Source organism: Kitasatospora sp. SC0581 (assembly GCF_048159585.1).
In the GTDB taxonomy this organism is placed as follows: Bacteria; Actinomycetota; Actinomycetes; order Streptomycetales; family Streptomycetaceae; genus Kitasatospora.
On sequence record NZ_JBLRWA010000016.1, the window covers coordinates 1 to 56,544 of the forward strand.

The following is a 56,544-nucleotide window of genomic DNA, read 5'->3' on the forward strand; positions in this document are numbered from 1 at the left end:
CGGGAAGTCGGCCGGTCCGACTTCCCGCGCCGACCCCGCCGCGTGGGGTTACGCCCTGCCGCCCCTGTTGCCCCCGCCGCGCAGCAGGTCCGCGATGCGCGCGTCGACCTGCTCGCGGTCGTAGCCCCGCCACCTGATCTGGAAGGCCGGCACGGGCGGCAGTGAAACGGCCCCGGACAGGGCCCTGAGGTAGTGGTCGACCTGCTCGCGGTCGTAGCCGCGCCGGACCAGGTCGAAGCCGCGGAACTCCGGTGATGCGGACACCTCGCGGGTCCTCCAATCTCTGACGACCGCTCGCCCAGGCCACAGGGATCGAGGCCGGTGAGCGGGGCTCGCCGACCGGGGTGGCGCGTGAAAGGCGTCAGGCTTCTTGATCTTGTCATATGGATCGCGTCAGGAGTCGCGGGACGGCGGACTTCCGGTGCCACCATCCAACTTCCCCGAGAAGAAAGACGGTTCCGACCTTGCACCTCCTCTCCCGCCTGAAACGCGCCCTGGCCTGCGGGGTCGCCGCCGTCGCCGTGGTCTCCGTCCTGACCGCGCAGGCCCAGGCCGCGCCCGCGGCAGCCGCCGCGGCGGCCCCGGTGGACAAGACCTGCGGAACCCCGGCCTCGCCGGGCGGCGGCAACTGCATGACGGCGCTGATCAGTTCCGCCTTCGACACGATCAGGCTGATGCACGACGCCGCCAACCTCAACAAGCTGGACAACGCCGAGTTCACCCAGAACACCGCGACGAAGCTGAGCGCGAAGTTCCCGGGGTTCAACGTCATGGTGTTCAAGACCGTGGGTACCGACCTGTACGACACCGAGTGGTTCCGGAACGAGTACAAGTCCGACATGCGGGGGGTGCTGCTCGACACCACCTACAAGCTCAACCACTTCCTGGACAAGGAGAAGAAGGAGCCGTCCGGCTACGACGTCTTCCGGATCTGGGTCTTCCAGGGGGACTCGACCTTCCGCAACCGGGGCGACGGCGGCTACCTGAACTGGGCGTTCACCGGCAACGACGGCGACACCGTCAAGAAGGAGCCGTGGACCTGCCGCTCGGGCACCGCGCGGCCCTACAAGTGCGACGGCGACGTGCGCACCGTCCACTTCCCCTCCCGCTCCGGCTACGGCACCAGGACCGGCAGCCTGACCCCCGACTCCAGCGCCCCCGGCTATCACGCCTGCCTGGACGTCAGCGGCAACGGCACCGCGAACGGCACCCCCGTCCAGATGTGGGAATGCAACGGTGGCGACGCCCAGAAATGGACGTACAACGGCTACAAGCTCCAGGCGGCCAACGGCAAGTGCCTCGACCTGGAGGCCAACAAGACCGCGAACGGGACCAAGCTCCAGGTGTGGGACTGCCTGGAGATCCCCGGTCAGCGCTGGAACATGTCGGCCGGCGGCGGCTTCCGGCACATGACCGACCAGGACGACCGCTCCAAGGACGTCTGCGTCGACGACTTCAGCGGCCGGACCGCCAACGGCAGCACGGTGGCGGCCTGGGCCTGCGGTTCCGAGGACCGGCGGGACGCGCCCAACCAGAACTGGGCCTGGGGCGGCACCCCGCCGACCACCACCCCGCCCACGCCCGGCGGCGGCACCGGCGCCGAGGTGTACCTGAAGCTCGACAACGGCCTGGGCGCCGTGCCGGTCAACGGCTCCGCCGGCGCGTCGGTCGTCGCCGGGCTCCGGGGCGGCAACGAGTCCAAGTGGAAGCTCGCCCCGGCGGGCGGCGGCCGCTACCGGATCACCAGCTCGTACGGGCTGGAACTCACCGAGAACGGCGGCTACCTGGCCGAACTCCAGCCGTGGAGCAACTCCTCCCGGCAGAAGTGGGAACTCGCCGCGATCGGCAACGGCAAGTACCAGATCCGGATCTCCGGCGACGACTGCCTCGCCCACGACGTCGACTTCAAGCAGCTCGGCGTGTGGACCTGCAAGCAGGACTGGCACCAGGGGTGGGTGCTCGAATCCACGTCCGGCGGCGTGATCACGCCGACCGACCCGACCACCCCGACGAAGCCGGACCCGAAGCCGGACCCGGACCCGAAGCCCAAGCCGAAGCCGTCCTCCGACATCCCGACCGAGCGGCCGCTGTTCCTGAAGCTCGCCAACGGGCTGGGCGCGACGGCCCCCAACGAGACCGCGAGCTGGGGTTCGCCGATCGTGGGCGGGATCCTGGGGGCGAAGGGGTCCCGCTGGACCATCAAGCCGCTGGGCGGGGACCGCTACCGGATCGTCAACGACCTCGGGTTCAACCTCACCGAGAACCCCGAGACCTACGTCGCCGAGCAGCAGGCGTGGGGCGACACCGCCAACCAGAAGTGGGAGTTCGTCGGCCTCGGCAACGGCAAGTACCGGGTCCAGATCGGCGACGACGACTGCCTCACCCACGACTCCGACTTCAAGCAGCTCGGGGTGTGGAGCTGCGAGGGCGGCTGGAAGCAGGAGTGGTCCTTCCAGCTCCTCTGACCGGAGCCACCTGCCGGAGCCACGGCCCCGGGCGCCGGCCGTACGGGTCGGCGCCCGAGGCAGTCCGCCAGGGGCGCGGACCGTGGCAGGACTGTTGCCCGTGAAGTGGCGCAGCTCACTGCCGTCCGGTGCGGGGCGTGATCGACTCGCCCGATGCGCCAGCTCTCCCCGTCCCGCCGCCCGTTGACGGCCCGGCACCCTGCCGCGTCCGCCGTGGCCGCCGCCACCGCCGCGTTCCTGCTCGCGGGTTGCGGCACCGCGACGACCGCGGCCTCCGGTGGCGGCCCGGAGGGTTCCGGCGGCCCCCGGCCGTGCGGCAGCGCGCCGCCGAGCGCGCCCGGTGTGCCGCAGCCGACCGCGCTCGCCCAGGGCGGGGCGCGGATCACCGCCGTCGGCCGCACCTGCTTCGAGTACGAGGTGACCAACCCGAACGCCGAACCGTACGACTACACCGTGGTGTTCAACGGCCCCGATCCGGACCGGGGCGCGGGGGTGTTCGGCGGCCCGGGCGGGGGAGGGAACCTCACCCGGACCGTCGCCGGGCTCGCCCCCGGCGCCACCGAGAAGGGGCGGATCGACCTGACCGTGCCCGGCGCGACCGGGCCGGGCTCCCGCCCGGGCGCGCCCACCCTGGGACGGTCCGACAACCCCCGCCCGCCGAAGCCGGAGCTCCTCCAGGTCCGCAGCGTGCCCACCGCCGAGGCCTCCCGCCCCGGCGGCCCCTGCCCGCCCTCCGGTCTGCGGCTGTACGCCGACGAGGGCAGCGCCGCGATGGGCCTGCGCGCGGTCGGCCTGCACCTGCGCAACTGCGGGACGGCCACCGTCACCCTCGACGGCTACCCGCAGGTGCAGCCGCTCGACCCCGACCACAAGCCCCTCGACGGCGTGCGGATCCTGCGCGGCGGCGCCGAGATCGCCACCGGAACCGGCGCCGACAACCCGCCGCAGAAGATCGCCCTGGGGCCGGGGGAGGGCGCCCGCGCCACCCTGGTGTGGCGCAACACCACCGAGGCCGGGGCCGGGGACCCGCAGAACGCCCCCTACGTCCGGGTGCGCGCCACCGCCGACGCGGCCCCCGTGATGGTCGTCCCGGAGCTCGACCTCGGCACCACCGGCCGCCTCGGCGCCGGCGCCTGGGCCCGGGAGGACACCGCCGCCCAGCCGACACCCCGCTGACCGCCCGGTGCGAAAAGGACGGCCCGGCACGCTCCCCCGTGGCGTGCCGGGCCGTCGGCGCGGAAACGGAACATGATGTTCCGGCGCGCGGTGTTCACTCGTGGAGGATGCCAGGGGGACACCCCCGCGGTGTTGGCACCGAGTCGACAGTCCTTGGCACTGGGTGGACAGGTGCGGCCTTCCGGCCCGTCCGTGCGCGCCGGGTGCTCGCGGTGCGGGGTTCTCGCGCCCGTACGCTCCGAGGACGGGGATCAGTCGAGGGCGAGGCGCTTGTTGAGGGCCTCGCCCGAGGGGAGGGGGTCGATGAAGTTGTGCAGGAACCGGAGCATCGCGTCGGTGTCCAGGCCCTCGCAGGCGGCGTCCGTCGCGGCGTAGAGGGACTCCTCGATCCCGGCGACCTCGGTGGCCAGGCGCGCGCCCTCGGGGGTGAGGCTGAGCTGGACGTAGCGGCGGTCCTCGGCGTCGGCGCGGCGCTCGACCAGCCCGGCCGCGACCACGCGCTCGACCAGCCGGCTGGGGTTGGTGCCGCTCTCGCACACCAGGAGCTGCCCGAGCCCGTTGAGGCTCAGGGTGCCGTGCTGCTGGAGCAGGCGCAGCACCTCGGCCTGCGAGGGGGTGATGCCGTGGGGTTTGAGGGCCTGGATCAGCAGCCGGTTGCCTTCGCGCTGGGCTGCCAGGATCGCGAACCGCAGGTGCTCGGCCTTGCGCATCGATGTCCTCTCGGGTGGTCTACGGGGCGGCCAGGAAGTCCTCGACCGCGGCGGCGTAGGTTACCGGGTGGGAGAAGCGGAACATGTGGCCGGTGCGCGGCAGCACGACCTCCCGGGCGTCGGGGATGCCCGCGAGCATGACCTTCGAGGCGTTCTCGCCGATCAGCACGTCGTGCGAGGGGGTCAGCAGCAGGGTCGGGACCTCGACCCGGCCGAGCGCGTCGACGTAGTCGGCGGTCATGGCGGCCCGCACCCGCGCGCCGAAGGACGCGGCCGGGGTGTTGGCGAGGAACAGTTCGCGGCTGCACGCCTCGTTCCAGGGCACCTGGCCCTCGCCGTCGAACGGGGAGGCGAGGCGGTGGGCGCGGGCCCGCAGCGTCAGCTGCCGGTAGAGCGGGCCGCGGGCCCTGCCGATCGCCCGCATCAGGGCCTTCCACGGCTTGGAGTCGACCGGGTCGGCCGCGAACCCGCCGGACAGGACCAGGGCGCGCAGGCCCCGCGGACGGCGGGTGGCGAGTGCGAGCGCGATGACCGCGCCGAACGAGTCGCCGACCAGCACGTAGTCGTCGAGGTCCGCGACCGCGTTCTCGACGTGGTCGGCGTAGCGCTCCATGTCGTCGACGCCCTCGGGCAGGCGCAGCGTGCGCGTGGGCGCCTCGCTGTAGGGGGTGAGCTGCTCGGCGCTCCACGGGGCGCCGGAGAAGCAGGGGATGAAGACGAGGGTCGGGGTTCTCCGTGCAGTGCTCATACCAGATAGGTTACACGACATATGTGTCGTGACACATGTTGGTCACGGTGCATCCCGCCGTGGTGGTCCCGGATGCCCCGACAGCCCGCCCCGTCGGCGAGCCCGTGCCGCCCGTGCGGCTAACCGCCGGCGCCCCCGGCCAGGGCCTGCCGGCGGTGCTCGCTGGGGGAGAGGCCGTACGCGGTCTTGAAGGCGCGGCTGAACTCGGCGGCGCGGGGCAGGCCGCAGCGGGTGGCGACGGCGTGGACGGGCAGGTCGCGCAGCGCGGGGTCGGCCAGGTCGCGGCGGGCCCGCTCCAGCCGGCGGCGGCGGACGAAGGCGGCGACGGTCTCGCCGCCGGACTGCCGGGTGAACAGGCGGTGCAGGTAGCTGACCGAGATGTGGTGGGCGGCCGCGATCACGGCGGGGGTCAGCTCCGGGTCGCGCAGGTTGCGTCCGACGAAGGCCCGGACGTTCTCGACCAGGGCCCGCTGCCGGGTGTCGTCGGGCACGGCGGCCTCGGCGTCCAGTTCCCGGGCGAGCCAGGCGGCCACCAGGTCGACCACGATGCCGCCCAGCCGGGGGGTCTCGACCGGGCCCAGGACGGCGGCCTGCCGGTCCAGGCCGACGAGGAACTCCGAGAGCAGCGCGCAGGCGCCCTCCCGGGAGGAGAAGCCGCGGCCCAGCAGCTCGTGCACCCGGTGCGGCGGCAGCGGCAGCAGGGCGGTGGGGAAGTCGACGCCGACGGCCTCGATCCGGCGCTCCGCGGGCGCCTGGGCGCGGGAGCCGAAGGCCCGCAGGTCGAAGGAGTGGGAGCTGTCGAGCATGTGCAGGTTGCCGGGCCCGAAGGTCTCGGTGCGCCCGCTGCCGGGGGTCAGGACGAAGCCGCCGTCGAGCAGCAGGGTCAGGTGGAACACCCCGAGGTCCGAGCGGCGCACCCGGCGCTCGGTGCGCTGGAAGCGGGTCGGCGGGAAGGAGGTCCGCAGGAGGGTCACCGGCCCGAGCTCCAGGCGCCGCATCTCCGCCCGGAAGTCGTCGGAGTGGTCGCTGGTCACCTCGCTGTCCCGGGTGCGGCTGACCAACTCCCGCCAGCACTCGAACCGTTCCCTCTCGGGTACGCCCTCGCCGCGGAACACGCTCGCCGTGCTCGTGGTCACTGTCCGCCCTTCCCGTCCGGGGTCCGTCCCCTTCCCTGCCTGGTCGGGCTCCCCTTCCCCACCAGGTGTCACCGGCCCCTCGCAGCCGGTGACACCGAAACCTACAAGGTCAGGCCCGGTGTCCTCCGCCCGGGGGCCCGGGGCCCGGCCGCGCTCCGCCCGGGGCCGCCGTCGCCCGCCGGGAAATCCGGTGAACCGGCCGTCCGCCACTGCCCGTTGGCATGAACGCGGGGGCCCGACAGGCCCTGCTCCCATCGGAGGGCGGCGTACGGGGCGCGTCCCGTACCGCCGTCGACGAGACCGTGCCGCGGCCGGCCAGGAACCGCGCCGCAGCGGAAAGAGGGGAACGATGAGGAACACCGGAAGGACCAGGCGCACGCTCGCCTTCGCCGGCGCCGCCCTGGCGCTGGCCTCGCTCACCGGGCTGACGACGGCCACCAGCGCGTCCGCCGACGTCAACAGCGAGTGGAACTGTTCGCGCAACCCGAGCGGCTGGGACCACATGAACTGGGGCAGCTGCCTGCTGCCCGGTGACTCGCTCGTCTCCGCCAACGGGGCCTACCGGCTGACCTACCAGACCGACGGCAACCTCGTGGAGTACGACCGCTACGGCACCGCGATGTGGAACACCGCCACCTTCGGCGGCGCGGGCAAGGCGATCATGCAGTACGACGGCAACTTCGTCGTCTACGACACCTTCAAGAACGCCAAGTGGGCCACCGGCAGCGGCTTCGGCTGCAACCCCAGCGCCAACTGGGTGCGCATGCAGAACGACGCCAACATCGTCGTCTACCGCCCCCACGACAACAGCAGCCCCTGGGTCCCGGTCTGGTCCTCGCAGTCCGGCCGCGTCGGCACCTGCTGACACCCGCCCGGCCCGTGCCCGGCACCTGCTGACACCGCCGGGCCCGTGACACCCGGCACCGGCGGCCGCACCCCCTGCGGCCGCCGGTGCCGGCGTCAGTTCCCCCGCGGCCGCTCCGCCTCCGTGGCGCCGCCCGCCCGGGGGGCGCCGTCCGGGGCGCCGAGGGCGAGGGTGAAGCTGAACCGGTCGCCGCGGTACAGGGAGCGCACCTGCTCCAGCGGGCGCCCGGCGGCGTCCAGACTGCGGCGGTGCAGCAGCAGCATCGGCAGTGCCGGCGGGGTGCCGATCAGCAGCGCCTCGCGCGGGGTGGCCAGCACCGTCTCGATCCGCTCCTCGGCGGCGCCCAGGCGCACCCCGTGCGCGCGCAGGTAGCCGTAGAAGGACCCCTCGGGGTCGAAGTCCCGGTCCAGCGCGGGCACCCGGGCCACCGGCACGTACGTGGACTCCAGCCCGACGCGCTCCTCGTCCGCGCGCAGCACCCGCTCCAGGTGCCACAGCGGCTCGCCCTCGGGGACCTCCAGCAGCCGGGCCACCGCCGCGTCGGCGGGCAGCCGGTCCAGGCCGATCAGGGTGCGCCCGGGGCGCAGGCCCTGGCGCGAGACGCCCTCGGTGTAGCTGCTCAGGGACAGCGGCTGCTCGATCTTCGGCCCGGCCACGACCGTGCCCCGGCCCTGCCGGCGCAGCCGGCCCTCCAGCAGCAGCTCGCGCAGCGCCTGGCGCACGGTGGCCCGGGCGACGCCGTGACGCTGCGCCAGATCGGCCTCGGTGGGCAGCCGCCCGCCCGGGCCGAGCTCGGCGACCAGCTCCTCCAGCCGCGCCTTGACCAGGTAGTACTTGGGCACCCGGCCGTGCTCGGGGACGCCGGCGCGGGCCGCTTCGGGGCCGGCCCGGGAGATGGGGTGGTTCACCGCGCAAGCCTACCGAGCGCCGCCCGGGCCGCACCGGGCCGTACCGGGCCGTACGGGCCGAGCCCGGCGCCCCGGGGTCGATTATCACGGAAGCGTAACGGGTCTGGTCTGAATTTCCGCGGTTGTTCATACAACCGTGGATCCGGCGAGGGCCCGTCCTCGCCCGCCCGGCGCATCCTCACTCCCGGTGCAACTGCACCGCACTGACGACCAGTTGGGAGCCCTCGATGCGCACCTCCCGCACCGCCGCCCTCGCCGCCGCCACGGCCCTCGCCGCCACCGCCGCCGCGCTGATCGCACCGACCACCGCCGCCACGGCCGCCGCCCCCGCCGCGACCGGGGCCGCCGCCGGCCCCTACCAGGGCCTGCCGAACGGCACCAAGCAGGCCAAGACCCTGGTCATCGGCGTCGACGGCACCCGCTACGACAAGCTGCTCACCGCCGACGCCCCCGCCCTCAAGGCCCTGATGGCCGGCGGCATGACCGCCACCAGCAACCTCTACGCCAACCCGCTGGCCCCCACCCTCTCCGGCCCCGGCTGGTCGACCATCGCCACCGGCGCGTGGCCCGACAAGCACCAGGTGAAGGACAACAGCTTCACCGGCTCCCGCTTCGACCTGTTCCCCGACTTCGCCACCCGCCTGGAGAACGCCGACCCCACCACCTCCACCCTGGTGATCGGCTCCTGGAACCCCATCGCCGGCAACGTCTTCAACGGCCGCGCCGACCTGCGCCTCCAGGAGAGCGAGAACGACACCAAGACCGCCGCCGACGCCGTCGACTACCTCGCCCACGGCAACCCCGACACCACCTTCCTGCACTTCGACCAGGTCGACGAGGCCGGCCACAACCACGGCGGCACCAGCCCCGAGTACGCGGCCGCCCTCCACTCCGCCGACGCCCTGGTCGGCCAGGTCCTCCAGGCCGTCAAGTCCCGGCCCACGTACGCCTCGGAGGACTGGCTGGTCGTCGTCACCACCGACCACGGCCACACCGACGCCGGCGGGCACGGCGGCAACAGCGCCAACGAGCGCCAGACCTTCCTGATCGCCAACGGCACCGGATACGCCCCCGGCTCCCGCCGCTACGACGTCAAGCCCGTCGACATCGCCCCCACCGTCCTCAAGCACGAGGGCGTCGCCCTCGACCCCGCCTGGAAGCTCGACGGCCGCCCGATCGACGAGATCGCCCCCGACGCCTTCGACGCGCTGCGCCCGAGCCTGCAGGCCCGCGCCGACGAGAGCGGCATCCCGGCCGGGGTGAAGGGCTGGACCCACACCCCGCCGGCCGGCTGGAGCATCGACAACTCCCGCATGCCCAGCGGCGGCGTCACCGAGTGGCGCGGCTGGACCTTCGCCACCGACGAGTTCTGGACGGCCGCCCAGCTGGGCCAGTCCCGCGAGACCAACGTGCGCGCCCGCAACGTGTTCGCCGTCGCCGACTCCGACGAGTGGGACGACAAGGCGCACGGCGCCGGCCAGTTCGACTCCACCCTGGTCGGCCCCGCCTACCCGGTCTCCGGCGCGAGCCGCGGCGTGCTGTCCTTCGCGACCAACTACAAGGTCGACGGGCCGCAGACCGGCGACGTCTACGTGGTCTTCGACAACGGCGCCCCGCAGCTGGTGAAGTCCTACCGCAGCGACCTCAACACCGTCGAGAACCTCCCCGTCACCGTCCCCGCCGGCGCCACCACCGCCCGCTTCCAGTTCCGCTACACCGGCACCAACAGCGCCTTCTGGACCGTCGACCAGGTCTCCTTCACCGCCTCCTGACCGGGGCGGCGGCGGGGGGGGGGGGGGGGGGGGGGGGCCCCCCCCCCCCCCCCCCCCCGCGGCCGTAGACGGCGGGATCGGCCCACCCCTTGCATTGCCACGCGCATGCAACTATTGTTCCTGCATGTAAGGCGCGTTTGCACTAATCCTTCGGTGCGGACGCAACCCCCGGCGGGTCCCCCCATGACGCCCGCCCGCTCCGCAAAGGCAGTGACATGTCCCTGAAGAACATCCTCCCCGGCAAGCTCGGCTTCGGCACCGCCCCGCTCGGCAACATGTTCCGCGCGATCCCCGACGCCGAGGCCCTGGCCACCGTCGAAGCCGCCTGGGACCAGGGCGTCCGCTACTTCGACACCGCCCCCTTCTACGGCGCCGGCCTCTCCGAGGAGCGCCTGGGCGAGGTGCTGTCCACCAAGCCGCGCGACGAGTACGTCCTGTCCACCAAGGTCGGCCGCGTCATCCTCGACGAGCTGGAGGAGGGCGCCCGCGACCTCGGCGAGAAGGGCGGCCTCTTCGAGCACGGCAACCCGAACAAGATGCTCCACGTGTGGACCGCCGAGGCCACCGAGCGCTCCGTCGAGGACAGCCTCAAGCGCCTGGGCACCGACCGCCTGGACATCGTCTGGGTCCACGACATCGCCCAGGACTTCCACGGCGACCAGTGGCTCGCCAAGTTCGAGGAGGCCCGCACCGGCGCCTTCCGCGTCCTGTCCCGCCTGCGCGACGAGGGCGTCATCAAGGCCTGGGGCCTGGGCGTCAACAAGACCGAGCCGATCGAGCTGACCCTCGCCCTGGACGAGCCCAAGCCCGACGGCTTCCTCCTCGCCGGCCGCTACACCCTCCTCGACCACGACCACGCCCTCCAGCGGCTGCTGCCGATGGCGCAGGAGCAGGGCGTCGACATGGTCGTCGGCGGCCCCTACAGCTCCGGGATCCTCGCCGGCGGCACCCACTTCGAGTACCAGCAGGCCCCCGCCCACATCATCGAGCGCGTCACCGAGCTCAAGGCCCTGGCCGGGAAGCACGGCGTCTCCATCAAGGCCGCCGCCCTGCAGTTCTCCCTCGCCCACCCGGTGACCGCCGCCGCCGTCCCCGGCGCCACCAAGCCCGGCCGCATCGCCGAGGACGTCGCCGCCCTCAACGAGACCGTCCCGGCCGCGTTCTGGCAGGAGCTGCGCGCCGCCGGCCTGGTCAGCCCGGCCGCCCCGCTGCCGAACAACGCCTGACCACCCGCACACCCCACCGCAGTGACAGGAGAAACGACCATGGCCTCCACCTCCGTCAGCCGTACCGTCCCCGCCACCCCCGAGAAGGTCTGGAGCCTCATCGGCGGCTTCGACGCCCTGCCCGACTGGCTGCCCTACATCCCCGAGAGCACCGCCTCCGAGGGCGGCCGCGTGCGCAGCCTGAAGAACCCCGAGGGCGACGTCATCGTCGAGCGCCTCGTCGACTTCAACGAGACCGAGCGGCAGTACAGCTACGCCATCCTCCAGGCCCCGTTCCCGGTCGACGGCTACGTCTCCACCCTCCGCGTCCACGCCGTCCCGGGCCGCGCCGACCTCGCCGAGGTCCAGTGGTCCGGCCGCTTCAACCCGGTCAACGCCACCGAGCAGGAGGTCGTCGACCTGTTCACCGGCATCTACGCCGACGGCCTCGACGCCCTGGCCCGCACCCTCGCGGGCTGACCCGGGGCACCGCGCACCGGCGGCGCGGCGGTCCGGACACCTGGGGGATCGGGTGTCCGGGCCGCCGCGCCGCCGGCGTTTCCGCCCGTCCCCGCCGCTCCGACCTGCCCGGCCCCGCCCCGCGGGCCGTACGGGCGGCGGGCGTAGGCTCCCGCCGGTGACACCAGCACCGACACCCCCTGCCGAGGCCGGACAGCCCGTCGAGCCCGCCGAGCCCGGCCCCGTCTGGGCCCCGCTGACCCGCGCCACCGCCGTCGACCGCGCGACCGGCCTCGCCTGGTTGTCCGGGCTCGGCCACAACCGCGCGGCCCCCGCCGACCTGCTCCTGCGCCTCCTGGACACCGGCGAGCACCACTTCCTGGACCGCGACGACCTGCCCGACGGAGTCCTGGACGCCGCGATCGCCCACCCCGACCGGCGCGTGCGGATGGGCGCCGCGGAGAGCGGCCGGCTGTCACCGGCCCAGTGGGAGCGGCTGATCGCCGCCACGCCCGGGGCGGCGCTGCGCGAGCTGTTCGCGGAACTGGCCGGGAGCGCCCTCAAGCCCCCGCCGGACGAGGCGGCCCCGCCCCTCACCCCCGCAGAACTCACCGAACTCGCCGCGCTGGCCGCCGACGTCCCCGACATCGACCCCGCCGCCCACGCCGGGGAGCTGCCGTGGGTCGTCGCCCGGCACGCGGACGCCGAGGCCATGCGCCTGCTCGCCGCCTCCCCGAAGACGCTGGTCCGCCGCAGCGTCGCCCGGGCTCCGCGCCTGCCCGCCGACGTCGCCGAACTCCTCGCCCGCGACGAGGACCGCGCGGTGCGGATCCTCCTCGCCGAGTCCTGCGAGGACGCCCCGGCCCGGATGCTCCTGGACATGGCGGGCTGGTGGGACGGCAGCCTCTCCTTCCCGGGCCGCCCGCGCAACCACCCCCACTTCCCCCGCCAGGGCCTGCTGCGCCTGGCCGCCGACCCGAACCCGCGCCTGCGGGCCCTGGCCCTCGACGACCCCGCCGCCACCCCCGCCCACGTCGAACGGGCCGCCGCCGACCCCGACCCGGCCGTCCGCCGGGCCGCCGCCGCCGACCCCCGGCTCGCCCCCGCCACCGCGGCCGCGCTCGCGGCCGACCCCGACAGCGGCGTGCGGCACTTCGCCCGCGTCAACCCGGCCCTGCCCCCGGAGGAGCTGGTGGTGCTGCTGCTCGACCCGTGCCGGGCCGACGCCGCCGCCAGGAATCCCGCGATCCCCGCCGCCGTCCTGCACCGCATGGCCGACCTCGCCATCCCGCACGCCGCCGTACCCCGGCGCTGACCCGCCCGGGGCCGGTCCTGGGCACGGACCGGCCCCGGGCGGGGGTGGGGCTCAGTGGCAGACGAGCTTGTTGCGGGCCAGCTCCTGGACGGTGCCGGGGTTGACCGGGGTGTCGCAGGAGACGGTGCCCTCGATCTCGGCGTCGAAGGTGCTGTAGGTGGGGTGGGAGCCGAAGGCGTAGGCCCAGTACCCGTCACCGGGGTCGTTGTTGCCCCAGCCGCCGCGGGGGAGGCAGACGTACTCGTCGGCCTTGCCCTGGACGCGGTTGGTGCCCTTGAACACCGCGTAGTCGCCGGGGCGGGAGAAGTTCAGCGTGACCTTCTGGGACCAGGTGCTGGTGGTGGACTTGCTGGTCTGGACGGAGAAGCCGACCTTGATGGAGACCTTCGCGAAGAACGCCCCCGCCTCCGCGTTGATCTCGGTCGAGGCGTTGAAGGTCGTGCTGACGTTCTGGACCTCGGTCACGGTGGTCTCGACGGAGCCGGTGGTGCCCGGGGCGATGGTGATGCCCTTCCAGTGGGTGAGCACCGGTTCGACGACGGCGGTCGAGACCTCGTACAGCCCGGTCCGGGAGACGCGGGGGTCACATGGGCCGCCCGGCTCGGCCGCGTGGGCCGTACCGGTGGAGAAGGCCGACGCCGCGACCGTCAGGACGGCGAGCGCGGCGGGTAAGGACAGCCGCCGCAGGAACGTGTTCGTCAAGGGGACTCCTCGGGGGAGGGGGTGTCGGACCGTCACGCGGCCGGCACCCGGCATGGATTCGTCAGATCGTGCCCAGAACACCCCCACCGCACACCCACAACACCGAACTCCCCTGCACAAACGGAAGGTTGGCCGTGCACATAGCCTGTTGCACACCGCCGGACCGTCCCTATACTGCCGTTGCCCGCAGGCCGGAACCCGGCCCCGGGCATCCGCCGCTGCGCCCGGCCAGGGCGGCCGGCCGCCCGTACGAGGGAGAACCGATCATGGTCAAGCACTACCTCAAGTACGCCTTCAGCACCCTCACCGCCGCGATGTTCCTGCACATGGTCTGATCCGACCGACCCCGGCCGGGGCCGGGTGGCCCATCGTCCGACCCTGGCCTGGGAGTCCGCTTGTTCGCGACCGCGCTGAGCCAACTGCGCTACGGCGCAGCGATCCTGACGAACCGTCGGATCCGACCCCACGACCTGGAACGCCTCGCCCGGGACCTGGTCGCCACCATCGCCGAGTTCGGCGAGCCCGGCGAGGACTCCGCCCTGCTGCCCGGCCGCGCCGGACACGTCGACCCGCAGGTCCGACGCGAAGTGGCCCGCCGCAGCCTGCGCGCCACCGCCCGCACCGCGGCCCGGCACACCGCCTACTACCGCCGCACCTTCGCCGAACTCGGCCTCGACCCCGACCGGTTGGAGCCCGAGGATTGGTCACGCGTCCCCGTCACCCCCAAACAGGCACTGCGCGCCCTGCCCGCCGCCTTCGTCTCCGACACCGCCCGCCCCGCCCTGCAGGCGCTCACCACCGGCACCAGCGGCACCCCCACCGCCGTGTGGTTCTCCCGCGCCGAACTCGAGTGCGCCATCGCCTTCAGCACCATCTCCGCCGTGCTCGGCCTCGGCCTGCGCCCCCGCCACACCGTCGCCTACGCCGGCTGCTCCCGCGCCACCCTGTCCCTGGTCAACGCCGAGGAGTCGGCCACCCGCGCCGGCGCCGGCTTCGTCCAACTCGGCACCGTGGCCCCCGCCGTGGCCCTCGACCGCCTCGCCGCCCCGCTCGGCCTGCCCGGCAAGGACCCCCAGGTCACCCACCTCACCACCTCCGCCTCCTACCTGGCCGCCCTCGTCCAGGAGGCCGAACAGCACAAGTGGCGCGACGCCGACTTCGGCCTGGAGTCGATCAGCATCGGCGGCGAGGTGCTCTCCGCACCGCTGCGCCGGCGAGCCGAGGCCGTGTTCGGCGCCACCGCCACCTCCGCCTACCTGATGACCGAGATCCTGCCCTCCGGCGCCACTCCCTGCACCCGGGGCCACCTCCACCACACCACCGAGTTCGGACACCTCGAAGTCCTCGACCCGCTCACCTGGGAACCCACCGCCCCCGGCGGCACCGGCACCGTCGTGCACACCCCCTACGTGCCCTACCGCGAGTGCACCCTGCTGCTGCGCTACGCCACCGGCGACCTCGTACGCCTCCCCGCCGAGCCGCCCGACTGCGAACTCGCCCACCTGCCCGCCACCTCCGAGATCCTCGGCCGCTGGAACGGCCCGCTCAGCCGCACCGTCACCACCCGCGAGGTGCTCGACCTGGTCGAAGCCGAACCCGAGGTCCCGCTGCCCGCCCGCCACGCCCTCACCGAAGGCCCCGACGGCCCCGACGGACCGGCCCGCCTGCACCTGCTGGTCGACCGCCTGCCCGCCACCGCCCTGCGCGGCCGCCTGGAGGACCGCGCCCGCGCCGCCGGCCTGCGCCTGGCCGACATCCTGCTGTACGAGGACCGCGCCGGCATGCCGCCGACCGCACCCCTGCGCGCCGACCTGCGCGAGCACACCTTCGACACCCTCGGCACCTTCGACGTCCCCGCCGCCCCCGGCACCCCCGCCGCCCCCGACCGTGTCCCCGGAAGGCGCTGAATGACCGTCGACCCCGCCGCCCTGGCCGCCCTCAGCGCCGCCGTCGCCGCCGAGACCGCCCTGGCCGCCTGGTACCTCGCCCGCGTCCGGATGCCCCGCCCCCCGGTCGGCGTCTACACCGGCGGCGACATCGCCGTCCTGTGCGCCGGAGTCGTCCTCGCCCCGCTGCTCTACACCGCCCTGCCCGCGGCCGCCGTCTCCGCCGTCTTCGGCCTCGTCGCCTGCCTCGCCGTCCAGTTCACCCTCGCCCCGCTGCTCGCCGCCACCCGGCTGCGCGCCACCCCCTGGTCCTGGGCCGCCGCCCTCACCGCCACCGCCGCCACCGCGCTCGCCGCCCTCACCGGCCACCCAGCCGCCGCCCGCACCGGCAGCGACCTGATGATCGCCACCGCCGTCGTCGGCGTCGCCAACCTCTGGACCCAGAGCGGCCTGCGCTCCGGCCACACCGCCGCCCTGGCCGCCGTCCTCACCGGCTACGACCTGGCCGCCACCACCCTCACCGACACCACCACCCGCTTCTTCGAACAGGTCCAGGACCGCCCCTTCGCCCCCCTGCTCGCCCTCACCGGCGGCCCGGCCCCCGTCGCCGTCGGCCTCGGCGACCTCCTGCTGCTCGTCCTCTACCCGCTCGTCGCCGCCAAGGCCCACGGCCGCACCGCCGCCACCGTCGCCGCCCTCGTCGGCCTGCTCACCACCAGCGCGGTCAGCGCCTGCTTCGCCGCCGGCTGGCTCACCAGCGGATTCCCGCTGCTCACCGCCCTGGGCCCGCTGATCGTCGCCCAGCACCTGTACTGGCGGCGCCGCACCGGCGGCGAGCGCACCACCGCCCAGTGGCGCGAGGGCCACCAGCTCCCTCTCCCGCTGCCGTCCTCCGTCGGCCACGAGCCCGCCGCCGCCCTCGCCGCCCCCGTCCCCGACGGCACGCCCCCGGGCACCTGGCTCGCCCTCGCCGACGGCCGCGTCCTCGGCACCGGCCCCACCCCCGGCCACGCCCGCCGCGACGCCTGCCGCCACGGCACCGACACCCCCACCACCGCCCGGCTGGTCTGACACCTCCCAGGGCTCCGCCGGCGCACGACCCGAGGCCCTGTCAGTGCCGGCCGCCATGATTCCCGCATGACCGCCACCGCAGCACCGCTGTCCTCCCCGTCCGCGTACGCCGACGCCGTCGCCACCGCCGTCCGGGCCGCCGCCGCGTACTACACCGACGGCTCCACCCCGCTCGGCGACGACGAGTACGACACCCTGCTGCGGGCCATCGCCGCCTACGAGAGCGCCCACCCCGGCGAGACGCTGCCCGACTCGCCGACCGGCAAGGTGGCCGGCGGCGCCGCGAACGGCGACGTCCCGCACAGCGCCCCGATGCTCTCCCTGGACAACGTGTTCTCCGCCGAGGAACTCGACGCCTGGGCCGCCGGCCTCGAACGGCGCCTGGGCCGCCCCGTCACCGCCTGGTGCGTGGAGCCCAAGCTCGACGGCCTCGCCATCGCCGCCCGCTACCGCGCCGGCCGCCTCCAGCAGGTCGTCACCCGCGGCGACGGCCTCGCCGGCGAGGACATCACCCACGCCGCCGACGCCGTCCTCGGCCTGCCCGCCGAACTCACCGAACCCGCCGACATCGAACTGCGCGGCGAAGTCCTCCTCACCCAGGACCAGTTCGACCACGCCAACCGGATACGCGCCGACCACGGCGCCACCCCCTTCGCCAACCCGCGCAACGGCGCCGCCGGCACCCTGCGGGCCAAGGACCGCCCCTACCGGATCGAACTCACCTTCTTCGCCTACGACGCCATCGGCCCCGACGGCCTCGCCCACAGCGCCCTGCTGGACCACCTCGCCACCCTCGGCGCCCACACCGCCGCCACCACCGCCGCCCGCCCCCGGCGCTGCGCCGACACCGCCGAAGTCCAGCGCCGCGTCGAGGAGATCGCCGCACTGCGCGCCGAACTGCCCTTCGGGATCGACGGCGTGGTCGTCAAGGCCGACCTGGCCGCCGACCGCGCCGAGGCCGGCTCCGGCTCGCGCGCACCGCGCTGGGCCGTGGCCCGCAAACTGGCCGCGCAGCACCAGGTCACCCGGCTGCTCGCGGTGGAGTGGAACGTGGGCCGCACCGGCGTCATCGCCCCGCGCGCTGTCCTCGAACCCGTCGTCATCGACGGCGTCACCGTCACCTTCGCCACCCTCCACAACCCCGCCGACATCGAACGGCGCGGCCTGATGATCGGCGACCAGGTCTTCGTCTACCGCGCCGGCGACGTGATCCCCCGGGTCGAGGCCCCGGTGCTCGACGCCCGCACCGGCGCCGAGCAGCCGATCGCCTTCCCCGAGACCTGCCCGCGCTGCGGCGACGCCATCGACACCACCGAGCAGCGCTGGCGCTGCGTCCGCGGCCGCGACTGCCAGGCCGTCGCCTCCGTCCTCTACGCGGCCGGCCGCGACCAGCTCGACATCGAGGGCCTCGGCGGCACCCGCGCCGTCCAGCTCGTCGAAACCGGCCTGGTCACCGACCTCGCCGACCTGTTCACCCTCACCCGCGAGCAGCTGCTCACCCTGGACCGGATGGGGGAGACCAGCGCCGACAACCTGCTCGCCGCGATCGCCACCGCCCGCACCCGGCCGCTCAACCGGGTCTTCTGCGCCCTCGGCATCCGCGGCACCGGACGGACCATGTCCCGCCGGATCGCCGCGCACTTCGGCTCCATGACGGCGATCCGGGCCGCCGACGCCGAGACCCTGGCCGGCGTCGACGGCATCGGCACCGAGAAGGCCCGCGTCGTCGCCGCCGAACTCGCCGAACTCGCCCCGCTGCTGGACCGCCTCGTCGCCCTCGGCGTGGGCACCGCCGTCACCGCCCCCACCGCTCCCGCCGCCACACCGACGGCAGGGGAAGGCGACACCGCCGACGACCCCGCCGACGACCGGGGCCCGCTCGCCGGCGAGGCCGTCGTCGTCACCGGCAGCATGACCGGCGCCCTCGCCGACCTCTCCCGCAACCAGATGAACGAACTGGTCGAACGCGCCGGCGGCAAGGCCTCCTCCTCGGTCTCCAAGCGCACCACCCTCCTGGTCGCGGGCGAGAAGGCCGGCTCCAAGCGCGCCAAGGCCGAGGAGCTCGGCATCCGCATCCTCACCCCCGAGGACTTCGCCACCCTGGTGGCCGCTCACCTCCTCCCGGCCTGACGGGCCCGTCCCGCGCGGGGGTCCGGCCGGGGCCGGACTTCTCGCGCTCACGCGTCCGCCCGGGCCCCTCCGGACGGTCCGCCGGGGCGCCGTCCGGCGGACCGTCAGCCGCCCGGGGCCGGCGGCAGCCGGAAGCCGACCTCGGCACCGCCGCCGGGAGCGGCGGCGGCGAAGACGGTGCCGCCGTCCGCGACGACCAGGTCGTGGACGATGGCCAGGCCCAGCCCCGAACCCGGGGTCGACTGGGTGCCGGCGGCACGGTAGAAGCGCCCGAAGACGGCCTGCCGGTCGCCGGCGGCGATCCCGGGCCCGCGGTCGCGCACGGCCAGCCGGGTGCCGGTGACGCGGACCTGGACCAGGGTGCCGTCCGGACTGAACTTGACGGCGTTGCCCACCAGGTTGTCCACGCAGCGCTGGAGCGCCCGCGGACGGGCCAGCACCGGGACGGGCCCCTCGGTGATGACGGCGATCTCCCGGCCGGTGCGGCGGCGGAAGCGCCGCGCGCTGTCCTCGGCGGCGGCCGGCAGGTCGAGCGGCTCCGGCTCCTCCGCGCTCTGCTGGTCGGTGGCCAACTCGACCAGCTCACGCACGAGTTCGTCGAGCGCGACGGTCTCGGTGACCAGGGTCGCGAGGATCTGCTCCTCGTCCTCGGGAGCGAGCCGGCCGCGGGCGCGCTGGAGGAGCTCGGCACACCCGCGCACCGAGGTCAGCGGGGTGCGCAGCTCGTGGCTGGCGTCCTGGACCAGGCGCTGCTGCTGCTCGCGGGAGCGGCGCAGCGCGCCGACCATCGACTCGAAGGCCCGGGTGAGGCCGCCGACCTCGTCGCGCCCGGCGGCGGGCAGCGGGGTGGCCAGGTCACGGGTGGTGGTGATGTGCTCGGCGGCGCGGGCCAGGCGCCGCACCGGGCGCAGGATGCGGCCGAGGACGAGCCAGCTGAGCAGGGCGCAGGCGGCGGCGGCCGCCACGCTGGTGACGGTGATCCGCCGCAGGAACGCGTCGTCGACCTCGGTGACCCCGGCGTAGGTCTGGCCGACCATCACCGCGCCCTGCCCGTCGGGGCGGGCCTGGGTGAGGACGCCGTAGGGGGTGCCGTCGACGGTGGCGTCCTCCTGGCGGGAGCCCTGCCCGGTGCGGGCCACCTCCAGGGCCCGCTCGGAGACCGGCAGCGCCGGCCCGCCGCCCGGGGCCAGCGGCCGGGCGGTGCCGTCGGCGGGCAGCAGCTGTTCGACGGTGTCGGGCCGGGCGGGCGGCAGCCGGCCGAGGTCCAGGGCGGCGAGCACGGTCTCGGCCCGGTCCCGCAGGCTCCGGTCGAGCTGGTCGGAGACCAGGGTGCTGACGCCGCGGTAGGCGGCGGTGACGGGCACGGCGATCGCCAGCAGGACGGAGGCGAGGACCACCAGGCCGATGCGGGTGCGCAGCATCAGGCGGTCCGGGCGGTGTAGCCGACGTTGCGCACGGTGTGGATCAGCCGGGGCGCGCCGTGCTCCTCGGTCTTGCGGCGCAGGTAGCCGACGTACACGTCGAGCGAGCGCGAGTCGGTGTCGAAGTCGTAGCCCCAGATGCGCTCGTAGATCCGGTGGCGGGTCAGGACGGTGCCCTGGTTGCGCAGCAGCAGCTCCAGCAGGTCGAACTCGGTCTTGGTCAGGTCGAGCCGGCGCCCGCCGCGGTGGGCCAGCCGGGCGGCCGGGTCCAGGGCGAGGTCGGCGAGGACGAGCCCGGTGGCCTCGCCGTCCCCGGCGTCGAGCGGCTCGGTGCGGCGCAGCAGGGCGCGGATGCGGGCCAGCAGCTCCTCGGTGGCGAAGGGCTTGGCGAGGTAGTCGTCGGCGCCCGCGTCCAGCCCGGCGACCCGGTCGCCGAGCTGGTGGCGGGCGGTGAGGACGAGGACGGGCAGGCGGTCGCCGCGCCGGCGCAGCATCCGGCACAGCGCGAGGCCGTCGAGGCGGGGCATGACCACGTCCACCACCGCGAGGTCGGGGCGCCGGTGCTCCAGGAGCTCCAGCGCCTCCTGGCCGTCGGCGGTGGTGAGCACCCGGTAGCCCTCGAAGCGCAGCAGGTGGTCGAGGGTGGCGCGGACACCGGGGTCGTCCTCGACGACCAGGACGGTGCGCCGGGCGTCGGCGGTGGGATCTGTCATGGTGTCATCCTCGCTGGTGGCGGGCGTGGTCAGGCCGGTCGGGGGCTGCCGACGACGCGTCAGCGGGGGACCGGGACGACCGCGACCGGCGGGATCCGGACCAGGCAGGAGGTGTCGCCGACCTCGCCGGTGCGGATGAAGCCGCTGGAGATCTCCAGGGCGCAGCCGGTGGACTCCATCTCCGGGAGGTGTCCGCTGTTGGGTACCGAGACGAACGCGCTGTGGCGGAACTGGGCCGCCGACAGGCGGGAGTTGACCTCGGGGGTGTTGGTGTCGAGGTCCCCGGAGAGCACCAGGACGGGCACGTCGGGCAGGTTCCCCAGGTCGGTCGGCTGCGGGCGGGCGGTACCCCGGCGCGGCCAGTTCAGGCAGTTGTCCCCGCCGTCGGTCTGGCCCGCGGCCCAGCCCTCGGGGCTGAAGGCCCCGAAGTCGGCCGGGTCGGCGGCGGCCAGGGCGGCGCGGTACTGGCGGCGGCGCTCCGACACCGGGGCGTCCGGGTCCCAGGCGCGGACGTAGTCGTTGCAGGTGACGGCCAGGAAGGAGGCCTGGTCCTCGGTGCCGGTGCCCTCCATCTCGCCGCGCACCAGGGCGGACAGCGGCCCCTCGTCGCCCGCGGCGAAGGCGTGCAGGGCGGCGGGCAGGGCGCCGAGCAGCCCGGACTCCCCGGGGTGCAGGCCGATGCCGCGGGTGGCCGGCTCGTACATCAGGTCGGCGAGCTTGTCCTCGGTGAACAGCACGGTGCGCCGCTCGCCGCCGGCCTCGGCGGTCACCTTCAGCGGGCGGGCGCGCAGCCGCTCGGCGACGGCGGCGAGGTCGTGCACCGCGGTGTCCGGGTCGCAGGCGCCGCTGCGCTCGCAGATCCGGCGCAGCGTCAGGGAGACCTGCTGGGCGCCGGGCCGGGCCAGGGAGTCGAAGGCGACCGGGTAGGCGCCGGACAGCACCACCTTCTCGACCCGCTCGGGATGGCGGTCGGCGTAGACCGGCATCAGGTAGGTGCCGTAGGACATGCCGTACAGCACCAGCCGGGGGGCGCCCAGGCGCTCGCGGGCGGCGTCGATGTCGTCGGCGGTGGCGGCGCTGGTGTAGCCGCGGGCACGCGGGCCGAGTTCCTCGGCGCACTCGGCGACGAGCTCGCGCTGTTCGGGGCGCGGGGCCCAGCGGTACTCGGCCTCGGTGACGTCGCAGGGCAGCCGGCCGGAGCGGCCGGTGCCACGCGGGTCCAGCAGGAGCACGTCGTAGTCGTCCAGCACCCCCCGCAGCGCACCGGCCACCTGCTCGGCGCGGTCGATCAGGGTCTCGCCGGGGCCGCCGGGGTTGAGGGCGACGGTGCCCAGGGCCGGACCGGGGCGGCTGTGGCGCACCACCGCGTAGCTCACGTCGACGCCGCCCAGGCGCGGCTCGCCCGTCACCAGGGGCCGACGCATGGTCGTGCAGTCGACCCGGTGGCCGGGGACGGCCGGGCACCACGCGGGCCGGCCCTGCGCCCCGGCGGCGGAGGCCTGCGCGGGCGGGGCGGCGGCGAGCGGCAGCGCCGTCGCCAGTACCGCCAGGGCCGCGGCGGCCAGGGCGCCCCGCCGGGCCCGCCGCCCCGCGCCGCCCGTGTCCGCGCCGTTCGCGCTCGCGCCGTTCGCCCCGGTGGCCGTGCCCCTCGCCGTGCTCGTCGTCATCGCGGTGTCCTCCGTACGTCCTGCGGTCGGTGTGGGCACGACTCTGCCGGGCGCCCGTCAGCCGTTCGGCAGAGTGACGGCAAAGGCGTGTAAGAACCCCGGGCGCGTACGGACCCGGGCGCGCGGGAACCCGGGGGCGTAGGACCAAAAGCCGATGGCCCCGCGCCCGGCCTCCCGGGTGGAATGGCCCGATGGATCACGTGCCACGACCCGAGCCGTCGCACCCCGAGCCGTCGCACACCGGCCCCACCGGCGGCCTCACCGCCGCCCAGCGGGACGCCTACCTCGACCGCATCGGCCTGCCCGACCCCGGCGCGCCCTCCCCGCGCGCGCTCGCCCGGCTCCAGCTCGCGCACCTGCGCACCGTCCCGTTCGAGAACCTGGACATCCACCTCGGCGAGAGCATCGTCCTCGACCCCGCCGCCCTGCTGGCCAAGGTCGTGACCCGCCGCCGCGGCGGCTTCTGCTACGAACTCAACGGCGCCTTCGCGCAGTTGCTCACCTCGCTCGGCTACCGGGTCGGCCTGCTCGCCGCCCGCGTCTTCGACGGCGAACGGCTCGGCCCGCCCTTCGACCACCTCGCCCTGCGGGTGGACCTCGACGAACCGTGGCTGGCCGACGTCGGCTTCGGCCGCTTCAGCCACCACCCGCTGCGCCTCGACGAGCGCGGCGAACAGGCCGACGCCGAGGGCGCGTTCACCCTCACCCCGACCGGCACGGACGGCGACCTGGACGTCCTGCGGGACGGCACGCCCCAGTACCGCCTGGGCCCGCGCCCGTACGAACTCGCCGACTTCGCCCCGACCTGCCGGTGGCAGACCACCTCACCGGACTCCCACTTCACCCGCTCCACGACCTGCACACTGCTCACCGCGGACGGCGGCCGGGCGACCCTCAGCGGCAACCGCCTCATCACCACCACCCCGGCCGGCGAACGCACCGAACGGCCCCTCACCGAGGACGAGGCCCTCGCCGCGTACCGCACCCGCTTCGGCATCACCCTGGACCGCCTGCCGAGCCTGCCGGCCCTCCCCGGCTGAGCGCCCGGCGACCGCCCGCCCGGGCGAAAACCGGTTGCCGCCGCGCGGGCCGACGGCGAGACTGCGGTCCGACCCGCCCGGCCGGTGCGGCCGCCGGGGGTGTCCCGCCCGTCCGGCCCGGCCGGATCCGCCCACCTGCGAAACCGGGGTCGCCCCATGCCCACCGAGCCGACCGCCCTGCTCCACCCGCGTGCCCTGCGCCCCGGCGACCTGGTGGCGGTGGCCGCGCCGTCCGGTCCGCTGGACGAGGCGGACCGGCCCCTCCTGGCTCGCGGCACGGCCGTACTGGAGGAACTCGGCTTCCGGGTACGGGTGTGCCCGTCGGTCGCCGAGGGGCGCCGGCACTGGTGGGCCGCGGGCCGTCCCGCCGAGCAGGCGGCGGAGTTCAACGCGCTGCTGCGCGACCCCGAGGTGCGGGCGATCGTCGCGCACACCGGCGGGCAGGCGGTGACGGGCTGGCTGGACCAGCTGGACCTGGACGCCGTACGCGCCGACCCGAAGCCGGTGCTGGGCTGCAGCGACGTCTCCCAGCTGCTGCTGGCCCTGCACGCCCGCACCGGACTGGTCGGCGTGCACGCCGACATGGCCACCTACGGCTTCGGCGAGTGGAGCGGGCGCTTCGCGGGCGGGCCCGAGGAGGACGGCGCGCACCGGGCGCTGCGCGAGGCGTACCTACGGGTGCTCACCGTCCCGGCCCCGCCCGGGCCGCTGCCGGCGCTCTCCCCGTGGCAGTGCTGGCGCGCCGGCCGCGCCCGGGGCCCGCTGGTCGGCGGCCTGCTCAACCGGCTCGTCGCCCTCCAGGCCACCCCGTACGCCGTCCCCGCGTGGTCCTTCGACGGCGCGGTGCTCTTCTGGGAGGAAGTGGACCGGCCGCTGTCCGCGGTCTGGAAGGACCTGCACGTGCTGCGGCTGTCCGGCGTCCTGGACCGGATCGCGGCGATGGTGGTTGGCACCCCGCACCGGGTCGGCTCCGACGGGCCCGCCGGCGCGGGAGAGCCGTCGCTGCGCGAGGTGGTCCTGGACGTGCTCGGCGACCGCCCGCTGCCCGTCCTCGCCGGCGTGGACTTCGGCCACGCCGGCCCCAACCTCCCGCTGCCCCTCGGCGTGCGGGCCGAGGCCGACGCCACCGCCCGCACCCTCACCCTGCTCACCCCGGCGGTCTCCTGACCCCCCGCCGGGGCCGGCCGCCGCAGCGGTCAGGCGACGAGGCAGAGCCCGTCGTACCGGCCCGTGGACGGGGCACGGCCCCGGCCCGTGCGGCTCGGGACGGCGGCGTAGCGGGCCAGCTCGTCCTGGGCGAGCGAGAGCAGGTCGCCGAGGCCGAGGCCCAGCGCCCGGGCGGCGGCCGCGAGCACCTCGGAGGAGGCCTCCTTGCGCCCGCGCTCCAGCTCCGACAGGTACGGCATCGAGATCCGGGCCGCCTCCGCGACGTCCTTCAACGTGCGTTCCTGGGCGAGCCGTTCGCGCCGCAGCACGTCGCCGACGACGTCGCGCCACAGCGGCTCCCGCCGTACGGGCGCCGGGTGCGGGGGACGGGACGGCCCGCCGGACACGGGCGGCTGCGCCTGCGGGCGCAGGGGGATGACGCGGGCTTCGTTCGGCGCATGGGTGCTCACCCCTCACACCCTAGGGATCCGGCGCCCCGGGGGAAGAGCACGGGGTTCCGCCCTGGGTGAAGCCCGCGCGCCGGCCGCGGCCCCTCAGCCCCTGGGCGTCCGGCCGGGAGGCCGCCGCCGGGCCGGACCACGGCGTCGGGCGGTTGCCGGGCACCTGTATCTTGATCACTCGCCGGCCCGGCCGGCGTCCCGTCCCAGGGGGTGACGCGTGGGGCCGGGCCGCTGCCGTCGGGGAGCCGGGCAGGAGGCCCCCGACCCGGGGCCGAGCAGCGGCCCGCCCGACATCCCACCGTTCCCGAAGGATTCCGCATGACCGTTCCCGTCCCGCCCGACAGCAGCCCGCGGCCTGCCGAGGAGCCGGCCGCCGCCGACCCGTGGGCGCCGCCGGGCCAGGGCCGGGACGCGGCCCCCACGGTCCCCGGCCCCGGCTTCGGCCCAGCCCCCGCTCACGCCCCCGCCGCGGGCCCCGGGCAGATACCGGGTCAGGCCCCCGGTCAGGCACCCGGCGCCCCGTACTGGCCGCCCTACGCGATGCCGGCGCCCGCGCCGCAGCCCCGCAACGGCCTGGGCATCGCGGCCATGGTGCTCGGGATCGTCGGCGTCGTGCTCGGCCTGACCATCATCCTGTTCTGGCTGTCCTGGCTGCCCGCCCTGCTGGCCGTGGTCTTCGGCGTGATCGCCCTGGGCCACGTGCGCAAGGGCCTGGCGGCCAACCGGGCGATGGCCCTGGCGGGCGTGGTCCTGGGCGTCACCGGCCTGCTGGTCTCGGTCGGCACCGGCGTGTTCGTCGTGAACCGGGTGCAGGAGGTCCACCGGGAGCAGAAGGCGCAGGCGGAGGCCGCGCGCATCCGCTTCGAGACCGCGACCAAGGCCGCCGAGGAGCGGGCGGCCAAGGAGAAGGCGCGGATCGAGGCCGAGCGCCAGCGGCTCGCGGCCGAGCAGGAGAAGCGGGCCGCGGACGAGCGGGCCCGGCGCCTGTCGTTCGGCCAGTCCTACACCTACCCGGACGGGCTGAAGGTCACGATGGCCGCGCCGGAACCGTACGTCCCGCGCGGGGGCGTGGGCGAGACCCCCAAGGACGCCACGATCGTCCAGGTGAGGATCACCGTCGTCAACACCGGGCCCGCGGAGGTCTCGCTCCTCGGTTCGGGGCTGCCCACCGTCCGGGACGCCAAGGGCAACCTCGTCTTCACCCTGATCGACGGCAGCGGACGGATGAAGATCCTCACCAAGTCCCTGGCCCCGGGCGAGGAGGCCACCGGGCTGACCGCGTACGCCCTGCCGGCCGGCGCGGGCGACCCGTTCTCCGTCCGGTTCGACCACACCATGGGCACGGAGTACAAGGACGTCATCTGGACCGGCCCGGCCGGCTGACCCCCGACCGGCCCCCACCACCCGAGGCCGCCCGACCGCCCCCCGCGACAACTCTGACGGCACGTCACGAATCGGCAACCGAGGCCCCGTCTCGGTCACCACCGCCGTCGCCGGCATCCGCAACCAGACCACGGACAAGGTGGCGATGCCCTCGACGGACGACGTCACCGAGGGCTGGAGGCGGATGCACGGCAGCAACCGGGTCAACGGCGCGAGCGGCTGGATCTGCCTCGACCCGCAGGGCAACGCCTACAACAAGGCCGTGCCCGTCGTCGAACTCGACCCGAAGATCAAGAACGCCGTCCTGGTCGGCCTCGCCTGGCCCCTCGGCCACGCCCCCGACGCGACCTGCCCGATCGGCAGCGACGGCTGACCCCCGGGCAGGGGCCGCGCCCACCGGGACCGCGACCCCTGCCCGCCGCCGCCTCAGCCGCCGTCCTTCTCGCCGTCCTTCGCGCCGTCCCCGCCGCCGAAGGCGGACTCGAACTCGTCGATGTCCTCCTGGCCCAGCGAGATCAGCGAGAAGTCCGACGGGGTGTGGCCGCCGGAGCCCTCGTCGGCGTGCCGCACCAGGCCCTCCAGCACCGCCCGCCAGCGCTCGGCGAGGTCCGCCAGCTCCGCCCCGCCGAGCAGCCCGGCCGGCGACTCCAGGACGAAGGACAGCTCGGGGCCCTCGGGCAGGTCCCGCGCCCGGCCGTTGATCTCCAGCACGTGCCGCAGCGGCATCGCCGGGTCGACACCGCCGGGCATCACGTGCTCGCCCGCCGACGTCCACGGCCGCCCACCGGTCGCGGAGCCCACCCCGGCGTCCGCGTCCGCGGAGCCCGCCTCCTCACCGGAACCGCCGAACCGGCCCAGGTAGTTGAACCCGATCTGCGGCGCCGCCAACGGCGCGAGCACCGACCGCGTGGCCGGGTTGGCGTACCTCAGCAGCCCGTACCCCAGACCGTCGCCCGGCCGCTGCCGCAGCTGCTCCTTGACCCGCTTGATCAGCCGCGCCACGTCCTCCCCGCCCGCCCGGACCTCGGCCGGGTCGATCGGCCCGGTCTCCAGCCACACCGGGTGGACGGCGGTGAACCAGCCGAGGGTGCGCGTCAGGTCCATGTCCTCCGACAGCGGCACCCGGCCGTGCGCCTCCCGGTCGACCAGGAAGCCCTCCGGCACCGGCCTGCCCCGGGCGCGCAGCCACTCGCCGAGCGCCGCGGCCAGACCGGACAGCAGCACGTCGTCCACGCCCGCGTGGAAGGCGGCGGGCAGGGCCGCCAGCAGCGGCCCCGCGGTGCGCGCCGGGACGGTCAGCTCGGCGCGCGAGCGGCCGCCGCCCGCGGTGTCCACGCGCGGGTCGAGCGGCCGGTCGGCGAGCGGGTCCTCGACCCGGTCCACCACCCGCCGCCAGTCCGGCAGTTCGTCCACCGTCCGCTGCGCCCGGGCCCGCTCCGCCAGGGCGACCGCCCAGCGGCGGAACGACGTCGCCTCGGCGGCGACCGCCGCCCCGGCCGCGTCCGCGCCGCCGGCGGCCAGGGCCGCGTGGGCCAGGGCCAGGTCGGGCACCAGCACCCGCCAGGAGACGCCGTCGATCACCAGGTGGTGGGCCGTCAGCAGCACCAGGCCGCTGCGCCCGGCGCCGCGCTCCAGGAGCACGGCGCGCAGCATCACGCCGTCGCGCGGCGCGAGCGCGGCCTCGGCGGCGGTGGCCTGCTCGTCGACCAGCGCGTCCAGCCGCTCCCCGTCGAGGCCGGCCGCGTCCACCCGGCTCACCAGGTCCGCCGCGGCGACCGCCCAGGACGTGCCCGGCTCGGGCACCACCAGCTGCTCCTCGTCCTCCTCCAGCCGCGCCCGCAGCACCTCGTGCCGGTCGAGGACCGCCTGCAGCGCGTCCGTCAGCTGCCCGGTGGTCAGGCCGGGCGGCGCGGTCAGCAGCATCGCCTGGCTGCCCGCCCGGGCCACCGAGCCCGCCCGCCGCGCGACCTCGCGCATCACCGGGGTCAGCGGGACCGGGCCGTAGGGGACGTCCTCGGCGTGCTGCGCCGCCGTCCCGTCGACCGGCCCGGCCACCCGCGCGAGCTCCGCGGGCGTGCACAGCTCGAAGACCTGGCGCGGGGAGATCGCCAGACCGGCCTTGCCGGCCCGCCCGGCCAGCAGCATCGAGGTGATCGAGTCGCCGCCGAGGACGAAGAAGTCGTCCTCCGGGCCGACCTGTTCGAGGTTCAGCACCTCGGCGAACAGCCGGCACAGCAGCTCCTCCGCGTCGGTGGCCGCCTCGCGTCCGGCCGCCCGGCCGGCGAAGACGGGCCGGGGCAGGGCGGCCCGGTCGAGCTTGCCGTTCGCCGTCACGGGCAGTGCCCCGAGGACGGTCACCGAGGCCGGGACCAGGTAGTCGGGCAGCTTCCCGGCGAGGTGCTCCCGCAGCGCCTCCGGGTCGAGGGCGGACTCGTCGCCGCCGGCCGGCACGGCGTAGCCGGCCAGCCGCTTGTGGCCGTCCTCGTCCTCGACCGCGACGACGAGCGCCTGGGCGACGCCGGGGTGCGCGGCGAGCACGGCCTCGATCTCGGCCGGCTCGACGCGGAAGCCGCGGATCTTGAGCTGTTCGTCGGCGCGGCCGAGGAAGAGCAGCTGCCCGTCCGGGGTCCACTGCGCCAGGTCGCCGGTGCGGTACATCCGGGCGCCCTCGGGTTCGTCCTCGGCGGGGAAGGGGCAGGCCACGAAGCGCTCCGCGGTGAGTGAGGGACGGCCGAGGTAGCCGCGGGCCAGTCCGGCCCCGGCGAGGTAGAGCTCGCCGGTCATGCCGACCGGTACGGGCCGCAGGAAGGCGTCCAGGACGAACACCCTGGTGTTGTCCATCGGCCGCCCCAGCGGCACGGTGTCGGGCACCGCGTCCGGGTCGGTGAAGGGCAGCTGGGTGGTGAAGGCGGTGGTCTCGGTGGGGCCGTAGGTGGTGCGCACCACCATGCCGGGGTGGGAGCGCAGCAGGGTCCGTACGGCGTTCGCGGAGACGACGTCGCCGCCGGTGGAGACCTCGCGCACGCCGCCGAAGATGTGCGGGGCCTGCTCGGCGAGCACCCGGAAGTGCCCGGCCGTGGCGTGCACGTTGGTGACCTGCTGGGCCGCGATCAGCCGGCCGCGTTCGACGGTGTCGATGTCCCCGGGGGGCACCAGCACCAGCCGGCCGCCGTGCAGCAGCGTCGTCCAGATCTCGTAGGTGGAGGCGTCGAAGGCGTGGTTGGCCTGCACCAGCACCCGCTCCAGGGCCCCGCTGGACCAGCACTCGTCGAGGCAGAAGGCGAGGACGCTGCCGTAGGTCACCGCGACGCCCTTCGGCAGGCCGGTGGACCCGGAGGTGTAGATGACGTACATGAGGTTCTCCGGCCGGACCGGCACCGGCGGGAAGGCCCCGGCCTCCGCGTCCGCGTCCGTCTCCTCGGCGGGCTCCGCCGCCAGGCGCAGCAGCTCGGCGGGGGCGAACAGTCCGGCGTCGGCCAGGCCCCGCCCGGCGTTGGGCGCGTCCACCAGCACGACGGCCGGGCCCGCCTGCGCGGCCACCGCGCGGAGCCGCCCGGCCGGGTGCCGGCCGTCCATCGGCAGGTACGCCGCGCCGGCCTTCACCACCGCCAGCAGCGCGGTGATCAGCTCGGGCGAGCGCTCGGCCACCACGCCCACCAGGGTCTCGGGGCCCACGCCGAGCCCGGCCAGCCGGTGCGCCAGGCGGTTCGCCCGCCGGTCCAGCGCGGCGTAGGTCAGCTCGGTGTCCCCGGCGACCACGGCCACCGCGGCGGGGGTGCGGCGCACCTGCCGCTCGAAGAGCTCGGCGAGGGTCGCCTCGGGCAGCTCGCGGCGGGTCCGGTTCCCGGAGCCGTCCAGGTCCCGCCGCTCCTCGCCGGTCAGCACGTCGAGCCGGCCCAGGGGCACGTCCGGGTCGGCCGCGACCTGGCGCAGCACCAGCGTCATCCGGTCGACGAGGCCGCGGGCGGTGCGCTCGTCGAACAGGTCGGGCCGGTAGTCCAGCCGGATCTCGGTGTCGTCGGCCGGCGTGACGACGACGGTCAGCGGGTAGTGGGCGGCCTCCTCGCCGCCGCCGGCCGCCACCCGCACCCCGGTGGGGCCGCGCCGGGAGACCCAGGCGGGCATCGGCGGCGGCTTCGACGTCCCGTCGGCGGGCGCGGGCGCGGGCGGCTCCGGGCCCGGCCCACGCCCCAGCGGGCCGCCGGCCTGCTCCCCGCTGCGCAGCGCGGAGCCGCCCAGACCCTCGCCCGGGGGCGGGGGAGCGGCGGGCCGCGGCGCGCCGGGCGCCGCCGGGTCGGCGGCGGGGGCGGCCATCGGGCCGCGGGGGTAGTTCTGGAAGACCATCAGGGTGTCGAAGACCGCGCCCGGGCCGCCGGCGCGCTGGATCTCGGGCAGGCTCAGCTGCTGGTGGTCGAGCAGGGCGGCCTGCTGGTCCTGGAGGGCGGCCATGGCGGTGCGGAAGGGCACGGCCGCGTCCAGGCGCACGCGCACCGGCACGGTGTTGATGAACAGCCCGACCATCCGGTCGGCCTGCGGCACGTCGGCGGGGCGGCCGGAGACGGTCGCGCCGAAGACCACGTCCAGGCGGCCGGACAGCTTGCCGACCAGCAGCGCCCAGGCGACCTGGAAGACCCGGTTGAGGGTGACCCCGGCGTCGCGCGCGGTCTCCCGCAGCCGGTCGGTGAGGTCGTCGCCGATCCGGTCGATCGCGTGCCGGAGCATCACCGGCGGGCCGCTGCGGTCGGCCGGGCCCACCAGGGTGGGCTCCCCGGTGCCGGCCAGCATCGCGCGCCAGGCCGCGCGCGCGGCGTCGGTGTCCCGGCGGCCCAGCCAGGCGAGGTAGTCGCGGTACGGCGGCACCTTGGGGAGCACCGAGGGGTCGCCGCCGTTGTCGTAGATCCGCCACAGCTCGTCGAACAGGATCGGCAGCGACCAGCCGTCCATCAGGATGTGGTGCATCGTCACCACCATCCGGTACCGGTCGGGGCCGGCGCGCAGCAGCAGCACCCGCAGCAGCGGGGGCAGGCCGAGGTCGAAGCGCCGGGCGTCGGTCGCGGCCAGGGCGCCGGCGCGGGCGTCGGCCTCCCGCTCGTCCAGTGCGCCGAGGTCGGCGTACGTCCACGGGATCCGCACGCCCTTGGCGATCACCTGGACGGTGTCGCCGGCCGCGCGGGAGCGGAAGCCGGCCCGCAGGCTCGCGTGCCGGTCCAGCAGCGCCTGCCAGGAGGCCTGGAGCACCTCGGGCCGCAGTTCGCCGTCGAGGTTGAGGACCCGCTGCCCCACGTACACGTCCCGGGGCGCGTCCTGGTCGTACGAGGCGTGGAACAGCAGTCCCTCCTGGAGCGGGGAAAGCGGCCACACGTCCTCGACCGTCAGCTGGCTCATCGTGCTCTCCGTTCGGGTTGGTCGGGCCGTTCGGGTCGGTCGGGGCCGGCCGCCGCCTGGGGCGGCGGCAGCAGGCGCAGGGGGCCTCCGCCGGGCGGCAGCGGGGGCGGGGCGCCGTAGCCGTCGGCCGGGTCCGGTCCGGCTTCGGGGCGCGGCGCGGGCGGGTCGGCGAACTGGGTGCGGTAGAGCTCCGCGTACAGGCCGCCGGCGTCGACGAGCGCGGCGTGCCGGCCGCGTTCGACCACGCGCCCGTCCTGGAGCACCAGGATCTGGTCGGCCTCGCGGATCGTGGACAGCCGGTGCGCGATCACCAGGGCGGTGCGGCCGGCCAGGGCCGTCCACAGCGCCTTCTGCAGGGCCGCCTCGGACTCCGAGTCCAGGTGCGCGGTGGCCTCGTCGAGCACGACCACGGACGGCTTCTTGAGCAGCAGCCGGGCGATCGACAGGCGCTGCTTCTCGCCGCCGGAGAAGCGGTAGCCGCGGTCGCCGACGACGGTGTCCAGGCCGTCGGGCAGCGCCGCGACCACGTCCCGGACCTGCGCGGCCTCGCAGGCCTCGACGAGCTCCGCCTCGGTGGCGTCCGGCTTGGCGTAGAGCAGGTTGGCGCGGATGGTGTCGTGGAACAGGTGGGCGTCCTGGGTGACCATGCCGACGGTGTCGCGCAGCGAGGCCAGGGACAGGTCGCGCACGTCGACGCCGCCGATCCGCACGGTGCCCCCGGTCGGCTCGTACAGCCGGGCCACCAGCTGGCTGACGGTGGTCTTGCCCGCGCCGGAGGGCCCGACCAGCGCGGTCAGCCGGCCCGCCGGGGCGCGGAAGCTCACCCCGCGCAGCGCCTGGGCGGTGCCGGAGCGCTCCGGGGCCGGCAGCGACAGCGTCTCCAGCGAGGCGAGGGAGACCTCCTTCGCGGCCGGGTAGCGGAACGAGACGTCCTCGAACTCGACCTCCGGGGCCCGGCCCGGGCCCGGTACGGGCAGGGCGACGGCATCGGGCCGCTCCACGATCAGCGGCTTCAGGTCCAGCACCTCGAAGAGCCGGTCGAAGGAGACCAGGGCGGTCAGGTAGTTCGACTGCAGGTTGGAGAGCTGGTTGATCGGGCCGAAGAGCCGGGCCAGCAGGGTGGCCAGGGCCACCAGGGTGCCGATCTGGATGCTCCCGGCGACCACCAGCTCGCCGCCGACGCCGTAGACCACCGCGGTGGCCAGCGAGGCCAGCAGCGTCACCGTCACCAGCAGCATCCGCGCGTAGACGGAGGTGACCACGCGCACGTCCCGCACCCGGGCCGCGTTGCCGGCGAACCGGCCGTCCTCGCGCTCGGGCCGCCCGTAGAGCTTGACCAGCAGCGCGCCGGCCACGTTGAAGCGCTCCTGCATGAGCGAGCCGAGCTCGGCGTCCAGCTGCATCGAGGTGCGCAGGTTGCGCTGCAGCCGCCGCCCCACGACCCGGCCCGGCAGTACGAACAGCGGCACCGTGACGAGCACCACCAGGCCGATCAGCCAGGACAGGTAGAAGATCGTGGCGACCACCAGGCAGAGCACCAGCAGGCTGGAGAGCACGTTGGACAGCAGCACCGTCACCGCCTGCTGGGCCTCCATCACGTCGGTGTTGAGCCGGCTCACCAGCGAGCCGGTCTGGGTGCGGGTGAAGAACGCGAGCGGCTGGCGCTGCACGTGCCGGAAGACCTCGGTGCGCAGGTCGTAGATCAGCCCCTCGCCGATGCGCGCCGAACTTCGGCTGACCAGGAAGCCCACCAGGGCCTGCAGCAGCGCCAGGACCGCCACCGCGACGGCGGCGCCCGCCACCACGGCCCGGTCGCGCGGCACGATGCCGCGGTCGATGAGCTCCTTGAACAGCAGCGGCGTGGAGACGGTGATGAGGGCGTCGACCACGGTCAGCGTCAGCAGCGCGACGATCTGCCGCCGGTAGGGCCGCAGGTAGGGCAGGATCCGCCGGGAGGTGCCGGGCCTGACCTGCCCCCGGGCCGGCTGCGTCCCGTCGCCGGGGGTCGCCCGGATGGTGATCAGCGGGCCCGGGCCGCTCGTCATGGCGCGACGACCTCCCTGCCGTCCGGCGCCGCGGCCGTCGGGGCCGGCGGGCGCTGGTCGGTCCAGACGCGGTCGACGTACGCCAGGCACTCGTCGCGGGAGCCCCGGCCGCGGGCGATCCGCCACCCGGCGGGCACCTGCGCGAACCCGGGCCACAGCGAGTACTGGCCCAGGGGGTTGACCAGCACGAGGTAGGAGGCGTCCGGGTCGTCGAAGGGGCTGGTCATCTCGGTCTCCTTGTTCGTTCGGGTGCCGCCCGCCGGGGCGGCGGGGGAGGGCAGCGGCGCGGCGCTCTCACCCGGAGGGCCGGGCCGTGAAGCGGCCCGCCTTGCCGAGCACGTCCGCCGCGCGGATGCGCAGCGCCTGCTGGACGGCGAACTCCGCCAGGTAGGCGCGGAAGCCGTCCGCCGGTTCCAGGGCGAGGTTCACCATGCGGCGGTTGGCGGTGACGGCCGGGTCGCGCAGCAGCTCCAGGGCCCGTTCGACGGCCCGGTCGAGGTCCGCCGGGTCGACGACCTGGTCGACGAGGGTGCGGGCCTCCGGGTCGCTCGCGCGCACCCGCCGGCCGCCGAGGATGATCTGCCGGGCCAGCCGGGGGCCGGTCACCGCGGGCAGCCGGAAGTCCGCCGCGCCCGGGACGATCCCCTCCTGCGCGGCCGGCAGGCTCAGGTAGGCGTCGGAGGCCGCGAGCACGTGGTCCACCGCGAGCAGCAGCTGCATGCCGCCGCCGATCGCGAAGCCGTCCACCGCGGCCACCCACGGCATGTCGGTGAACGGGTAGCGCCAGGACGCGTCGTCCGTGCGCAGCCCGAGCAGCAGCTTCCTGAGGTAGCCGAGCTCGCGGCGCAGCAGGAACCCGACGAGGGTGATCTCGCCCGCGTGCAGCCGCTTGAGGTTGATCCCGGCGCTGAACACCCGGCGCCCCGCGTAGCGCGGGTGGGTCATCTCGCCGCCCCGGATCAGCCCGATCTCGCACCCCTCGTCCAGCAGCGCGAGGTCGACCGCGGTCTCCATGTCGTCGACCTGCTGCTCGTCCTCGGCGTTGAGGCGGTCCCCGGCGCACATGGTGATCCGGGCCACCCCCGCGCGCCGCTCCAGCCGGGTGCTGTCCATCCGCACCACCCCGGTGGCCCGGAACTCCCCGAGCAGCTCCAGCGCCCGCCCGGTGGGCCGCAGCATGGAGTCCATCAGGTGGCCGCCGGCGGCCGGGCCGCGCAGCACGCCGCGCAGCAGGACGCCCAGGTCGATCTCGTAGCCGAGGCGCTCGGCCACCGGCAGGGCCCGCTCCGCCCGCAGCTGCGCCGCGGTGGGCACCAGGTTCGGTACGGCGCGGGCGGCGCCCTCCACCAGGGCGTCCAGCCGGGGGCGCAGGGTGCGGCCCGCGGTGATCCGGTCGTAGAGCTCCTCGGCGTGGCGGTCCAGGAAGGCGGTGCGCCGCGCGCGGCCGGCGTCCAGCTCCCGCTCGGCGCGCTCGCGCTCCTCGCCGGTGCGCGGCCCGGGCGCGGGGAACGGGGGCAGCAGCCGCGCCGCCCGGTCGAGCCCGTCCGCGGCGCGCTCCCGTACGGCGGCGGGCGCCCGCCCGGTGGCCGCGCTCACGCCGTCACCCCGTCCGGGGCCCGGGTGCGCCGCAGCGCGCGGTCGCAGGCGGCCAGGTGCGGGCCGAGCGCGTCCTCGAAGCTCATCCACTGGGCGTCGAAGGCCAGTTGGCGGCGGATCGCGAGTTCGGGGCCGGACAGGCGGCGCAGCAGCCGGGCGGCGGCCGCCAGGGTGCGCCCGGGGTCCCGGCTCACCTGGTCCACCAGGCACCGCTCCAGGGCCTCGCGGGCGGTGATCGGCACCCCGAAGAGCACCGTGCGCCGGGCGCGGGCCGGCCCGAGCTGCTGGACCAGCCGGTAGCCGGCCATGCCCGGCCAGACGGCCTGCCCGTGGAAGGAAAGCAGCAGCCGCAGGTCCGGGGCCGCCACCCGGACGTCGGCCGCCAGCAGCAGGTCCAGCGCGACGCCGCCGCACTCCCCGCTCGCCGCCGCCAGGGTGGGCAGCCGCAGCCGCTCGAAGCGCCGTACCGCCCGCTCCCACTTCGTGACGGCGGCGGTGTCGCCCGCCTTCGCCACCGCCTCGCCGTCGGGGGCGCCGGACAGGAACAGGGTCGCGGCGTCGGCGCCGGCGCCCTCCGCCTCGTCGCACAGGGCGCCGAGGGCGGCGGTCAGCTCGGCCGAGATCTCCCGGCGGCCGTCCACGTGCAGCACGGGGCCCTCGGGCAGGGCGTTGACGGGCATTGCGGTCTCCCTAGGGTCGGTTCACCACTGGATGAGCGCGGACTCGATCGTCGAACCCGGCCCCATGGTCATCAGCACGCCGTAGTCGCCGTCGCGGACCACGCCCTCCCGCAGGAGCCGGTCGTAGGAGAAGAGGAACGAGCCGCTGGAGACGTTGCCGAAGTCGCGCAGCACGGTGATGGTGTGCCGCAGGTCGTGCCGGGTCAGCCCGAGGTTGACGGCGACCGCGTCGATGACCTTCTTGCCGCCGGAGTGCACCAGCCAGTGCGCGACGTCGTCGCGGCGCAGCGAGGTGCCCGCCAGCAGCCGGTCGACGACCCCCTCCACGTGCGCGCCGACCAGGTAGGGGACCTGCGGGTCCAGGAAGAAGCTGAAGCGGCCCTGGTCGCGGTCCCAGTCGTAGCGCATCGCGTCGATCGCGTCGACGATGGTCACGCTCGCGGTCCGCAGGATCCGGGGCCCCTCCAGCCGGCGGCCGGGCCCCTCCTCCTCGGCCTCCTCGTCCTCGGCCCCCTCCGCCGTGCGGCGCCCGTCGTTCACCGGGTCCGCCACCACCGCCACCGCCGCGGCGCCGTCGCCGAACAGGCTGTTCACCACGGCCGTGCGCATCGTGGCGTCCATCGTGTACGCGGCCGAGCAGGCCTCCGAGCAGACCATCACGGCCAGCCGGCCCGGGTTCGCCGCCGCCCAGTTGCCCACCACCGCCAGCGCGTTGAGCCCGGCGTTGCAGCCCATGCCGACGATGTCGGCCCGCGCGGTGTGCCAGTCCATGCCCAGCTCGCGGATCAGCAGCGCGCTCAGCCCCGGCGTCAGGAAGCCGGTCGAGGTCACGCAGCACAGGTACGCCACCTCCGACAGGTCGGCCCCGATCCGCTTGAGGCACAGCTGCAGTGCGTCCGCCCCCATGCTCACGGCCCACGCCTTGTGCTTGTCCAGCAGGTCGCCCTGGCTCTCCCGGAGCCTGGTGCCGTCCGGCGCCGCCGGCGGCAGCACCAGCGAACGCTGCCGGATGGAGCCCAGCAGGAACACCGAGCGCACCCGGCGGTCGGTGATCCCGAACAGGTCCAGCAGCTCCTCCTGGGAGTAGTGCTCGGGCGGCACGGCGGTGCCCACGCTCACGATGCGCGGGACCGTGGCGGCCGGCGCTCGGTCCAGGGCCGTGGTCATGGTGCGTCACTCTCCGTTCCGGGTACCGGGCACGTCACCACCGTGCGTCCACCACCGCGCGCCCCACCGCCGCGCGTCTCCTCACTGAGCGTCTCCACGAACCGCACCAGCCGCTCGACGCCCTCGACCACCTGCCCGGGCGTCAGGTAGCTGATCGACAGCCGGATGTCCCGCTCGCCCCCGCCGTGCGGATGGAAGAACTCCATCGGCGTCCAGATCACCCCGAACTCCCGGGCCGACCGCTCCAGCGCCGCCGTACCGGTCCGGAAACCGGTGCGCAGCGTGAGGAAGAACCCGCCGTCGGGCCGGTTCCAGCCCACCCCCAGCTCCCGGCGCCGCCGCTCCGGCAGCCACCGCTCCAACTGCGCGAGCGTCGCGGCCATGCTGCGCCGGTAGTGCTCGGCCGCCCGCGCGTTCAGCACCGACAGCCGCCCGTCCGAACCCAGCAGCGCACCCGCCGCGGCCGCCTGGCTGAGCGAGGACGTGTTCACCGTCACCATGCTCTTCACCTTCGCCAGGTCCCGCGCCAGCAGCCGGATCCCGCCGCGCCCGTCGCGCACCTCCTGGTCGGCCACCACGTAGCCGACCCGCGCACCGGGGAACACCGTCTTGGAATAGGTGCCGAGCTGGATCACGCTCCTCGACGTGTCGAGCGCCTTGAGCATCGGGCACCGCGGCCCCGGGCCGCTCAACCGGTAGGGACTGTCCTCCAGGACGAGCAGACCCTGGCGCCCGGCCAGCTCCAGCAGCCCGGTACGCGTCGGAAGGTCCAGCGTCGACCCGGTCGGATTCGCGTGGTCCGGCACCACGTACACGGCCCGTGGCCGCCGGCCCGCCGCCCGCTGCGCCCGCACCGCCGCGTCCAGGTCCGCGACCACCAGCCGCCCGTCACGCTCCGGCACCGCGACCACCGGGATGTCCAGCAGCCGCGCGGCCCCCATGATCCCGACATAACAGGGGGTCACGAGCAGCAGCACGTCCTCGGGCGTCGCGAACAGCGCGCGCAGCACCAGGAACATCGCCTCCTGCGCACCGACCGTCACCACGATCGCCTCGGGCGCGACCTCGAACCCCTCGTCCTGCCGCAGCGAGTAGGCGATCAGCTCCCGGATCTGCCCCGCCGCCGGCCCGTACTGGTAGAAGCCGCTGCGCACTTCGGCCGGCCCCGCGCCCCGGCTCTCCAGGTAGGCCGCGTACCGGCGCAGGTAGGTGTGGACCTCCTCGACCTCGAAGAAGCCGTCATAGGGGCGGCCCGGCGCGAAGGACACCGCGTCCGGGTAGCTGGACGTGATCTCGTTGAGGAAGTTCATCCGGTCGAGAACCGGGTCCTCGATGCTCGAGTGCAGCGTGGTCGAATCGAGCACCATGGTGCCCGCCTTTCCGTGGACGAGCCGCCGTGCGGCACCCCGTCGGACGGCGGATGCCAGGGCTCGCGTGAAGGACGCGCGGCAGGGCGACGGTGCGGCGGCGCCCCGTGGGCGGATCGCCGGTACCGTCCTCCCGCGTTCGAACATCGGTCGGTCTCGACGTCGGTCTCATGGCGGCCCCTCGGACGGGCCACGGGCTCCGGCGGCGCCACCGCGGGCGCACCGTCCGAACGGCGGCGGCGCGGTGCCCGCACGCGAAAACCGCCGTCGGGCACCGGGCCGAACGCGACGCGAGGGGGTACCGAGATCCCAGCACGCCCTGTCGCCGCTTTCGCACCGGCCGCGGTATCCGACGGATATCCGGAGCACAGGGCCCTGTCTGCTGTTTGTCCTCGTTCCAGTACGCGCCCCCGGGCGAGGGGCTGTCAAGCGCTGTGGGTTTCCGCCCCGTCACAGCCTGCTACCGGATTCCCGGTCCCGCCGCCGCGCCCGCCGCCCCGGCGCCGACCGGCCCGCCTCCGCGCCCCCGCGGCGCCGGGCCGCCCGGGGCGCCGTCGGGGGAGCGTCCAGGGCCCCATGGCCGGGCGGCCCCGGAGGCCCGCCCACCCGCCCGGCCCACCGCCGCCGGCCCGCCCCGACCGGTCGCCGTCCGATCATGACCCGTCACCTGACGTGGTCTCAACCACTGGGACAAAAGCCCAGGTTGGCGCCGAACCGGACCGCCCGGCTTGACGGAATTCGCCAACCCCTTGCCCCGCGCGCACCGGGCATTGACCTGGGCATGACGTCGTGTGAGGGTTCGGGCACCCGAGCGCGGACGGCCCGCACGGCCGTCCCCCTGATACGGCTGCGCGGCGCGCCACCAGCCCCTGCCGTCCGCGGTCGAGGACCCCCACATGCGAGGAGCCTCGATGCAACGCAGAGTCACCGCAGGCAGGTTGCTGACCACGGCGACCACCCTGACCGTGCTGGCCGGCATGATCGCCGCCGCCACGGGCCCGGCCACCGCCGCGCCCACCCCCTCCCCGGCGCCGCCGAGCGCCCTGGCCGCCGCCGTCAACGCCGCCGACGCCGTCGCCGCGGCCGGACTGGACGCGCTGGCCAAGGGCCCGGGCGAGACCTACGAGCGCAAGACCGTCACCCCCTGGCTCGGCGGCCTCTACTCCGTCTCCTACGAGCGCAGCTACCACGGCCTGCCCGTGGTCGGCGGCGACGCGGTCGTCCTCGCCGACTCCCAGGGCAAGGTCCGCGCCCTGCAGTCCGCCGCCACCGGCCCCGTCGGCGGCTCGACCGCCCCGCAGGTCAGCGCCGAGCACGCCGAGAAGACCGCCCGCACCAAGCTGGCCGCCGTCGACTCCGTCGAGTCCCGCCGCCTGGTCGTGCGCGTCAAGGACGGCACCGGCCGCCTGGCCTGGGAGACCGTCCTCACCGGCCACAAGGGCAGCGCCCCCAGCCGCCTGCACGTCTTCGTGGACGCCACCACCGGCGAGGTCGTCGACAGCTACGACGACGTGCGCGCCGGCACCATCAACAGCGAGTGGAACGGCCCCGCGCCCGTCACCATCAGCACCACCAACTCCGGCGGCTCCTACTCGCTGCGCGACCCCAACCGGCCCGGCCTGTCGTGTTCCGACTACAGCACCGGCCAGGTCTTCTCCAAGTCCAGCGACTCCTGGGGCACCGGCAGCGCCTCCAGCAAGGAGACCGGCTGCGGCGACGCGATGTTCGCGGCCCAGAAGGAATGGGACATGCTCCGCGACTGGCTCGGTCGCAACGGGCACAACGGCAACGGCGGCAGCTGGCCGGTCAAGGTCGGCCTCAACGACGTCAACGCCTACTGGGACGGCAGCACGATATCCATCGGCCACAGCCAGGCCAACAAGTGGATCGCCTCCATCGACGTCGTCGGCCACGAGTTCGGCCACGGCATCGACCAGTACACCCCCGGCGGCGCCAACAACGAGTCCGGCCTGGGCGAGGCCACCGGCGACATCATGGGCGCGCTGACCGAGTCGTACGCCAACGAGCCCGCCCCGTACGACTCCCCGGACTACACCGTCGGCGAGATGATCAACCTGGTCGGCAACGGCCCGATCCGCAACATGTACAACCCCTCCCTGGTGAGCAACAACCCGAACTGCTACTCGGCGTCGATCCCGCAGACCGAGGAGCACGCGGCGGCCGGCCCGCTGAACCACTGGTTCTACCTGCTGGCCGAGGGCTCCAACCCCGGCGGCGGCAAGCCCACCAGCCCCACCTGCAACAACTCCTCCGTCACCGGCATCGGCATCAAGGACGCCGGCCGGGTCTTCTACGGCGGCATGCTCCTCAAGACCAGCGGCATGACCTACAAGCGCTACCGCACCGCCACCCTGACCGCCGCCAAGAGCCTCGACCCGACCTGCACCTTCTTCAACCGGGCCAAGGCCGCCTGGGACGCCGTCAGCGTCCCCGCCCAGAGCGGCGACCCCACCTGCTCCAACAACGGCAGCAACGACTTCTCGCTCTCCCTCGGCCCGGCCTCCGGCTCCGCCCAGCCCGGCGCCTCCACCACCTCCACGGTGAGCACCGCCGTCACCTCCGGCACCGCCCAGACCGTGAGCCTCACCGCCTCCGGCCTCCCGGCGGGCGTCACCGCGAGCTTCAACCCCTCGTCGGTGCAGGCCGGTTCCTCCTCCACCCTGACCCTGTCCGCCGCCTCCAGCGCCGCGACCGGGACCTACCAGATCACCGTCACCGGCACCGCCGGCGCCACCACCCACACCGCCCAGTACAGCCTCACCGTCGGCGGCGGGGGCACCCCCAACCCCGGCGGCACCTGGACCGCCGGCACCACCTACCAGGCGGGCGACGTCGTGACCTACAACGGCGCCTCCTACCGCTGCCTCCAGGGCCACACCGCCATGGTCGGCTGGGAGCCGCCGAACGTCCCGGCGCTGTGGCAGGCCGTGTGACCCGCACGCGCTGACACCCCGTGAAGCCGCTGCGCCGCGGCCCGTCGAGGGGGACGGGCCGCGGCGCAGCCGTACGCGCGAAACGCCCCGGGGGCGGCCCCGGACAACGGGCCGCCCCCGGGGCGTCGGTGCCGTGCGCGCGGCACGGCGGGCCGGTCAGGCGCCGCGGTCGAAGAGCTTGACGCGCAGCGGCTCCCGGGCCGGTACGTCGACCGGGTCCTGCGGGGAGAGGGTGAGGACGAACCCGCCGATCGCGATGACGGCCATGATGGCGACGGCGAGCGGGACGACGAACTGGGAGGCGGGCAGGCCGGCGGGCAGGAGCCGGTCGTCCAGCCGGACGGAGACGGAGGCCATCCCGGTGTAGTGCATGGCGGTGACGGCGACCCCGGCGAGGAGGGAGGCGACCAGCGAGGCGGCGAAGCCGGTGATGTTGAGGGTCATCCACAGCGCCGCGGTGGCGGCGGCCACGGCGATGGCGATGGAGACGGCCACCAGGACGGGGTCGTAGGAGACCACGCCCTGGACCTGCATGGCGGCCATGCCGAGGTAGTGCATGGCCGCGACGCCGCAGCCGGTGACGGTGCCGCCGATCAGCAGGGAGGCGAGCGTCCTGCGGCGGTAGCCGACGTACAGGACGCCGGCGCCGACGACGACGATGGCCAGCAGGAGGCTGCCGAGGGTCTCGGGGACGCGGTAGACGACGGACGAGCCGGTGACGGCGAAGCCCATCATCGCCATGAAGTGCATGGTCCAGATGCCGCAGCCGAGTTCGACCGCGGACAGCAGCAGCCACCCCAGGCGGCGGGCCGGCGGCAGGGTCAGGGCCCGTACGGTGCAGCGCAGTCCGAGCGCCGCGCCGGTGCAGGCGATGAGGTAGGACAGGACCGGGTTGATCCAGCCGTAGTGGAACCCGTCGATGTGGGCGGTGTGGGGATGCATGGTCACCTGGAGTGCGTTCGTGCGGGGGGACGGGCGGAACGCGCTTCTGCCCGGGCCGGTGCGGCGACTGCGGGGTCTGCCGGTCCGGCCGGGGATCAGGATCCGATTCCTGAAGGATCGTATAGCGACGAACAGTTTCCGCGAAATCGACAACCGGGTGAACCGATGAGGATCGGTCAGGTGAATCCGCCGGCGTCCGGCATTTCCCGGCACCTTCGCCGGTCACGTGGGGATCGGCGAAATCTCTTGCCATGCACCGGAATTGACGTGGACCCGGGCCCCGGCCAAGGGCGGCACGAGGCGGCGGAATCCATGATCGACATTACGTCGAGTAATGCGGTTTTCGCAGCGGGTGCATCCTTTTCCCTTTCGGAAAACCCCTTGGATAATCCCGCCCGTCCGGCGGGGGAGTCCTCCCGCCGAACGGCAGGGAATACCGCGGAATGCCGCGGAATTCAGCGGCGGCCCGGGATGCCGCCCGGGATGCCGCCCGGGGTGCCGCCCGGCCGACCGCGGCGGGCGGCGAAGACCCAGCGGTTGGCCGCCAGGGCGTCGTCCGGCTCCGGCGCCGGACCGCGGCCGTGCAGGGCGGTGAAGTCGTACGGGCTGCGCACGGCCACCGTCCAGCCCAGGCGGGTGAGTTCCGCGGCGGAGTCGGGGCGGGGGCCGGCGTCGAAGAGGGCGCGCAGGTCGATGCCGAGCCGCTCCCGGGCCGCGACGTACGCGGGGGCCGTGCGCACCGCCGGCGGTTCGGCGGCCACGTCCTTGAGCTCGTACGCCAGGGTGCTGCCGGGCGCGCTGAGCCGGTGCACGGTGGCCATCAGCCGCCGCTCGGCCTCGGCGGGGAGGTAGAGCAGCAGCCCCTCGGCGAGCCACGCGGTCGGCTCCGCCGGGTCGAAGCCGCCCTCCAGCAGCGGCCCGGCCCAGTCGCCGCGGAGGTCGGCGGCCAGCGGGCGGCGCTCGGTGGCGGGGGCCGCGCCCGCCGCGTCGAGGACCGCCCGTTTGAAGGCCAGCACCTGCTCGGTGTCGATCTCGTGGAGGACGCGGCCGGGCGGCCAGTCGAGCCGGTACGCCCGGGAGTCCAGGCCCGCGCCCAGGATGACGACCTGGCGCGTGCCGGCCCGCGCCGCGGCCAGCAGGTGGTCGTCCAGGACGCGGGTGCGCAGCCCGAAGTAGCGCCCGAGGCGCCCCCACAGCGGGTCGGCCTCCGCGTCGGGGACCTGGTCGGGGTGGAGGGGCCAGTGCGCCGAGGCGGGGGAGGCGCGCACGAAGTGCTCGGCGAGCGGGTCGCGGGCCAGGGCGTCGGGGCGGTGGGTCTCGATGGCGCGGGCGGCCGCCACCAGCAGGGCGGTACGGCCCACTCCGGAGGCGACGCCGTGCGCCGCGGCCGTCCCGTCCTCCGGTCCGGTCAGGGCGTGCACGGGTCCTCCTCGTGCACGGGCGCCGTCCACGCCGCGGGGTCGTCGCCGGTGGTGGTGCGGGCGCCGTACAGGACGCGCATGAACCGCAGGACCTCGTCGTGGGGCAGGTGCAGGGAGGTGGTGCAGTCCGTCAGGACGGTGATGTGGAAGCCCTTCTGGAAGGCGGTGCGGGCGGTGGAGTCCACGCAGACGTCGGCGTAGAGGCCGGCGAAGACGAGGTGCCCGGTGCCGCCGGCGCGCAGGTGCTCCTCCAGGCCGTCGCCGAGGAAGGCGTCGAAGCAGGCCCGTTTGGTGAAGACCCGCTCGCCCGGGGCCGGGGCCACCCCGTGGAACCGGGCTCCCCAGGTGCCCTCCAGGCACTTCGGCCGCTTGCCCAGCCGCCGGTCCCGCGCGCGCCAGGCCGCGCCCTGGTGGGCGGTGTCGCCGAGGAAGCGGACGAACACCACCTCCACGCCCGCGCGCCGGGCCAGGTCCACCGCCCGGACGCTGTTGGCGACCACGGCGTCCAGGACGGCGCCGTCGCCGCCGAACCGGGCCCTGGCCACCGGCCCGGTGCAGAAGTCGTTCTGCAGGTCCACCACCACCAGGGCCGTTCCCGTCCGGGCGCTCACGGCCCGCCTACCGGGGCGGTGGATCCGGTGGGCGCGCCGGGCAGGTCGAGGACGTCGACCAGCGCGTCGACCACCGCGGTGGTGGAGTGCCGGCCGCCGAGGTCCGGGGTGTGCACGCCCTTGTCGTCCAGGACGGCCAGGGCGGTCTCGACCGCCCCGACGGCGCCGGGCACCGCGGCGTGCCGCTCGGCGACGAGGGCCGCGGCGCGCAGGGTGGCCACCGGGTTGACCAGGTCGCGCCCGGCCAGGTCGTCGGCGGAGCCGTGCACGGTCTGGTACTCCACCAGTCCGGCCGCGCCGGGGCCGAGGTACACGTTCTCCGTGCAGCGGCTCTCCTGCCGCTGGGCGCCGAAGCGGTCCAGCAGGACCACGTGCATGATGTCGGCCCACTCGTTCCCGGCGATCAGCAGGGTGCGGTCCGGCAGGCCGTGGGTGATGAGGTTGCGGTTCACGGTGTCGGGCTGGAACACCTCGATCCGTATGCCCAGCCGCTCGGCGATGTCGGCGACCCAGGCGTCGAACGCGCCGTCCAGGAGATGGAACTTGTAGGCCATGACGATGCGGTCGATCCGCCCGTCGGGCCATTCGCGCCGGGCCCGCTCCAGGGCGTGGCGGACGACGGCCTCGGTGGTCTCCCGGCTGAAGGCCATGGTGCGGACGACCTCTCCCGGGGTGTGCCGGTTCTCCCCGGTGTAGAAGCCCTGGGCCTGGTCGCGGACCAGGAGCAGTGACGTTTCTCCTTCCCGTAACAGGTCGACCTTGACGGCGCGCAGGCGGTGGCGCACCAGGTACAGGGACTGGGCGTTGATCGCGGTGCGGAAGACGGCCGTGGTGCCGGCGTCGGCGAGGTCTCGGCAGAACCGCTCGTAGTGCTCCGCGTCCTGCCCGGTCAGGTCCTGGATCCCGGCGGGGCCGGCCAGCGGGCGCAGCGAGACGTAGGAGTGGTAGAGGCGCGGGGAGCGGACGATCCGCACGCCCGTGGGGCGGGCGGCGGTGAGCACCCGCAGGACGCGTTCGAAGACGGCGGCGAGCTCGGGGCCGGTGCCCCGGCCCACCGCCAGCCCGATCGCGGGCTGCCCGGCGACGGGCACCGGCGCCGGGCCGGTGCCCTGGTGGGCGGCCGGGGTCACCGGGCCGTCCCGGGGACCAGGCGGTCGCCGGGGATGCCGGCCTTCTCGGGGCGGTAGTAGTCGCGGATGCCCTCCGCCCAGACGGCGACCGGGACGCGGTCGCCGTCCACCGGGCCGAACGCGTCGAACAGGGCCGTGGTGTTCCGGTGGTCGAACCCGATCGCGGTCATCAGGGCGAGGAAGTCGGGGCGGGTGACCAGGCCGTCGCTGTCCGGGTCGCCGAGCTCGGAGAGCGCCCGGGCGAACTCGTCGATGGTGGCGTCGAAGCGCTCCGGGTCGAGCACGACGGCGGTGAACTCCTCGGGGCTGATCCGTCCGTCGCCGTCGGCGTCCAGCTCGGTCACCAGCGTGCGCCAGTAGCGCTGCAGGGCGTCGAGCAGCCGGTCCCTGGCCTCCTCGTCGGCCTGGGGGAGCGCCGCGACGACACGGCTGCCCATCAGGTCGAAGTCGGCCGGTTCGATGGCGCCGTTCCCGTCGGCGTCGAACAGTGAGAACACGAGCCCGACACGGTCGGTGGCTGCGGTGGTGGGCATGGCGGTACACCTCGGTCTTCCGGACGAAGGGCGCCGGGCCCGTGCCTCGGCGACCGCTCCACTATCCGGTCCCGGCCCGGCCGTCGGCGCGCGAAGTACGGCCGGACCACCCGATCGTGGGCAATGCGCCCGCGCGCGCATGACGGGCCGGTCGGTTGGACAGATAGTCAGGCTGGCTCGTGCGACGGCCCGCAGCCGCCGCCGGGGTGCCGTCCGGCCCCTCGCGCGTGGCGAGGGGCCGGACGACGGGGCCTACGGCGTTGCCGCCCGGCCCGTGGGGCCCGGCGAGCGGCCGCCCGGCGGGGCGGAGCGGACGGAGTCGAAGGCCTGCCGTGCCTGGCGCACCGTCGGGTCGGAGGCCTGGCGCAGGCAGGCCGTCACCTCGACCACCGCGGCGGGGCCGTCGCGGTCGATGGCGCGCAGGCCGGTCAGCTCGCGGTCGCCGCCGAGCGCCGCGCACTCCTTGTCGAGGGCCGTGTCGCCCAGCCCGGACGGGTCCGGGCCGAGCTTCTCGGCCAGCCCCTGGCCGTCCACCAGCCGGAACGCGAGGACGGCGCCGTCCACGGCCAGCCGCCCGGCGAGCGGGCAGCGGGCCGCGACCGTCGCGCACGACGGGGCCGCCCCCAGCGGCTGGGTGCCGAGGTAGCCGAACCGCTCCCGGGGGTCGGCGCTCGACGCGGCCAGGGCGTGCCAGTTCACCGGCGGGTCGAGGACCATCTCGGGCAGCCGGGGGAAGAAGACCGTCGCCCCGCTCCCGGCGGACGGTTCCCCCGGCACCGTCGGGGCGGGCGAGACCGACGGGGCCGGCGCCGCCGCCGGGGGCGACAGGACCGGGGCGGACACGGAGCCCGCGGGCCCCGTCGCGGCCCCCCGCACCGGTGTCGGCGCGAGCGCGGGCGCGGCGGCCAGCACGGCGGCGGTGAGTCCGGCGGTGAGGCCCGCGGCGAGCCCGGCCGCCCGCCGGCGGCGCCTGGACCGCTCGACCCGGGCGAGGACGCGCTCCATCCGGTCCTCCGGCGAACCGAGGGCGGGGACGGCCCGGTGGAGCAGGATCCGCAGCTCCTCCTCGTCGTCGGGCCCGCCCTCGCCCGGACCGTACGGGTCGAGCAGGTCAGCGCCGTTCACGGGGTCCCCCGTCCAGCAGGAGTTCCCGGGCCGGCAGCCGGCCGCGCAGGCCGGCCAGCGCCCGGTGCGTCTGGCTCTTGACGGTGCCCGTGCTGCAGCGCAGCACCTCGGCGGTCTCCTCGACGCTGAGGTCCTCGAAGAAGCGCAGCACCACCACGGCCCGCTGACGCGGCGGCAGCGACCGCACCGCCTCGGCGACCACCCGGCCGAGCACCACCCCGTCGTACGGGTCCGGGCCCGGCGGCGGCTCCGGCAGCTCGCCGTGCGGCAGCTCCCCGGTCCAGCGGCGCCGCCACCAGGAGACGTGGCAGTTCACCAGGACCTTCCGCAGGTACGCCTCGGGCCGGTCGGGGGCGATGCGCGTCCATTTGGGCCAGACCTTGGCGAGCGCCGTCTGCAGCAGGTCCTCGGCCTGGTGCGGGTCGCCGGTCAGCAGCCAGGCGGTGCGCAGGAGCTTGGGCCCGCAGGCGGCGACGAACTCCTCGAAGTCCGGCGGTGTCGCGTTCGTCATCCTGCCGTCGTCCCCGCCATGGTGTCCGTGCCGTTCCCGTCTGCCGTGGCGGCCGCCCGGGCCGCGTGTTCGTTCTTGCTCTCACGGCAGCTCGACGCGTCGGGGGGCGGTTCGGGTTGCCTGCGGGCGCGGACCCGCGATCCGGTCCGGGAGTCGGCCCGGTGCCCCGGGCGGTGCCGGGACCTGGACAGCGGCGCGGCACTCGTCCACGCTTCACCTCCATGACTCTCCCCCCGCACTCTCCCGGTGCCGCGCGCACCGCGCTCTTCGAAGAGGTCACCGCGGTCGGCGACGAGGCCGTCGCCCTGCTCGCCGGCTGCCGCGGCGACACCCGGATCCCCGGCGCCGAGTGGACGGTCGCCGAGGCGGCCGCCCACCTGGCGATGGCCAACGAGCTGATGGCCGCGCTGGCCGCCGGCGAGGAACGGCCGTACGGGGACGGCACCCCGGGCTCGCTGGCCGCGGCGAACGCGGCCTCGCTGGCCGAGCGGCCCGAACGGGACCCGGACGTGCTCGCCGAGGAGATCGCCCGGCGGGCACGGGAGTTCACCGTGGCGGCCGCGCCGCGCGCGGGCACCGAGCCGGTGTCCACCCCGCTCGGCCGGATGGACCTGGACACCCTCGGCGCCTACCTGCTGACCCACATGCTGGGCCACCTCTACGACATCGCCGTCGCCCTCGGCCGCCCGCACCCGATCGACCGGCGCCGGGTCGGGCTGGCGATGCCGTTCGTGCGCACGGTCATGCCGCGGGTGACGGACGCCCGCGCCGCGGCCGGCCACAGCGCCTGCTACCGGCTGCGCGGCCGGGGCCTGGACGGGTTCGCGGTCACCTTCACGGACGGCGCCGCCGCGGTGAGCCAGGACCCGCCCCGCCGCCCGGACTGCACGATCCTCGTCGAACCGGTGGCGTTCCTGCTCATCGCGCTGGGCCGGCGCAGCGCCCCCGGCGCCCTGCTGCGCGGCGAGGTGCTCGCCTGGGGCCGCCGCCCCTGGCTGGCCCCGTCCTTCCCCGGGCTGTTCGCCGCCCCCTGACCCCTGACCCCTGACCCCTGACCCCTGACCCCGCCGGGCGGCCGCCCGGGCCGGGGCCGGGGCCGGGCCGGGTTACGCCGGACCGGGGGCGCGGGCCGCCGCGCCCCCCTCGGCGTCGCGGCACGCCCCGCAGGTGTTCCAGCGCGGCCGGCCGGGCCCGGGGGAGCGGTGCGGGGCGAGGGTCATCTCGGAGGTGCGCAGGCCGCACAGGGTGAGCGGCCCGCAGACGCCCGAGGCCTCCGCGGGGGCGGCGTGCGCCATCCGTACCGGGTTCTCGGGGTCCGCCGGCACGCGGCCGGGGCCGAGGATCCGCACGTTGGTCGGCGTATCGGGTTCGAGCACGATGACGGTGTCCACCTCCACAACCTCGCCGCAACGCCGCCCCCCTGCACCCGCACAGCGGCATCCGGCCCAGCCCCGGCGCCCCGGACGTCAGGGGCGGCCCCCGCCCCGGCGGGTCCGGGGCGTCACAGCCGGTCGTAGACGGCGGACAGCCGCTGCAGCACCTCGGTGGCCCGGTCGAGGGCGGCGTCGTCGTAGTCGCCCAGGTCGCCGTGCAGGGCGTCGGCCAGCGCCCGCTGGCGCTGGTCGTGCAGGGCCCGGCCGGTGTCGGTGAGGGCGACCAGGACGGAGCGCTTGTCCTCGGGCTGGCGGGTGCGGGTGACGTAGCCGGCCGCGACCAGGCCGTTGACCAGCTGGGTGGTGGCGGCGCCGGTGGTCTCGGTGCCGGCGGCGAGCCCGCCGATGCTGAGGGGGCCCTGTTCGGCCAGGGTGCGCAGGGCCCGGGCGTGGGTGAGGGAGAGCGCGCCCGGGGTGCGGGTGGCGCGTCCGCGCAGCCGGGCGTCGGCGGCGCTGAGGCGGTAGGCGGCGCGCGCCAGGCGGTCGAGCGCCCGGGCGCGGTCGTCGGTGGGTGGCGGCTCGGCCATTGGTCGGTCCTCTTCGTCGGGTTGACAGCAGCCTAGCCTCGGGACTTAATAGCTAAGTACTTATTCATTAAGTGCTTAGCCAACTGGATCCCGCCGGGGGACCCGCAACCGGATCCCCCCGTCGGACCCCGTAGAGGAGACCGTCATGACTGTCCGTTCCACCGGCCAGAGCTGGGCCCTGGACATCGCCCTCGCCCAGGGCGGCTTCGACGCGCTGCACCCCGAGGCCGTCGGCACCATGGAGCAGCTGGGCCACGACCACACCGACTTCGCCAAGGTCTTCGCCCTGGTCAGGAGCGGCGCGATGCTGCCCAAGGCGTGGGCGACGGTGGCCGGCCAGGCCGAGGAGCGCGCCGCCCACCACGAGCGCGGCGGCTTCGCGCAGACCGCCGCCGACCTCTACCTGAGGGCGGCCGTGATGTGGGGCCGGGCGCAGTACTCGCTCTTCGACGCCGCCGACCCGCGCAAGGCGGCCATGCGCGAGCACGCCAACCACTGCGTGGAGCGCCTGGGCGCGCTGCGCGAGGGCCGGGTGCGGCGGGTGGAGCTGGACTTCGAGGGCTCGCGGATCTTCGCCCTGCTGCACCTGCCGGCCGGGCCGGTCCGCAACGCGCCGGCCGTCATCCTCGGCCCCGGGATGGACATGATCAAGGAGGACTACATCTGGGCGGCCGAGCGCTACTACACCTCGCGCGGGATGGTCGCGCTGTCCATCGAGGGGCCGGGCCAGGGCGAGAGCCGCGCCGGCGGGCTGACCGTCGACCTCGGCAACTACGAGCGGGCGATCGGCCGCTACCTCGACCACCTGGCCGCGCTCCCGGAGGTCGACGCCGACCGGATCGGCATGTTCGGCATCTCGATGAGCGGCTACTGGGGCTCCCGGGCCGCCGCCGCCGACGGCCGCCTGGCCGCGCTCGCCGCCTTCGAGGCCGTCACCGGGGACTTCGCCACGATCTTCGAGCGCGCCCAGCCGACCTTCAAGAACAACTACATGTACATGGCCGGGTACACCGACGAGGAGGCCTTCGACCGCGACCTCGCCCACCGCATGCCGCTCGGCGACCTGGTGGCCGACATCGCCTGCCCGGTGCTCCACGGCATCGGCGAGTTCGACGAGCTCACCGACCTCGCCCAGGCCCTGGAGAGCTTCGAGCGCATCCGGGCGCCGAAGGAGCTGCGGGTCTACGAGGACGAGTTCCACCCGCTCGGGGGAGTGGCGGCCGAGGTCTTCCGGTTCGGGGCGGAGTGGCTGGAGCGGGCCCTGGCCGGCGAGTTCACCGACCCCGGACGGGACGTGCGCCACTACGTCCACCGCGACGGCCGCACCACCGACGGCAGCGCCGACCCCACCTGGTGGCTCGGCACCGCCCCCGCCCCGCTCGCCGCTCTGCGCCGCGGCTGACCCTTCGCGGACGGACGGCCACGCCCCGGGGCACCTCCATGCCCCGGGGCGTTCCCCCAGGCCCGGCGGTGGCCCCCCCCGAACCTCGCTATACACACCATGTATACATGGTGTGTATAGTCCTTGATCATGTCACTCGGACAGATGCTCCTCGGCTTCCTGGAAGCCCAGCCCCGCCACGGCTACGACATCAAACGCCTCTACGACGAGCACTTCGGCCGCGACCGCGCCCTGCACTACGGACAGGTGTACGCCACCCTCTCCCGCCTGCTGAAGAACGGCCACGTCGTCGTCGAGGGCGTGGAAGCCGGCGGCGGCCCGGACCGCAAGCGCTACGCCATCACCGACGCCGGCGTCACCGACCTCGCCGACTGGCTCGCCCACCCCGAGGACCCGCAGCCCTACCTGCAGAGCACCCTCTACCAGAAGGTCGTGCTCGCCATCCTCACCGGCCGCTCCGCCGCCGACGTCCTCGACACCCAACGTGCCGAACACCTGCGGACCATGCGCGAACTGACCCGCCGCAAACTCGCCGGCGACCTCGCCGACGAACTGATCTGCGACCACGCCCTGTTCCACCTCGAAGCCGACCTGCGCTGGCTCGAACTCACCGCCGCCCGCCTCGACGACCTCACCGCCCGCCTGACGGAGACCCAGCGTTGACCACCGCCGAACCCCTCCTCCACGCCCAGGACCTGCACAAGTCCTTCGGCCCCACCCCGGCCCTCGCCGGCGCCTCGCTCACCGTCGCCGCCGGCGAACTCGTCGCCGTCATGGGCCCCTCCGGCTCCGGCAAGTCCACCCTCCTGCACTGCCTCGCCGGCATCACCCGCCCCGACCAGGGCACCATCACCTACCAGGGCCGCTCCCTCACCACCAGCACCGACAGCGAACTCAGCGCCCTGCGCCGCACCCACTTCGGCTTCCTCTTCCAGTTCGGCCAACTCGTCCCCGAACTCTCCTGCCTGGAGAACGTCGCCCTCCCGCTGCGCCTGAACGGCACCCGCCGCAAAGCCGCCGAAGCCCGCGCCGCCGAATGGCTGGAACGCCTGGAAGTCGCCGACACCGCCGCCAAACGCCCCGGCGAGATCTCCGGTGGCCAGGGCCAACGCGTCGGCGCCGCCCGCGCCCTGATCACCGGCCCCCGGGCCGTCTTCGCCGACGAACCCACCGGCGCCCTCGACTCCCTCAACGGCGAACGCGTCATGAAACTGCTCACCCGCGCCGCCCGCGAGAGCGGCGCCGCCGTCGTCCTCGTCACCCACGACGTACGGGTCGCCGCCTACGCCGACCGCGAGATCGTCGTCCGCGACGGCCGCACCCGCGACCTGGCCACCACCCGGTGAGCGCCACCGACCCCCGGGTCCGCCGACCGCACCTGGACCAACTCGCCCTCGGCGCCCGGCTCGCCGTCACCAGCGGACGGGACGGCTGGGGACGCCTGCTGCTCACCGCCTGCGGCGTCGGCCTCGGCGTGGCCCTCCTGCTCTTCACCGCCTCCTTCCCCGGCCTCGTCCACCATCGCGACCAGCGCCTCTACACCCAGAACGACACCTTCCGGGACGAGGACCTGCCCACCCCCGGCGACCGCACCGTCCTCGTCGCCCCCGTCGACACCGCCTTCCACGGCACCCCCGTCCGCGGCCGCGTCGTCCAACCCGAAGGCCCGAACGCCGCACTCCCGCCCGGCCTCGCCGCCTACCCGGCCCCCGGCACGATGGCCGTCTCCCCAGCCCTCGCCGACCTCCTCAAGGACCCCGCCAACCACCTGCTGCGCGAACGCCTGCCCTACCCCGTGACCGGCACCATCGGCCCCGCCGGACTGCTCGGACCCGGCCAGGCCGACTACGTCCTCGGCGGCGACCACCTCTCGGTCGACACCGGCGCCGTCCGGATCACCGCGTTCGGCCACTTCTCACCGCCCAAAGACATGGACCCCAAGCTGGTCCTGCTCAACGCCGTCGGCCTGACCGTGATGCTCGCCCCGGTCGGCGTCTTCCTCGCCGCCGCCGCCCGCTTCGGCGGCGAACGCCGCGACCGCCGGCTCGCCGCACTGCGCCTGGGCGGTGCCGACCGCCGGATGACCGCCCGGATCGCCGCGGGGGAGTCCCTGGTGGGAACGGTGCTGGGCCTGGCCGCGGGAACGGCGCTCTTCCTCCTCGGCCGGCAGCTCATCGGACGCGTCCGCCTCGCCGGATTCAGCTTCTACCCCGAGGACGTCGCACCCCAGCCCGCCATCGCCGCCGCGATCGCCGTCGTCGTCCCGCTCATGGCCGTCGGCGTCACCCTGCTCGCCATGCGCCGGGCCGCCCTCGACCCGCTCGGCACCGTCCGCCGCTCCGACCCCGGCCGGCGCCGCATCGGATGGCGCCTCATGCTGCCACTGGCCGGCCTGTCCCTGACGGTCTTCGCCCTCACCCTCTCCGACCCGGCCCAGGGCACCCGCGGCTCGCTCCTCGTCGCCTTCGGCGTGCTGCTCACCCTGACCGGCGTCTGCACCCTCCTGCCCTGGCTCGTCGAAGCCGTCACCCGACGGGCCGGCGGCGGCGCCCTGTCCTGGCAACTCGCCACCCGCCGCCTGCAGACGGGCTCCGGACCGGCCGCCACCGCCGTCAGCGGCGTCGTCGTCGCCATCGCCGGCGCCATCGCCCTGCAGACGCTCTTCCTCGGCATCAGCACCCAGTACGAGCAGTACGCCCGGCCCCAGCCCACCACCGGCCCCTACCGGCAATCGGTGACCTTCCCCGGCGGCGGCCCCACCGCCGACGCCCTCGCCGACCGCCTCGCCCGCAGCCCCGGGATCCAGGCCACCGCCGCCTACACCGAGTTCGCCCTGGAGAGCGCCACGGCCAAGTCCTGGGAACTGCCCTCGGTCCGCATCGCCTCCTGCGCCGTCCTGCGCGGATTCGCCACCCTGCCCCACTGCGAGGACGGCGACGCCTTCGCCCTCCAGGGTCCGACCGCCCGCCCCGGCACCGACCCCGTCCCGCCCGGAACGACCGTCCACGCCGCCTACTACCGCGGCACCGGCGAACCGGCCCCCTTCCCCCTGCCCGCCCCGACCGCCACCGTCACCCCCGTCCAGGACGCCGACCCCAACGGCCGCATCGGAGCCGGCCTGCTCCTGCTCACCCCCGCCGCCGTCCCCGCCGACGCCCTGCGCGGACAGCCGGCCACCGTCCTGGTCTCACTCGCCGACGCCCTCCCGGACCCGAACGAACACCTCACCACCGCCGTCATGGCGATCGACCCCCAGGCCCGCACCGAATTCCCGCTCGACCCCGCCCCCGACGCCACCTACCTCGCCGTCAAACGCCTGCTGACCGCCGGATCGGCGATCACCCTCCTGCTGGTCGCCCTCAGCCTGCTGGTCGGCCAACTGGAACGCCTGCGCGAACAGCGCCGCGTCCTCGGCGTCCTGAACGCCGTCGGCACCCCCCGACGCGTCCTGGCCCTGTCCGTCCTGTGGCAGACCCTCCTCCCGATGGCCCTCGGCCTGGCCCTGGCCACCGCCGCCGGCCTCCTGACCGGAACGGTCCTCCAGTACTCCTCCGGCGTCCCCCTGAACACCGACTGGGCCTCCCTGCTCGCCATGACCGCCACCGCCGCGGGCGCCGTCCTCCTCACCACCGCCCTCGGCCTGCCCCAACTCCTGCGCCTGATGCGCCCGGACGCCCTGCGCCACGAATAACCCCGCCCCCCGCCCGGACGGCGCCGCCCGGGTGGGGGACGGTCAGCCGGCCCGGGCGACGGCCCCCGGGCCGGTCGACCGTCACCGGCGCGGTCAGCCGCCGGCGGCCGATCCGTTCGGGACCGGCCGCCAGGGGGAGAGGTCGACGGCACCCTGGACGTACCCGGCCTTGTTCCAACTGCCGTTCGCGTGGCGGACGGTGTGGAAGAGCGTGCCGCTGCTGGTGCAGGTCTCGAACACCAGGTGCAGCTCGTTGTCCACGTTGGCGCCGTCGGCGCCGCACACGTAGAAGGGCTGGTCGAGGACCTGCTGGCCGATGGGCCCCCAGCCGCCCCAGTTGCCGTCGGAGGTGCGGATCGTGTGGTAGACGGCGATCTGGCTGTTGTTCACCACGGCGACCTGAAGCTGTCCGTTGATGCCCGCCGCGACCACGTCGTGCGGCGCACCCCACGGGGAGGGGGTCCCGGCCGCGCCCATGATGTTGCCCCAGCCGTCCCAGGTGCCGTTCGCGTGCCGGATGGTGTGGAGCACGCTTCCGTCGTTCGACACGGTGGCCACGATGTGGAGTTCACCGTTCACCTCGGCCGTCGCGAGGCTGGAGAACCGGTCCGAGGCGAGTCCCGGAGGGGCACTGATCGCCCCCCAGGGCTGCCAGTTCCCGTCCGGGCCCTCCACGGTGTGGACGAGCCGGCCCGAGGGGTCGATCGCCGCCAGCTGGACCTGGCCGTTCACCACCGCCGCGCCGGCCCTGCCGGTCTGGAAGTACTGACTGGAGAGGGGCAGTTCCGCCAGGCCCTTCATCGGGGTCGGCGCGGGCCAGCTGCCGTCGGGCTGCTGCGTCGACTGGACGAACTGCGTGCTCATCGGACCGGAGTACCGGAGGCCGAGCAGCCGCAGCCGTCCGGAGTCGACGACGGTCGTCCAGTACCGGAAGCTGTAGAACTGCGGGACCTCCCTGGCGGCGTCCCAGGTCCCGTCCGGCGCCCGACGGGTCTGGACGACCTTCCCCGGATCGGCGCGCAGCATCAGGTTCAGCCCGGCGGTCGGCGCCTCAGCCGTGACGGCCCGGGGCGCGGCCCCGGCCGGCGCGGCCGTCATCACGGCGGCGAGCGCCACCGCCGAAGCCAGCATCGAGGCGACGCGCCCCCGGTGCCGACGCTTGGTCTTCCACATGTCGTGTTCCCCCCTGCGCACATGGGCCCGATCGGGCCGGGTGCTGTCCTATCAGAGCCCGAAGGTCGATGGAAAGCGAAAAAGCCACCCGCCGACTGCCGGAGACAGCCCGCCTGCCCCCGCCCTGTCCAACCGTCCCGGCCCGGTGGCCGGGCCGACCCGAAGCCCCCGCCCCGCTACCGCCGCGCGACGGGGGCGATCATCAGGCCAAGATGGCGCCGACCGCCGGCGCCGGGACGGATGGCCTCGCCGCGCAGAAGAGACGGAGTGCCGCCACGATCCAGCCCGTACACGACAGAGTCGGGCTGCACCCGGACCGAGCGGAGTCCGATCGCGCTCAAGGACGCCCGGGCCGTCGTCGCCGCGTGCGAGGAGACGGAGCACTGCCGCTCCCGGTGCGAAATGCACCGGGAGCGGCAGTGGTCACGGCGGTCCCACGCTGGACGGCGTCAGGTCTGCCGAGTGGTAGAAG

General features: G+C 75.1%; 47 protein-coding genes and 1 pseudogene. 21 read left to right on the forward strand and 27 right to left on the reverse strand.

What is annotated here, in order from left to right; all coding sequences use genetic code 11:
- Positions 1 to 48: 48 nt before the first annotated feature.
- A complete protein-coding gene (locus ACLWS4_RS23070; protein WP_117484972.1) occupies positions 49 to 264 on the reverse strand; it encodes a hypothetical protein in 216 nt (71 codons plus the stop codon).
- 200 nt (positions 265 to 464) lie between these two features.
- On the opposite strand from ACLWS4_RS23070, the gene ACLWS4_RS23075 reads away from it, so the two are divergent.
- Together ACLWS4_RS23075 and ACLWS4_RS23080 are read left to right on the forward strand one after the other, a co-directional pair.
- Entirely contained in the window at positions 465 to 2,465 is a 2,001-nt protein-coding gene (locus ACLWS4_RS23075) for a ricin-type beta-trefoil lectin domain protein (RefSeq protein ID WP_416875105.1), read from the forward strand.
- A 153-nt stretch (positions 2,466 to 2,618) separates the two neighbouring features.
- Positions 2,619 to 3,641: a DUF4232 domain-containing protein gene (locus ACLWS4_RS23080; RefSeq protein ID WP_416875106.1), complete on the forward strand. Its 1,023-nt coding sequence runs from the start codon at positions 2,619 to 2,621 to the stop codon at positions 3,639 to 3,641.
- A gap of 251 nt (positions 3,642 to 3,892) precedes the next feature.
- On the opposite strand, the gene ACLWS4_RS23085 is transcribed toward ACLWS4_RS23080, so the two are convergent.
- The 3 genes from ACLWS4_RS23085 to ACLWS4_RS23095 all read right to left on the reverse strand — a co-directional run bounded on the left by ACLWS4_RS23085 (position 3,893) and on the right by ACLWS4_RS23095 (position 6,235).
- Positions 3,893 to 4,351, reverse strand: coding sequence for a MarR family winged helix-turn-helix transcriptional regulator (locus ACLWS4_RS23085; protein WP_416875107.1), 459 nt, complete (start codon positions 4,349 to 4,351; stop codon positions 3,893 to 3,895).
- Positions 4,352 to 4,370: 19 nt separating this feature from the next.
- Positions 4,371 to 5,099: an alpha/beta fold hydrolase gene (locus ACLWS4_RS23090; RefSeq protein ID WP_416875108.1), complete on the reverse strand. Its 729-nt coding sequence runs from the start codon at positions 5,097 to 5,099 to the stop codon at positions 4,371 to 4,373.
- 119 nt (positions 5,100 to 5,218) lie between these two features.
- On the reverse strand, positions 5,219 to 6,235 hold the full coding sequence (locus tag ACLWS4_RS23095; protein WP_416875109.1) for a helix-turn-helix domain-containing protein: 1,017 nt from the start codon (positions 6,233 to 6,235) through the stop codon (positions 5,219 to 5,221).
- Between the two features lie 349 nt (positions 6,236 to 6,584).
- Between ACLWS4_RS23095 and ACLWS4_RS23100 the strand changes: the two genes are divergently transcribed.
- The gene (locus tag ACLWS4_RS23100; RefSeq protein WP_074005383.1) at positions 6,585 to 7,100 is read left to right on the forward strand and encodes a hypothetical protein; all 516 of its coding nucleotides are present in this window, start codon (positions 6,585 to 6,587) and stop codon (positions 7,098 to 7,100) included.
- 95 nt (positions 7,101 to 7,195) lie between these two features.
- On the opposite strand, the gene ACLWS4_RS23105 is transcribed toward ACLWS4_RS23100, so the two are convergent.
- Entirely contained in the window at positions 7,196 to 8,008 is an 813-nt protein-coding gene (locus ACLWS4_RS23105) for a GntR family transcriptional regulator (RefSeq protein ID WP_416875110.1), read from the reverse strand.
- Between the two features lie 227 nt (positions 8,009 to 8,235).
- On the opposite strand from ACLWS4_RS23105, the gene ACLWS4_RS23110 reads away from it, so the two are divergent.
- The 4 genes from ACLWS4_RS23110 (at position 8,236) to ACLWS4_RS23125 (ending at position 12,759) form a co-directional block, all read left to right on the forward strand.
- Positions 8,236 to 9,780, forward strand: a complete 1,545-nt coding sequence (locus ACLWS4_RS23110; protein ID WP_380745636.1) for an alkaline phosphatase family protein — start codon at positions 8,236 to 8,238, stop codon at positions 9,778 to 9,780.
- 215 nt (positions 9,781 to 9,995) lie between these two features.
- Positions 9,996 to 11,006, forward strand: coding sequence for an aldo/keto reductase (locus ACLWS4_RS23115; RefSeq protein WP_380782739.1), 1,011 nt, complete (start codon positions 9,996 to 9,998; stop codon positions 11,004 to 11,006).
- Positions 11,007 to 11,045: 39 nt separating this feature from the next.
- On the forward strand, positions 11,046 to 11,465 hold the full coding sequence (locus ACLWS4_RS23120; protein ID WP_049651791.1) for an SRPBCC family protein: 420 nt from the start codon (positions 11,046 to 11,048) through the stop codon (positions 11,463 to 11,465).
- A 157-nt stretch (positions 11,466 to 11,622) separates the two neighbouring features.
- Entirely contained in the window at positions 11,623 to 12,759 is a 1,137-nt protein-coding gene (locus ACLWS4_RS23125) for a hypothetical protein (protein WP_416875111.1), read from the forward strand.
- A 51-nt stretch (positions 12,760 to 12,810) separates the two neighbouring features.
- Here ACLWS4_RS23125 and ACLWS4_RS23130 read toward each other — a convergent pair whose 3' ends face one another.
- On the reverse strand, positions 12,811 to 13,461 hold the full coding sequence (locus tag ACLWS4_RS23130) for a hypothetical protein (RefSeq protein WP_049655778.1): 651 nt from the start codon (positions 13,459 to 13,461) through the stop codon (positions 12,811 to 12,813).
- A 134-nt stretch (positions 13,462 to 13,595) separates the two neighbouring features.
- On the opposite strand from ACLWS4_RS23130, the gene ACLWS4_RS23135 reads away from it, so the two are divergent.
- From ACLWS4_RS23135 to ligA, 4 genes are all read left to right on the forward strand, one after another.
- Positions 13,596 to 13,796, forward strand: coding sequence for a hypothetical protein (locus tag ACLWS4_RS23135; RefSeq protein ID WP_107086544.1), 201 nt, complete (start codon positions 13,596 to 13,598; stop codon positions 13,794 to 13,796).
- 60 nt (positions 13,797 to 13,856) lie between these two features.
- On the forward strand, positions 13,857 to 15,368 hold the full coding sequence (locus ACLWS4_RS23140; protein WP_416875112.1) for a phenylacetate--CoA ligase family protein: 1,512 nt from the start codon (positions 13,857 to 13,859) through the stop codon (positions 15,366 to 15,368).
- The gene (locus ACLWS4_RS23145; protein WP_416875113.1) at positions 15,369 to 16,418 is read left to right on the forward strand and encodes a hypothetical protein; all 1,050 of its coding nucleotides are present in this window, start codon (positions 15,369 to 15,371) and stop codon (positions 16,416 to 16,418) included.
- A 66-nt stretch (positions 16,419 to 16,484) separates the two neighbouring features.
- Positions 16,485 to 18,548, forward strand: coding sequence for an NAD-dependent DNA ligase LigA (ligA, locus tag ACLWS4_RS23150; protein WP_416875114.1), 2,064 nt, complete (start codon positions 16,485 to 16,487; stop codon positions 18,546 to 18,548).
- 104 nt (positions 18,549 to 18,652) lie between these two features.
- Here ligA and ACLWS4_RS23155 read toward each other — a convergent pair whose 3' ends face one another.
- The 3 genes from ACLWS4_RS23155 to ACLWS4_RS23165 are packed head-to-tail and all read right to left on the reverse strand — an operon-like array spanning position 18,653 to position 22,349.
- Positions 18,653 to 19,969, reverse strand: coding sequence for a HAMP domain-containing sensor histidine kinase (locus tag ACLWS4_RS23155; protein WP_416875115.1), 1,317 nt, complete (start codon positions 19,967 to 19,969; stop codon positions 18,653 to 18,655).
- The gene (locus ACLWS4_RS23160; RefSeq protein ID WP_049655787.1) at positions 19,969 to 20,682 is read right to left on the reverse strand and encodes a response regulator transcription factor; all 714 of its coding nucleotides are present in this window, start codon (positions 20,680 to 20,682) and stop codon (positions 19,969 to 19,971) included. The genes ACLWS4_RS23155 and ACLWS4_RS23160 overlap by 1 nt, the downstream gene beginning before the upstream one ends.
- Before the next feature lie 59 nt (positions 20,683 to 20,741).
- The gene (locus ACLWS4_RS23165; RefSeq protein ID WP_416875116.1) at positions 20,742 to 22,349 is read right to left on the reverse strand and encodes an alpha/beta fold hydrolase; all 1,608 of its coding nucleotides are present in this window, start codon (positions 22,347 to 22,349) and stop codon (positions 20,742 to 20,744) included.
- A gap of 191 nt (positions 22,350 to 22,540) precedes the next feature.
- Between ACLWS4_RS23165 and ACLWS4_RS23170 the strand changes: the two genes are divergently transcribed.
- Both ACLWS4_RS23170 and ACLWS4_RS23175 read left to right on the forward strand, forming a co-directional pair.
- Positions 22,541 to 23,389, forward strand: a complete 849-nt coding sequence (locus ACLWS4_RS23170; protein ID WP_416875117.1) for an arylamine N-acetyltransferase family protein — start codon at positions 22,541 to 22,543, stop codon at positions 23,387 to 23,389.
- A gap of 156 nt (positions 23,390 to 23,545) precedes the next feature.
- Positions 23,546 to 24,556 carry a S66 peptidase family protein gene (locus tag ACLWS4_RS23175; protein WP_416875118.1) on the forward strand — a complete coding sequence of 337 codons (1,011 nt, stop codon included), beginning with the start codon at positions 23,546 to 23,548 and terminating at the stop codon, positions 24,554 to 24,556.
- A gap of 29 nt (positions 24,557 to 24,585) precedes the next feature.
- Here the strand turns inward: ACLWS4_RS23175 and ACLWS4_RS23180 are convergent, their stop codons facing one another.
- Positions 24,586 to 25,005: a helix-turn-helix domain-containing protein gene (locus ACLWS4_RS23180; RefSeq protein WP_416875119.1), complete on the reverse strand. Its 420-nt coding sequence runs from the start codon at positions 25,003 to 25,005 to the stop codon at positions 24,586 to 24,588.
- Positions 25,006 to 25,314: 309 nt separating this feature from the next.
- Here ACLWS4_RS23180 and ACLWS4_RS23185 point away from each other — a divergent pair, with 309 nt between their 5' ends.
- Positions 25,315 to 26,379, forward strand: coding sequence for a DUF4190 domain-containing protein (locus ACLWS4_RS23185; RefSeq protein WP_416875120.1), 1,065 nt, complete (start codon positions 25,315 to 25,317; stop codon positions 26,377 to 26,379).
- Positions 26,380 to 26,524: 145 nt separating this feature from the next.
- Positions 26,525 to 26,752, forward strand: coding sequence for a hypothetical protein (locus ACLWS4_RS23190; protein ID WP_074005396.1), 228 nt, complete (start codon positions 26,525 to 26,527; stop codon positions 26,750 to 26,752).
- 53 nt (positions 26,753 to 26,805) lie between these two features.
- Here ACLWS4_RS23190 and ACLWS4_RS23195 read toward each other — a convergent pair whose 3' ends face one another.
- From ACLWS4_RS23195 to ACLWS4_RS23225, 7 genes are all read right to left on the reverse strand, one after another.
- Positions 26,806 to 31,764: an amino acid adenylation domain-containing protein gene (locus ACLWS4_RS23195; RefSeq protein WP_416875121.1), complete on the reverse strand. Its 4,959-nt coding sequence runs from the start codon at positions 31,762 to 31,764 to the stop codon at positions 26,806 to 26,808.
- The gene (locus ACLWS4_RS23200) at positions 31,761 to 33,809 is read right to left on the reverse strand and encodes an ABC transporter ATP-binding protein (protein ID WP_074005398.1); all 2,049 of its coding nucleotides are present in this window, start codon (positions 33,807 to 33,809) and stop codon (positions 31,761 to 31,763) included. The genes ACLWS4_RS23195 and ACLWS4_RS23200 overlap by 4 nt, the downstream gene beginning before the upstream one ends.
- Positions 33,806 to 34,036 (reverse strand): MbtH family protein, encoded by a 231-nt coding sequence (locus ACLWS4_RS23205; protein WP_074005399.1) that lies wholly within the window; start codon positions 34,034 to 34,036, stop codon positions 33,806 to 33,808. Before ACLWS4_RS23205 ends, ACLWS4_RS23200 begins: the two co-directional genes overlap by 4 nt.
- 67 nt (positions 34,037 to 34,103) lie before the next feature.
- Positions 34,104 to 35,405, reverse strand: coding sequence for a (3,5-dihydroxyphenyl)acetyl-CoA 1,2-dioxygenase DpgC (dpgC, locus tag ACLWS4_RS23210; RefSeq protein WP_074005400.1), 1,302 nt, complete (start codon positions 35,403 to 35,405; stop codon positions 34,104 to 34,106).
- Positions 35,402 to 36,085 (reverse strand): enoyl-CoA-hydratase DpgB, encoded by a 684-nt coding sequence (dpgB, locus tag ACLWS4_RS23215; RefSeq protein WP_416875122.1) that lies wholly within the window; start codon positions 36,083 to 36,085, stop codon positions 35,402 to 35,404. The genes dpgC and dpgB overlap by 4 nt, the downstream gene beginning before the upstream one ends.
- A gap of 21 nt (positions 36,086 to 36,106) precedes the next feature.
- Positions 36,107 to 37,252, reverse strand: a complete 1,146-nt coding sequence (gene dpgA, locus ACLWS4_RS23220) for a 3,5-dihydroxyphenylacetyl-CoA synthase DpgA (RefSeq protein ID WP_387975187.1) — start codon at positions 37,250 to 37,252, stop codon at positions 36,107 to 36,109.
- Complete coding sequence (locus ACLWS4_RS23225; protein ID WP_117484930.1) at positions 37,249 to 38,619, reverse strand: PLP-dependent aminotransferase family protein; 1,371 nt, start codon at positions 38,617 to 38,619, stop codon at positions 37,249 to 37,251. Before ACLWS4_RS23225 ends, dpgA begins: the two co-directional genes overlap by 4 nt.
- A 941-nt stretch (positions 38,620 to 39,560) precedes the next feature.
- On the opposite strand from ACLWS4_RS23225, the pseudogene ACLWS4_RS23230 reads away from it, so the two are divergent.
- Positions 39,561 to 41,534: pseudogene (locus ACLWS4_RS23230) on the forward strand (M4 family metallopeptidase); the annotation flags it as partial.
- A gap of 195 nt (positions 41,535 to 41,729) precedes the next feature.
- Here the strand turns inward: ACLWS4_RS23230 and ACLWS4_RS23235 are convergent.
- The 7 genes from ACLWS4_RS23235 to ACLWS4_RS23265 all read right to left on the reverse strand — a co-directional run bounded on the left by ACLWS4_RS23235 (position 41,730) and on the right by ACLWS4_RS23265 (position 47,846).
- Positions 41,730 to 42,515: an MHYT domain-containing protein gene (locus tag ACLWS4_RS23235; RefSeq protein ID WP_416875180.1), complete on the reverse strand. Its 786-nt coding sequence runs from the start codon at positions 42,513 to 42,515 to the stop codon at positions 41,730 to 41,732.
- Positions 42,516 to 42,970: 455 nt separating this feature from the next.
- Positions 42,971 to 43,927, reverse strand: a complete 957-nt coding sequence (locus tag ACLWS4_RS23240) for an SAM-dependent methyltransferase (protein ID WP_416875181.1) — start codon at positions 43,925 to 43,927, stop codon at positions 42,971 to 42,973.
- The gene (locus ACLWS4_RS23245; RefSeq protein WP_049658999.1) at positions 43,924 to 44,547 is read right to left on the reverse strand and encodes a cysteine hydrolase family protein; all 624 of its coding nucleotides are present in this window, start codon (positions 44,545 to 44,547) and stop codon (positions 43,924 to 43,926) included. Before ACLWS4_RS23245 ends, ACLWS4_RS23240 begins: the two co-directional genes overlap by 4 nt.
- Positions 44,544 to 45,677, reverse strand: coding sequence for an isocitrate/isopropylmalate family dehydrogenase (locus ACLWS4_RS23250; RefSeq protein WP_388048370.1), 1,134 nt, complete (start codon positions 45,675 to 45,677; stop codon positions 44,544 to 44,546). The genes ACLWS4_RS23245 and ACLWS4_RS23250 overlap by 4 nt, the downstream gene beginning before the upstream one ends.
- Positions 45,674 to 46,210 (reverse strand): EF-hand domain-containing protein, encoded by a 537-nt coding sequence (locus ACLWS4_RS23255; protein WP_416875123.1) that lies wholly within the window; start codon positions 46,208 to 46,210, stop codon positions 45,674 to 45,676. The genes ACLWS4_RS23250 and ACLWS4_RS23255 overlap by 4 nt, the downstream gene beginning before the upstream one ends.
- Positions 46,211 to 46,462: 252 nt before the next feature.
- Complete coding sequence (locus ACLWS4_RS23260) at positions 46,463 to 47,335, reverse strand: hypothetical protein (protein WP_416875124.1); 873 nt, start codon at positions 47,333 to 47,335, stop codon at positions 46,463 to 46,465.
- Positions 47,322 to 47,846 (reverse strand): SigE family RNA polymerase sigma factor, encoded by a 525-nt coding sequence (locus ACLWS4_RS23265; protein ID WP_074005406.1) that lies wholly within the window; start codon positions 47,844 to 47,846, stop codon positions 47,322 to 47,324. Before ACLWS4_RS23265 ends, ACLWS4_RS23260 begins: the two co-directional genes overlap by 14 nt.
- Positions 47,847 to 48,067: 221 nt before the next feature.
- On the opposite strand from ACLWS4_RS23265, the gene ACLWS4_RS23270 reads away from it, so the two are divergent.
- On the forward strand, positions 48,068 to 48,880 hold the full coding sequence (locus ACLWS4_RS23270) for a maleylpyruvate isomerase family mycothiol-dependent enzyme (protein ID WP_074005407.1): 813 nt from the start codon (positions 48,068 to 48,070) through the stop codon (positions 48,878 to 48,880).
- Positions 48,881 to 48,952: 72 nt separating this feature from the next.
- Here the strand turns inward: ACLWS4_RS23270 and ACLWS4_RS23275 are convergent, their stop codons facing one another.
- Positions 48,953 to 49,237, reverse strand: coding sequence for a hypothetical protein (locus ACLWS4_RS23275; RefSeq protein WP_117484918.1), 285 nt, complete (start codon positions 49,235 to 49,237; stop codon positions 48,953 to 48,955).
- A 110-nt stretch (positions 49,238 to 49,347) separates the two neighbouring features.
- Entirely contained in the window at positions 49,348 to 49,806 is a 459-nt protein-coding gene (locus ACLWS4_RS23280; RefSeq protein WP_387821475.1) for a MarR family winged helix-turn-helix transcriptional regulator, read from the reverse strand.
- Between the two features lie 145 nt (positions 49,807 to 49,951).
- Here ACLWS4_RS23280 and ACLWS4_RS23285 point away from each other — a divergent pair, with 145 nt between their 5' ends.
- The 4 genes from ACLWS4_RS23285 to ACLWS4_RS23300 all read left to right on the forward strand — a co-directional run bounded on the left by ACLWS4_RS23285 (position 49,952) and on the right by ACLWS4_RS23300 (position 54,899).
- Positions 49,952 to 51,208 carry an alpha/beta hydrolase gene (locus ACLWS4_RS23285; protein ID WP_380739699.1) on the forward strand — a complete coding sequence of 419 codons (1,257 nt, stop codon included), beginning with the start codon at positions 49,952 to 49,954 and terminating at the stop codon, positions 51,206 to 51,208.
- A 129-nt stretch (positions 51,209 to 51,337) separates the two neighbouring features.
- On the forward strand, positions 51,338 to 51,871 hold the full coding sequence (locus ACLWS4_RS23290) for a PadR family transcriptional regulator (protein ID WP_380780380.1): 534 nt from the start codon (positions 51,338 to 51,340) through the stop codon (positions 51,869 to 51,871).
- A complete protein-coding gene (locus tag ACLWS4_RS23295; protein ID WP_049654433.1) occupies positions 51,868 to 52,554 on the forward strand; it encodes an ABC transporter ATP-binding protein in 687 nt (228 codons plus the stop codon). Before ACLWS4_RS23290 ends, ACLWS4_RS23295 begins: the two co-directional genes overlap by 4 nt.
- Entirely contained in the window at positions 52,551 to 54,899 is a 2,349-nt protein-coding gene (locus ACLWS4_RS23300; protein WP_416875125.1) for an FtsX-like permease family protein, read from the forward strand. Before ACLWS4_RS23295 ends, ACLWS4_RS23300 begins: the two co-directional genes overlap by 4 nt.
- 93 nt (positions 54,900 to 54,992) lie before the next feature.
- Here the strand turns inward: ACLWS4_RS23300 and ACLWS4_RS23305 are convergent, their stop codons facing one another.
- Positions 54,993 to 56,072, reverse strand: a complete 1,080-nt coding sequence (locus ACLWS4_RS23305) for a hypothetical protein (RefSeq protein WP_074005413.1) — start codon at positions 56,070 to 56,072, stop codon at positions 54,993 to 54,995.
- Positions 56,073 to 56,544: the final 472 nt, after the last annotated feature.

What these genes read in the sequence shown, in the direction of transcription:
- ACLWS4_RS23265 (WP_074005406.1), bottom strand. Translation starts at nt 47,846, where the DNA reads ATGACGAACGCGACACCGCCGGACTTCGAGGAGTTCGTCGCCGCCTGC.
- ACLWS4_RS23090 (WP_416875108.1), bottom strand. Translation starts at nt 5,099, where the DNA reads ATGAGCACTGCACGGAGAACCCCGACCCTCGTCTTCATCCCCTGCTTC.
- ACLWS4_RS23235 (WP_416875180.1), bottom strand. Translation starts at nt 42,515, where the DNA reads ATGCATCCCCACACCGCCCACATCGACGGGTTCCACTACGGCTGGATC.
- ACLWS4_RS23195 (WP_416875121.1), bottom strand. Translation starts at nt 31,764, where the DNA reads ATGAGCCAGCTGACGGTCGAGGACGTGTGGCCGCTTTCCCCGCTCCAG.
- ACLWS4_RS23225 (WP_117484930.1), bottom strand. Translation starts at nt 38,619, where the DNA reads ATGGTGCTCGATTCGACCACGCTGCACTCGAGCATCGAGGACCCGGTT.
- ACLWS4_RS23175 (WP_416875118.1), top strand. Translation starts at nt 23,546, where the DNA reads ATGCCCACCGAGCCGACCGCCCTGCTCCACCCGCGTGCCCTGCGCCCC.
- dpgA (WP_387975187.1), bottom strand. Translation starts at nt 37,252, where the DNA reads ATGACCACGGCCCTGGACCGAGCGCCGGCCGCCACGGTCCCGCGCATC.
- ACLWS4_RS23160 (WP_049655787.1), bottom strand. Translation starts at nt 20,682, where the DNA reads ATGACAGATCCCACCGCCGACGCCCGGCGCACCGTCCTGGTCGTCGAG.
- ACLWS4_RS23200 (WP_074005398.1), bottom strand. Translation starts at nt 33,809, where the DNA reads ATGACGAGCGGCCCGGGCCCGCTGATCACCATCCGGGCGACCCCCGGC.
- ACLWS4_RS23080 (WP_416875106.1), top strand. Translation starts at nt 2,619, where the DNA reads ATGCGCCAGCTCTCCCCGTCCCGCCGCCCGTTGACGGCCCGGCACCCT.
- ACLWS4_RS23285 (WP_380739699.1), top strand. Translation starts at nt 49,952, where the DNA reads ATGACTGTCCGTTCCACCGGCCAGAGCTGGGCCCTGGACATCGCCCTC.
- ACLWS4_RS23290 (WP_380780380.1), top strand. Translation starts at nt 51,338, where the DNA reads ATGTCACTCGGACAGATGCTCCTCGGCTTCCTGGAAGCCCAGCCCCGC.
- ACLWS4_RS23255 (WP_416875123.1), bottom strand. Translation starts at nt 46,210, where the DNA reads ATGCCCACCACCGCAGCCACCGACCGTGTCGGGCTCGTGTTCTCACTG.
- ligA (WP_416875114.1), top strand. Translation starts at nt 16,485, where the DNA reads ATGACCGCCACCGCAGCACCGCTGTCCTCCCCGTCCGCGTACGCCGAC.
- ACLWS4_RS23280 (WP_387821475.1), bottom strand. Translation starts at nt 49,806, where the DNA reads ATGGCCGAGCCGCCACCCACCGACGACCGCGCCCGGGCGCTCGACCGC.
- ACLWS4_RS23165 (WP_416875116.1), bottom strand. Translation starts at nt 22,349, where the DNA reads ATGACGACGAGCACGGCGAGGGGCACGGCCACCGGGGCGAACGGCGCG.
- ACLWS4_RS23100 (WP_074005383.1), top strand. Translation starts at nt 6,585, where the DNA reads ATGAGGAACACCGGAAGGACCAGGCGCACGCTCGCCTTCGCCGGCGCC.
- ACLWS4_RS23185 (WP_416875120.1), top strand. Translation starts at nt 25,315, where the DNA reads ATGACCGTTCCCGTCCCGCCCGACAGCAGCCCGCGGCCTGCCGAGGAG.
- ACLWS4_RS23270 (WP_074005407.1), top strand. Translation starts at nt 48,068, where the DNA reads ATGACTCTCCCCCCGCACTCTCCCGGTGCCGCGCGCACCGCGCTCTTC.
- ACLWS4_RS23085 (WP_416875107.1), bottom strand. Translation starts at nt 4,351, where the DNA reads ATGCGCAAGGCCGAGCACCTGCGGTTCGCGATCCTGGCAGCCCAGCGC.
- ACLWS4_RS23205 (WP_074005399.1), bottom strand. Translation starts at nt 34,036, where the DNA reads ATGACCAGCCCCTTCGACGACCCGGACGCCTCCTACCTCGTGCTGGTC.
- ACLWS4_RS23115 (WP_380782739.1), top strand. Translation starts at nt 9,996, where the DNA reads ATGTCCCTGAAGAACATCCTCCCCGGCAAGCTCGGCTTCGGCACCGCC.
- ACLWS4_RS23120 (WP_049651791.1), top strand. Translation starts at nt 11,046, where the DNA reads ATGGCCTCCACCTCCGTCAGCCGTACCGTCCCCGCCACCCCCGAGAAG.
- dpgB (WP_416875122.1), bottom strand. Translation starts at nt 36,085, where the DNA reads ATGCCCGTCAACGCCCTGCCCGAGGGCCCCGTGCTGCACGTGGACGGC.
- ACLWS4_RS23110 (WP_380745636.1), top strand. Translation starts at nt 8,236, where the DNA reads ATGCGCACCTCCCGCACCGCCGCCCTCGCCGCCGCCACGGCCCTCGCC.
- ACLWS4_RS23305 (WP_074005413.1), bottom strand. Translation starts at nt 56,072, where the DNA reads ATGTGGAAGACCAAGCGTCGGCACCGGGGGCGCGTCGCCTCGATGCTG.
- ACLWS4_RS23190 (WP_074005396.1), top strand. Translation starts at nt 26,525, where the DNA reads ATGCCCTCGACGGACGACGTCACCGAGGGCTGGAGGCGGATGCACGGC.
- ACLWS4_RS23145 (WP_416875113.1), top strand. Translation starts at nt 15,369, where the DNA reads ATGACCGTCGACCCCGCCGCCCTGGCCGCCCTCAGCGCCGCCGTCGCC.
- ACLWS4_RS23170 (WP_416875117.1), top strand. Translation starts at nt 22,541, where the DNA reads ATGGATCACGTGCCACGACCCGAGCCGTCGCACCCCGAGCCGTCGCAC.
- ACLWS4_RS23155 (WP_416875115.1), bottom strand. Translation starts at nt 19,969, where the DNA reads ATGCTGCGCACCCGCATCGGCCTGGTGGTCCTCGCCTCCGTCCTGCTG.